Genomic DNA, 53,867 nt, shown 5'->3' with positions numbered 1-53,867 from the left:
CGGTACCGACGTGATCTGGTCGGGCGTCGTCGACAAGATCGTCATCCCGATGTTCATCTCGCCGGTGGTCGGCCTGGTGGTCGGCTACCTGGTGATGTGCGGAATCATGTGGATCTTCCGCAAGGCCAACCCGCACAAGGCGAAGCGCGGCTTCCGTATCGCCCAGACCGTGTCGGCGGCGGGCATGGCGCTCGGCCACGGTCTCCAGGACGCCCAGAAGACGATGGGCATCGTGGTGATGGCGCTGGTCATCGCCGACGTCCACGACGCCGGTGACGCGATCCCGGTCTGGGTCAAGGTCGCCTGCGCGGTGATGCTGTCGCTGGGTACGTACGCCGGTGGCTGGCGCATCATGCGGACGCTGGGGCGCAAGATCATCGAGCTGGATCCGCCGCAGGGGTTCGCGGCGGAGACGACGGGCGCGTCGATCATGTTCGGCTCGGCGTTCCTGTTCCACGCGCCGATCTCGACGACGCACGTCATCACGTCGGCGATCATGGGTGTCGGCGCGACGAAGCGGGTCAACGCGGTGCGGTGGGGTGTCGCGAAGAACATCATCCTCGGATGGTTCATCACGATGCCGGCGGCGGCGCTGGTCGCTGCGGCGAGCTTCGGTGTGGTGCGGCTGGTGTTCGGCTGACGGTCGCCTTCGGCTGACGGCTGCGGGCCGGGCGGGTGTGGTTGGCCCTACGGGGCTTTTCCCCACCCCGCCCCTTCCCGAACCGGGGGCTCTGCCCCCGGACCCCCGCGCCTCAAACGCCGGCGGGGCTGAGTTTCGAGTGACGGAAGGGCCCGCCCCCTGTTCAGGGGGCGGGCCCTTTGCCTTGCGGTGGCACCGCCATGCAGCACCGCAAGGGGATTCCGGCGGACGGTTATCCGAAGCGGCCCGAGATGTAGTCCTCGGTGGCCTGGACGGACGGGTTGGAGAAGATCCGCTCCGTGTCGTCGATCTCGACCAGCTTGCCCGGCTGGCCGACCGCCGCCAGGTTGAAGAAGGCCGTCCGGTCCGAGACGCGGGCCGCCTGCTGCATGTTGTGGGTCACGATGACGATCGTGAACCGTTCCTTCAGCTCGCTGATCAGGTCCTCGATGGCGAGCGTGGAGATCGGGTCCAGCGCCGAGCACGGCTCGTCCATCAGCAGGACGTCCGGCTCGACCGCGATGGCGCGGGCGATGCACAGGCGCTGCTGCTGGCCGCCGGAGAGGCCGGAGCCCGGCTTGTTGAGGCGGTCCTTGACCTCGTTCCAGAGGTTCGCGCCCTTGAGGGAGCGCTCGACGGTGTCGGCCAGCTCCTGCTTGCGGTACTTGCCGTTCAGGCGCAGGCCCGCCGCCACGTTGTCGAAGATCGACATCGTCGGGAAGGGGTTCGGACGCTGGAAGACCATGCCGACCGTGCGGCGCACGGCGACCGGGTCGACGTCCTTGGCGTACAGGTTCTGGTCGTCCAGCATCACCTTGCCCTCGACGCGGCCACCGGGGGTGACCTCGTGCATGCGGTTCAGGGTGCGCAGGAAGGTGGACTTGCCGCAGCCGGAGGGGCCGATGAAGGCCGTCACGGAGCGGGGCTCGACGGTCATGGAGATGTCGTCGATCGCCTTGTGGGCGCCGTAGTAGGCGGTCAGGCCGCTGACGTCGATTCGCTTGGCCATGGTTTCGATCACTTCCAGGAGGCCTTAGCGGCCGGTCTTCGGGGCCTTCCAGCGGGCGATGCCGCGGGCGACCAGGTTGAGGATCATGACGAAGGCGATCAGGACGAGCGCGGCGGCCCAGGCGCGGTCGTACGACGCCTCGCTGCCGACCTTGTACTGCTCCCAGATGTAGAAGGGGAGCGCGGACTGAGCACCTTCGAAGGGGTTGGTGTTGATCAGCTGGCTGCCGAAGACCAGCAGCATGATCGGCGCGGTCTCGCCGGCGATGCGGGCGATGGCGAGCATGACGCCGGTGGTGATGCCGCCGATCGCCGTCGGGATGACCACCTTCAGGATCACGCGCCACTTCGGTACGCCGAGGGCGAGCGCCGCCTCGCGCAGCTCGTTCGGGACGAGCTTGAGCATCTCCTCGGTGGAGCGGACCACGACCGGGATCATCAGGATCGCCAGCGCCAGCGCGCCCATCAGGCCGGACGGCTGGAGGTCGGCCATCAGCATGATGGAGAGGATGAAGAGGCCGGCGACGATCGACGGGATGCCCGTCATGACGTCGACGAAGAACGTGACGGCCTTGGCCAGGGAGCCCTTGCCGTACTCGACGAGGTAGACGGCGGTCAGCAGGCCGATCGGCGCGGAGATGAGGGTGGCGAGGCCGACCTGCTCCAGCGTGCCGACGAGCGCGTGGTAGACGCCGCCGCCGACGTCGAAGCCGGGGACACCGGCCATCGAGTGGGTGAGGAAGTAGCCGTCGAGGACCTTCAGGCCCCGGCTGACCGTGACCCAGATGAGGGAGAGCAGCGGGACGACGGCGAGGATGAAGCACACCCAGACCACGCTGGTGGCGAGGCGGTCCTTGGCCTGGCGCTGGTTCTCGACGGCCGACGTCACGGCGTACGAGACGACGACGAAGGCGAGCACCGAGATCAGGCCCCACTGGGTGCGGCTTTCGAGGCCGGCGGCCAGGCCGGTGCCGCAGCCGATGGCGACGGCGACGACGGCGAAGGCGGCCGGGGCCCAGCGCGGCAGGTGGCGCTGGCTGAGGTCGTCCTTGCGGGGACGGGGTGCGGCCTTGGCGGGCGCGTCCTGGATTGCGTTGCTCATCAGGCGTTCGCCCCCGAGTACTCCTTGCGGCGCGCGATGATCAGGCGGGCCGCGCCGTTGACCAGCAGGGTGAGGACGAAGAGGACCAGACCGGAGGCGATCAGGGCGTCGCGGCCGAGCTGGTCGGCCTCGTCGAACTTCGCCGCGATGTTCTGGGCGAACGTGCCGCCGCCCGGGTCGAGCAGGTGCAGCGAGATCAGGAAGCTCGGGGAGAGGACCGTGGCGACGGCCATGGTCTCGCCGAGCGCCCGGCCCAGGCCGAGCATCGAGGCGGAGATGACGCCGGAGCGGCCGAAGGGCAGCACGGAGAGGCGGATGACCTCCCAGCGGGTGGCGCCGAGGGCGAGGGCGGCCTCCTCGTTCATGCGCGGCACCTGGAGGAAGACCTCGCGGCTGACGCTGGTCACGATCGGCAGGATCATGATGGCGAGCAGGACGCCGACGGTGAAGAGGGTCCGCGCGACGCCGACCTCCGTCTTGTCGAAGACGTACGTCCAGGCGAAGAACTGGTCGAGCCAGAGGTTCAGGCCCTCCAGGTACGGGACGAGGAAGAGCGCGCCCCAGATGCCGTAGATGATCGACGGCACGGCGGCGAGCAGGTCGACGACGTACGCGAGGGGCGCGGCCAGGCGGCGGGGCGCGTAGTGCGAGATGAACAGCGCGATGCCGACCGCGATCGGGACCGCGATGACCATCGCGATGATGGAGCTGACGATCGTGCCGAAGAGGAGGACCGCGATGCCGAAGACCGGGCGGTCGCCGACCGGGTTCCAGTCGAATGTGGTGAAGAAGTTGCCCTCGTTCTCCGCGAGCGCGAGGGAGGCGCGGTAGCTGAGGAACACGGCGATCGACGCCATGATCACCAGGAGCAGGATCCCGGAGCCGCGGGAGAGGCCGAGGAAGATCTTGTCGCCCGCGCGGCCGGTGGAGGTGGGGCCCGGCTTCCCGGCGACCGGCGGAGCCGGTGCGTTGTCAGTCGTTATAGCCATGGTCTTTCCGGTCTGTGTGGGGGAAGTCCGCGGGTGGCGGCTCCCCTGGCGGCGGTGCACCGGATGGGGTGGTGGCCGGCCCGGTGAGTGGCCGGGCCGGCCTTGCGTGCGTGCGGTTACGACAGGCCGTTGACGGTCTCGCGGACCTTGGCGTTGATCTCGGCCGGGATCGGGGCGTAGCCGGCCTCGGCCAGGACCTTCTGGCCCTCGTCGGAGGCGGTGTAGGTGAGGAAGGACTTCACGGTGCCGAGGGTGTCGGCCTTGTTGCCGGTGTCGCAGACGACCTCGTACGTCACCAGGACGATCGGGTACGCGCCCTCGGCCTTGGTGGCGTAGTCCAGCTCCAGCGCCAGGTCCTTGCCGGTGCCCTTGACCTTGGCGGCGGCGATGGCCTTGGAGGCGTTCTCCGAGGTGGCCGCGACCGGGGCGGGGGCGCCGGTGGCGATCTGGACGGCCGGGATGCTCTGCGACTCGGCGTAGCTGAGCTCGAAGTAGCCGATCGCGCCCTCGACCTGCTTCACCTGGGCGGCGACGCCGGAGGAGCCGGACGCGGCCTGGCCGCCGGGGGCGGGCCACTTCTTCTCGGCCTCGTACGGCCAGTCGGCCTTGGCGGCCTTGCCGAGGTACTTGCCGAGGTTCTGGGTGGTGCCGGAGTCCTCGGAGCGGTGGAAGGCCTGGATCGGGGTGCTCGGGAGCTTGGCGCCCGGGTTGAGCTTGGCGATCGCCGGGTCGTCCCACTTCTTGATCTTGTCGTTGAAGATCTTGGCGATGGTGGGGGCGTCGAGGACGAGGTCCTTCACGCCGGGGACGTTGTAGCCGATGGCGATCGGCCCGCCGACCATGGGGAGGTTGATGCCCTGGCCGGACTTGCAGATCTTCTTGGACTCGGCGACCTCTTCCGGCTTCAGCGCGGAGTCGGAGCCGGCGAAGCCGACGCGGCCCTGGTTGAAGGCGATGATGCCCTCGCCGGAGGAGGAGGACTTGTAGTTGATCTCCACGCCCGGGCAGGCGGCCATGTAGTTCTTGACCCACAGGTCCATGGCGTTCTTCTGCGCGGAGGAGCCGGAGGCCAGCAGCTGGCCCTTCGCGCCGTCACACTTGATGGACGAGGTGGCGCCGGTCTTCTTGCCGCCGTCGGGGCTGCCCGTGTTGTCGTCCGAACCACACGCCGTGAGTACCAGGGCGCCGGAGACGGCGAGGGCGCCGAGCGCGGTGGCGCGAAGCCCGGTCTTGCGCTGAAGCTTCACTGTTGGGTGTTCCTTCCAGGAGCCGCCGCGGCGTCGATACCGAATCCGTGCGTGAGCTCGGTGGCGGCGTGTGTCAGTAACCGTGTACGGCCGAAATTAGGCAGATCAGGTGACATGGCTGGCGGGGGAGAGTGAACGGGAGGTGAACCGTGACGGAAGCCGTGGTGAGCCGTGGCCAGAGCCTGTGGGGCCATTGTCGCGGGGGTGCGCCGGGCGCAGGGAGTGAGGTTTACGACGGGGCTGTGCGGGGGTGCACGGCACCTCGGGCGGGCGAGGGCGCACTCCGGCGGTGTGAGGCGCGGAGCGTGGGGTTGTGCGCCGGTACGCGGGCGCGCGGGGGCCGCACCGGGGCCACCCGGGAGGATGACGGTGGTGCGGGGCGGGTTGCCCCCGGAAGGGTGAGGTTGCCGGTGCCGCTGACGGTCAGCGCCCGGTTTCCCGGGGCCCCGGGGTGATCGCCGCGAGGGCCGCGTCGACCAGGTCCCGGTCGACGGCGTACGACAGGAGCGCCCGGGCCTCGGGCGGGGAGAGCCAGCGCAGGTCGTCGACCTCGCCGTCGGGGCGGAAGGCGCCGCCCGTGGCCTCGGCGGCCCAGTAGCGGACCTCCTTGGGGCGGTCGCCCGCGCGGTAGCAGGCCTTCGGGAGCTCGGGCCCGAGGGCGCAGGTCATGCCGGTCTCCTCCCGCACCTCGCGGACGGCCGCCTGCGCGTGGTCCTCGCCGGGTTCGAGCTTGCCCTTGGGGAGGGACCAGTCGTCGTGCTTGGGGCGGTGGATGACGGCCACCTCGACGGCGCCGTTGGCGCCGCCCGGACCCTCGCCCGCGCGGCGCCACAGGACGCAGCCGGCGGCGTGGACCAGGCCCTTCGCGGGTGGAGTCGGCGTCACCGTGCCGTCACCGCCGTACGCTGCCACGCGCGCTGGAAGCTCACGCGCGCCGCCTCCACCTCGTGCCGCTGGTCCGCGTGGAGCACGCCCAGCACGTACGCCGTCGCCGGCGCGATGCGCGGGGTGCGCGCGGCGCTCGCCGCGGCGGACGCGGCATCGGCGGCGTCCCGGTGCCGGTCGAGCGCGCGGCCCGCCTCGTACAGCTGCGCCTCCGCGCCGAGCACCTCCTGGGCGTGGCGGTGCAGCCGGAGCAGCAGCCGTACGTGGTGCCAGGAGGTGTCGTGCTGTTCGCCGCCCACGGCGGGGCTCATCGGCAGCGCCGCCACCGCGTCCAGCAGGCGCCGCTCGACGGCCTCGGTGGCCGGGCCGAGGACCTCGCCGGCGCGGGCGCCCGCGGCCGGGCCCAGCGGCACCTCCGAGGCGAGCAGCGCCACCGCGTCGGCGACCGCGTGGAAGCGGGACGAGCCGAGGGCCTGGAGCGCGGCGGAATGCGCCCGGGTCCGGGCCAGCGTGAGGCGGCGCTCCAGCAGGGCCCCGGCGCGCGCGCCGCCCACCGCGAGCGCCTCGGCGCCGCCCGTCAGGCGGGACAGTGCGTCCACCAGGCGGACGAGCCGCGAGGTGCACGCGTGTTCCTGCGCCAGCAGGCCGGAGAGCCACGCCAGTTCGGTGCGCAGCTGGTCGGCCCAGGAGGCGTCGAGCAGCGGGCGGAAGGTGTGCAGCGTGGAGCCGATGCGCCGGGCGGCGGCGCGCAGCCCCCGTGCCGCCTCCTCGGCGCCGGCCGAGTCCGCGCCGCTCTCGGCGTGCAGGCGCAGGTTGCGTAGGAAGTCCCCCGCGCGGGCGTGGAGGTACGGGGACAGGACCTCGCCCGCGGTGAGCTGGTCAGGTTTGAGCACGCCGGCGCCTCCGCGCGTCTATGAGCATCTCCTGGACATGCCGCAGCGGCTGGCCGTCCCCGTCCGTCGCGTGCCGCGTCCACTCGCCGTCCGGGCCGAGGTGCCACGACGAGGTGGTGTCGGCCATGCCCGTCTCCAGCAGCCGGCACAGCGAGGCGCGGTGCGCGGGGTCGGAGACCCGCACCAGCGCTTCTATCCGGCGGTCCAGGTTACGGTGCATCATGTCGGCGCTGCCGAACCACACTTCGGGCTCGCCGCCGTTCCCGAAGGCGAAGACGCGCGAGTGTTCCAGGAACCGTCCGAGGACGGAGCGGACCCTGATGTGCTCGGAGAGGCCCGGGACGCCCGGCCGTACGGCGCAGATGCCGCGGACCCAGATGTCGACCGGTACGCCGGCCCGCGAGGCGCGGTAGCAGGCGTCGATGACGGCCTCGTCGACCATCGAGTTGACCTTGATGCGGACGTATGCGAGCCGCCCGGCCCGGTGGTGGACGATCTCCTTGTTGATGCGGGAGACCAGGCCGTCGCGGAGCGACTTGGGGGCGACGAGCAGGCGCCGGTAGGTCTCGCGGCGGGAGTAGCCGGACAGCCGGTTGAAGAGGTCGGACAGGTCCGCGCCGACCTGCGGGTCGGCGGTGAGCAGGCCGAGGTCCTCGTACAGGCGGGCGGTCTTGGGGTGGTAGTTGCCGGTGCCGACGTGGGAGTAGCGGCGCAGCGTCTCGCCCTCCTGGCGGACCACCAGGGAGAGCTTGCAGTGGGTCTTGAGGCCGACGAGGCCGTACACGACGTGGCAGCCGGCCTCCTCCAGCTTGCGCGCCCACTTGATGTTGGCCTGTTCGTCGAAGCGGGCCTTGATCTCGACGAGGACGAGGACCTGCTTGCCGGACTCGGCGGCGTCGATGAGGGCGTCGACGATGGGGGAGTCGCCGGACGTCCGGTACAGCGTCTGCTTGATGGCGAGGACGTCGGGGTCGGCGGCCGCCTGTTCCAGGAAGGCCTGGACGGAGGTCGAGAACGAGTCGTACGGGTGGTGCAGCAGGACGTCGCGCTCGCGCAGGGCGGCGAACACGTCCGGCGCGGACGCCGACTCGACCTCGGCCAGGTCGCGGTGGGTCCCGGCCACGAACTTCGGGTACTTGAGCTCGGGCCGGTCCAGGGCCGAGATCCCGAACAGTCCGGTCAGGTCCAGCGGCCCGGGCAGCGGGTACACCTCGGCGTCGGTGACCTTCAGTTCGCGTACGAGCAGGTCGAGGACGTACGGGTCGATCGACTCCTCGACCTCCAGGCGCACCGGCGGGCCGAAGCGGCGCCGCATGAGCTCCTTCTCCAGCGCCTGGAGGAGGTTCTCGGCGTCGTCCTCCTCGACCTCCAGGTCCTCGTTGCGCGTCACGCGGAACATGTGGTGCGCCAGCACCTCCATGCCCGGGAACAGCTCCTCCAGGTGCGCGGCGATGACGTCCTCCAGCGGGACGTAGCGCTGCGGCGAGGCCTCCAGGAAGCGGGAGAGCAGCGGGGGGACCTTCACGCGGGCGAAGTGGCGGTGGCCGCTGACGGGGTTGCGTACGACGACGGCGAGGTTGAGGGAGAGGCCGGAGATGTACGGGAAGGGGTGCGCCGGGTCGACGGCGAGGGGGGTGAGGACCGGGAAGATCTGCTGGCGGAAGAGGGTGAAGAGCCGGGCCTGCTCCTTCTCCGTCAGGTCGGGCCAGCGGATGAGGTGGATGCCCTCGTCGGCGAGGGCGGGGCAGATGTCCTGCTGGAAGCAGGCGGCGTGCCGGGCCATGAGCTCCCGCGAGCGGGTCCAGATCAGCTCCAGGACCTCGCGTGGCTGGTGCCCGGAGGCGGACCGGGTGGCGACGCCGGTGGCGATGCGGCGCTTGAGGCCGGCGACCCGGACCATGAAGAACTCGTCGAGGTTGGAGGCGAAGATCGCGAGGAAGTTCGCTCGTTCGAGGAGCGGCGTCGTGGGGTCCTCGGCGAGCTCCAGCACCCGTTCGTTGAACGCCAGCCAGGAGCGCTCGCGGTCCAGGAAGCGGCCGGGGGGCAGTTCGCCGTCCGGGCCGTCCTCGTCGTACGCGTCCAGATCGGAGTCGAGGTCGGGCGCCAGGTCGGACACGGGTCCGGCGGTCACCATGTGCGGTCGGTGCGCGGCTATGGACCCCACGGACGGCTGCGCGTGCTGGATCTGGACGTCGGCCTCGGCGGGCTGCTGGCTCATGGCACCATTCTTCCGCGCCAGGGGGTGGTCAAGCGCGTCGGAGCGGGCCGCTGACACGGCGGGCTTCATTCGCTGAGCGTCGCAAGCCGTTCTGAATGGTCGGTAACCATTACGTGACGTACTGGGGTCGGACGGCCAGACCCCCGTCCAGGCCGTCCGACCCCGGTCCTGTGGTTACGCGTGGTGGCGGCGCAGCACGCGGAAGGCGGCGTATACGGCCAGGGCCGCGAGGGCGAGGACGATGCCGGTTTCGATGAGCTGGACGGGCCAGTAGTGCGAGGCGGGGTGGTATTCGGCGTACCAGCTGACGGTGTCGGGGTCGCACTGCGTCTCGCCCTCGGGCTGCAGGCACGCGTCGTACGGGAGCGGCCGCCCGTCGGCGGTGACGTAGCCGGAGCGGAGCAGGAGGGCGTCGAAGGGGAGGCCGGACAAGCCGCCGGTGAGCTGGGAGCCCTGGCCGCTCGCGTGCAGCGACGGCCACAGCTCCCACCGCAGGTTCCAGAATCCCAGGAGCACCGCGCCCAGGACGGCCGCCGTCGTGGCCATGGCGGCGACGGTACGGCGGACCAGCAGGCCCACGAGGGCGCCGACGGCGACGCCGAGCAGGCAGTAGCCGCCGAGGGCCGGGCCCGTGAGCTCGTACGCGCCCGGGTCCGCCCACGAGAGGTTCTGGTGGTAGCGGACGGGTCCCCGGCCGAAGCGGAAGACGGCGGTGAGCACGGTCGCGGTGACGGCCGCCAGGCCGGCGGCGAGGAGCAGTTTCGAGGCGAGCCAGCGGGCCGGGGTGGCCGACTGCGTCCAGGCGAGCTTGTACGTGCCGCTCTCCAGCTCGCGTGCGAGCATCGGGCCCGCGACGAAGGCGCCGATCAGGAACGGGACGGGCATCAGCACGAAGAGGGACCACTCCAGCGCGAGCGCAAGGAAGCCCTGGGGGGTGAGCCAGTCACCGAAGAGCTGCTCGCCGCATGCCTCCGGCTCGCCCGCGAAGCAACGGGCCTCGTCCATGGAACCGGCCACCCACCAGCGCAGTCCGGCCGTCACCACCGCGGCCAGGGCGAGGAGCGCCGCGGTGGTCCACAGCGCCCGCCGGTGCTGGCGGAGCGTCAGCCGGCCGGTGCGGGCGGTCGTCAGCGTGCTCATGCCGCCACCGCCGGGTCCGTGTCGACGGCCGCGCTCGGGGAGAGGAGCGGCGGGGCGTCGGGGGAGCGGAGATGGCCCAGCAAGAGTTCCTCCAGGGTGGGTTCCATGGTCTGCCAGGTCCGGTCGTCGACCGGGCCGTCCCGGCGGACGAGCGCGGTGAGCTGGCGGCCGGTGGTGCGGGACTCGATGACCGTGTGCGGGGCGAGGTCGGCGACCGGGCCGGTGACCAGCGTGTGGGCGGCGAGGATGTCGTCGATGCCGCCGCCGAGGCGGACCCGGCCGCCGTCGACCAGGAAGAGGTAGTCGCAGGCGCCCTCCAGCTCGCCGAGGATGTGCGACGACATCACGACCGTCGTGCCGCGCTCGGCGGCGTCCGCCATGAGCGCGCCCATCAGCTGGTGGCGCGCGAGGGGGTCGAGGTCGGCCATCGGCTCGTCGAGCAGGAGCAGTTCGGCGCGTTTGCCGAGCGCGAGGGCGAGCGCCACGCGGGTGCGCTGGCCGCCGGAGAGGCGGCGGATGCGGGCGCCGCGGTCCAGATCCCCGAGGACGGCCTCGGCGGCCTCGGCGTCCCAGCGGTCCGGGTTGAGCTCTGTGCCCATGCGGAGGGTGTCGGCGACGGTGAGCTGCGGGTAGAGCGGCTTGTCCTGGGCGACGTATGCGATCCGGTGGCGGGCGGAGGCGGGGTCGGTGCCCAGGACGCGGAGGGTCCCGGCCGTCGGCCGCATCAGGCCGGCGGCCAGGGCGAGGAGCGTGGACTTGCCGGCGCCGTTGGGGCCGACGAGCGCGCAGATCCGGCCCGCCGGCAGGCGGAAGGCGCAGTCCTGGAGCGCGGCGGCCCGTCGGCCGTAGCGTTTGGCGAGGCCGTGGGCCTCCAGAGCGCTGGTCATGAGTCGTCCCCCTCGTAAGTCTGTTCGAGTACGGAGCCGAAGAGCGCCGTCATGTCGTCCCGCTCCAGTCCGGCCGCGCGGGCGCGGGTGGCCCAGGCGGCCAGCTCGTCGCGGAGCGGGGAGTCGGCGGGGGCGCTGCCGAGCGTCTTCCGTACGAAGGTGCCGAGGCCGCGGCGGGCCTCGACGAGGCCCTCGCGCTCCAGTTCGCGGTAGGCCTTGAGCACGGTGTTCGGGTTGATGGCGGTGGCCTCGACGACCTCGCGTGCGGTGGGCAGCTTGTCGCCGGGCTCCAACAGACCCAGGCGCAGGGCCTGTTTGGTCTGCTGGACGATCTGGAGGTAGGTGGCGACGCCGCTGCGCCGGTCGATGCGGTACTCGACCACGTCCTTGCACCACCCTTTCACTAATCAAGTAGTGAAAGGGTGGTGCAAGAGAGGGCGAGGTGTCAACACCCCGCCCTGTCCGGCTTCTTAAGGTCGCGTCACGTCTCCGAGCGGTACATCAGGTCGACCTCGTGCGTCGAGAAGCCCATCCCCTCGTACACCCGCACCGCCGCCGTGTTGTCCGCGTCCACGTACAGCATCACCGTCGGCAGCCCCTGCGCCGCCAGGTGCCGCAGGCCGATCGCCGTCAGCGCCTTGCCGAGGCCGCCGCCCTGCGCCTGCGGGCTGATGCCGAGCACGTACACCTCACCCAGCCGCTCCTCGGCGTGCACCTTCGTCCAGTGGAAGCCCACCAGCTCGCCGTCCGTCTCGCGTACGGCGAGGAAGAAGCCCTTCGGGTCGAACCACGGCTCCTCCTTGCGGTCGTCCAGGTCCCGCTGCGTCATCGAGCCCTGCTCCGGGTGGTGCGCGAACGCGGCCGCGTTGAGCGCGAGCCAGGCCGCGTCGTCCTGCCCCGGTACGAAGGTGCGCACGGTGACGCCCGGCGGCAGCACGGGCTCCGGGATGTCCAGCGGGGCGAGCGGCCGGCGCATCTGGCGCAGCTCGCGGAAGAGCGTCAGGCCGAGGACCTGGGAGAGGTGGCGGGCGGCCGACTTGCCGCCGTGCGCCCACACGCGCAGCCGCTTGCCCGAGGCGGCCAGCAGCGCCGCGCCGAGCGCCCGCCCGTGGCCGCGGCCCCGGTGCGAGGGGTGGACGACGAGCTCGGCGGCCGGCGCCTCGACCGGGTCGGTGTCCTCCAGCTGCGCGTACCCCACGAGCTCTCCGCGGACGGTGAGCAGCAGGTGCGAGACCCCTTCGCGCCGCCCGTGGCGCAACTGGAGCCGCCCCTGCTCGGAGACGGCCTGCATCCCGTCGATACGGGCGGCCTCGGCGAGCAGGTCGAGGACGGCCTGGGCCTGCGCGGGGGTGAGCTCGTCGAGGGTGTCGATACGTCGACCGGGCTCAATGCCGGGTACGGGGGCGTCAGTCGTCATGCCTCCGAGCGTAGGGCCTGGCCCCTGGATCAGGTCGGGCCCACGGCGAGGGCCTTTCGGAGGAAGGCAACCAGCTCGTAACCCGCTCCCCCCTGTTGCGCTACGCGCGTTGACTCTAGGCTGCGCTGGGCCCTACCCGTCCACACGCCTTGCCGTACCCAGAGGGGACAGATGTCAGCGACACACAAGAAGCAGCGCGCGGTCACGCGGATACTCGCCACCGCCGCCGGACTGGCGACCGTCGGAGCCGTGGTCGCCGCCCTGCCCGCCGGCGCCGACGACCGGGTGCAGACCGCCGGGCACCACTCCGGCCGCACCGTCGACGTACAGCTGCTCTCCTTCAACGACCTGCACGGCAACCTGGAGCCCCCGGCCGGATCCTCCGGCGAGGTGAGCCACACGCACGCGGACGGCCGGGTCGAGAAGATCAAGGCGGGCGGTGTCGAGTACCTCGCCACCCACCTGCGCACCGCGCGCCAGGGCAACCCGTACTCCATCACCGCCGCCGCCGGCGACATGATCGGCGCCTCGCCGCTGATGTCGGGCCTCTTCCACGACGAGCCCACCGTCGAGGCGCTGAACAAGCTCAAGCTCGACGTGTCGTCCGTGGGCAACCACGAGTTCGACGAGGGCGCCAAGGAACTCGCCCGGATGCAGAACGGCGGCTGCCACCCCACCGGCGGCTGCTACGAGCAGGGCAAGACCTTCCCCGGCGCGAACTTCCCTTACCTCGCCGCCAACGTGACGGACGAGAAGACCGGCAAGCCGATCCTTGACCCGTACTTCATCTGGGAGCGCAAGGGCGTGAAGATCGGCTTCATCGGCGTGACCCTGGAGGGCACCCCGAACATCGTCACCGCCGAGGGCGTCAAGGGCCTGAAGTTCGGTGACGAGGTCGAGACGATCGACAAGTACACCAAGGTCCTGGAGCGCAAGGGCGTCAAGTCGATCGTCGCCCTCATCCACGAGGGCGGCGCCCCGGCCTCGTCCTCGTACAACTACGACTGCGACAGCCCGGGCGCCGGCGACGGCATCTCCGGCCCGGTCGTGGACATCGCGAAGAAGCTGAACCCGCAGGTCGACGCGCTGGTCACCGGCCACACGCACCAGGCGTACGTCTGTACGATCCCGGACCCGAGCGGCAAGCCGCGCATGGTCACGTCGGCGTCCTCGTACGGCAAGCTCTACACGGACACGACGCTGACGTACGACCGGAAGACCAAGGACATCGTCCGTACGGCCGTGAAGTCGGCCAACCGCGTCGTCACGCGTGACGTGGCCAAGGCCGCCGACATGACCTCGCTGATCGAGCGGTGGAACGCGCTCGCCGCGCCCATCGCGAACAAGCCGCAGGGCTACATCTCCGCCGACATCAACGGCCGCGGCTCCACGGAGTACGAGAAGCCGCTCGGCGACCTGATCGCCGACGCGCAGCTCGCCGGGCTCGCCCCCGCCGACAAGGGCGGCGCGCAGATCGCGCTGATGAACCCGGGCGGTATCCGCTCCGACCTGGTGTACAAGGCGTCCGGCGCCGAGGGCGACGGCGTGGTGACCTACGGCGAGGCGTTCACCGTGCAGCCGTTCACCAACATGATGAACGTCGTCGACCTGACCGGCGCCCAGCTCATCGCGGGCCTCCAGCAGCAGGTCAGCGGCGCGAACGAGGCCTCCCCGAAGATCCTCCAGGTGTCGAAGGGCTTCACCTACACCCTCGACCTGACGAAGACGGGCGCGGCCCGTGTCGACGCAGCCTCGGTGAAGCTGAACGGTGAGCCGATCGACCCGGCGAAGACGTACCGCGTCGCGATGAACGAGTTCCTCGCGGGCGGCGGCGACGGCTTCCCGGCGCTCGGCCAGGGCAAGAACAAGCTCGTGGGCGCGTCCGACCTGGACGTCTTCAACGCCTACCTGGCGGCCAACTCCTCGCCGTCGAACCCGATCGCGCCTCCGGCGGCCGGCCGGATCACGGTCGTCAAGTAGCGGATACGCGGAGGAAGGCGGGGCGGCGGGACCATCGAGGTCCGGCCGCCCCGCTCACTTCTGGGGCGCGGTCCCCGGCGGCGGTGTCGGCGCGCCCGGCAGGCGGACCACCGCGCGGGTGCCGCCACCCTCCTTCGGGCCCACCGGGATCAGCCGCACCTCGCCGCCCGCCCGGGTCACCGTGCGGGCCACGATCGACAGGCCGAGCCCCGAGCCCGGCAGGCTGCGGGCCGACGGTGAGCGCCAGAAGCGCTCGAAGACGTGCGGCAGCTCCTCGGGGGAGATGCCCGGCCCGTGGTCCCGCACCGTCAGCTCACCGTCCACCAGGGCGACCTCGATCGTGCCGCCCGGCGGCGAGAACTTCACCGCGTTGTCGAGGACGTTGACCAGTGCGCGCTCCAGCGCGGCCGCCTCGGCCCGTACGTACCAGGGGCGAACGTCCTCGGCCGTGATCGTCAGCTCCGGCCCGCGCAGCCGCGCCCGCCGGAGCGCGGTGTCCAGCAGGTCGTGCAGCGCCACCACCTCCAGCCGGCCGCCCGATCCGGCCGCGTCCGGCCGGGACAGCTCCTGGAGGTCGCCGATGAGCGCCGCCAGCTCCGTCATCTGCGCCTTGACCGACGCCAGCAGCGCCCGCCGGTCCTCGGGCGGGATGGCCCGGCCGGTCTCCTCGCTGCGAGCCAGGAGCTCGATGTTGGTCCGCAGCGAGGTCAGCGGCGTACGCAGCTCGTGCCCCGCGTCGGCGATCAGCTGCGCCTGCCGGTCGCGGGAGGAGGCGAGGGCGGCCGTCATCGCGTTGAACGACCGCGACAGGCGGGCGATCTCGTCCTCGCCCTCGACGGGGATGCGGACCGTCAGATCCTCGGTGCGCGCGACGTGCTCGACCGCCCCGGTGAGCCGGTCGACGGGCTTGAGCCCGGTGCGGGCCACCCACAGCCCGGCCGCCCCGGCCCCGACGACCCCGATGCCGGCCAGCACGGTGAGGACCAGCGCGAGCTGGTTCAGCGCGCCGTCCACCTCCGTCAGCGGCCGGGAGATGGACACCGTGTACCGGGTCTTGTCGTCGGTGCGGGTGAGCACCCGCACGGACTGCCCGCCGGTGGTGACACCGTCGTGCAGCGACTCGGCCCGCAGCCCCGCCGCGACCTCGGCGTCGGACCGCTCGACGACCACGGGCGGGCTGCCGGGCCCCACGCACCGGCTGCCGTCCGGACGCACGAGCTGCACATACGCCGTCCCCGGCGCCGTGTTGGCCTGCCCCGGGCCGCCGGACGGACGGCAGGTGAGCTCGGTCAGCCGCTGGTAGTCCTCCGAGGCCGACAGGCTGTACAGCGAGTTGTCCAGCTCGTCCCGCAGCTGCGCCCGGGTCAGCAGCCAGCACGCCACCGACACCGCGGCCACCGCCACCGCCACGGCCGTGGCGGTCAGCAGGGCGAGGCGCGAGCGCAGCGGCAGCGCCCGGAACCGCGCCACCGGGCCGGTCATCCGTCGCCCCCGGCGCGCAGCACGTACCCCACGCCCCGCACCGTGTGGACCAGGCGCGGCTCGCCCGCCGCCTCCGTCTTGCGCCGCAGGTACATTACGTACACGTCCAGGGAGTTGGAGCTCGGCTCGAAGTCGAAGCCCCATACCGCCTTGAGGATCTGCTCCCGCGTCAGCACCTGGCGCGGATGCGACAGGAACATCTCCAGGAGCGTGAACTCGGTACGGGTCAGCTCCACGCGCCGCCCGCCCCGCGTCACCTCGCGCGTCGCCAGGTCCATCCGCAGGTCCGCGAAGCTCAGCACCTCCGCCTCCGGCTGCTCGCCCACGGTCCGGGCGTACGAGCTGCGCCGCAGCAGCGCCCGGATCCGGGCGAACAGCTCGTCCAGCTCGAACGGCTTGACGAGGTAGTCGTCCGCGCCCGCGTCCAGGCCGGTGACGCGGTCGCCGACCGTGTCCCGGGCCGTCAGCATCAGGATCGGCACGGTGGACCCGGCGGCGCGGATGCGGCGCGCGGCGGTCAGGCCGTCCATGCGGGGCATCTGGATGTCGAGGACCACAAGATCGGGTGCGTACGCCTCGGTCTTCGCGAGCGCGTCGACGCCGTCGACGGCGACCTCGGTGCCGTACCCCTCGAAGGCGAGGCTGCGCTGGAGCGCCTCGCGGACGGCGGGCTCGTCGTCGACGATCAGGATGCGCTCGGCGTCAGCGGGTGCGTTCACGGGGTTCATGGGGCCAGCCTCGCACGCGGTCAGGAGCCGTCGCGGAGGCCGTCGAGGTCGGCCTTGACGGTGTTGACGGGTATGGCGAAACCGAGGCCCACGCTGCCGGCGGTGGAGCCGGTGGCGGCGCTCGGCGAGTACATGGCGGAGTTGATGCCGATGACCTCGCCGTTCATGTTGATCAGCGCGCCGCCGGAGTTGCCGGGGTTGAGGGAGGCGTCGGTCTGGATGGCCTTGTACGTCGTCTTCGACTGCCCCGTGTCGCCGTTGAACTCCCGCCCGTCGAACTCGAACGGCCACCCCTGGCGCGGGTCCCGCTGCCGCTGGTCCTCCTCCTTGGAGACCGTCACGTCACGGTCGAGCGCGGAGACGATGCCGCTGGTGACGGTGCCGGTCAGGCCCTCGGGCGAGCCGATCGCGACGACCTCGTCCCCGACGCGCACCTTGTCGGAGTCGCCGAGGGCGGCGGGCTTCAGCCCGGACGCGCCCTTGAGCTTGATCAGCGCGAGGTCCTTGCCGGGGTCGGTGCCGACGGTCTCGGCGGCGTACGTCTTGCCGTCGCTGAGCCGGACGGTGATCTCGGAGGCGCCGGAGATCACGTGGTTGTTGGTGACGATCTCGCCGTCCCCGGTGATGATCACGCCGGACCCGGTGGACTGCCCGGCCGTGGACGCCGCCTTGATCTCGACGATGCTCGGCGACACCGCCTGCGCGACCCCGGCGACCGTGCCCTTGCTGGACTGCGCCACGCTCGTCCCGTTGACCGCGCCGCCCGTGCTCGGGCCGCCGCCCCGGGTCAGCTGCTGGACCAGCGCCGACGCCCCGCCCCCGATCCCGGCGGCGGCGATGGCGACGGCGACGATCAGCGCCACGGGCCGCCGGGCCCGCTCGCGCCGGTGCGGCACGGGCGGTGCGGGCGGCACGGGCGGCGCGGGCGCGTACGCCGGGGGCGGCGGGTACGGCGGGAACGTCTGCTGCTGGTCACCTTGCGAGTAGTCCGTCATGGATACGACTCTCGGAGCCGTACATGAGAGGACGCTGAGGATGCCCTGAGAGTCCGGGAAGAGTCTCGTATGCCCGGTGTAAAGAGCGCCCCGGGATGGTGCCCGACCCCTCGTTGCTGAGATCATCCGGCGGTCGCCTCGCGGGAGGTGCGGGGGAGGATACGGATGTCGACGTTCTTCGCGGTGGTCACCACCGTGATGGCCCTGTCGTTGGGCGCGGCCGGTGTGCTCGCCCTGGCGACGGGCCGCCTGCTGTTCCCCTGGCTCTACCGCGGCGTGCACCGTCCACGGCTCTGGGGTGCCGGCGCCCTGCTCGTGGCGGCGGGCCTGGTGGCGCCGCGCCTGCTGCCGTACGAAGCGACGGCCGCGCTCATGCTGGGCGGCCTGGGGCTGATCGCCGTCGCCCAGTTCTGGGCGGCGCCGGGGGAGGCTTCGCGGCCGGAGTGAGGGCGGCCCGCCCTGGCGGCGCTACGTGCTCTGGAGGCGCTACTCGCCGTCGCAGCCGCACGACCGTCGGACGATCAGCGCCGACGGGAACTGCTTCACCCGCTCCCGGCGCGACCCCGCCACCCTCAGGCCGTCGTCGAGGACCAGGTCCACCGCCGCGCGGGCCATCGCCGGGCGGTCGGAGGAGACCGTCGTCAGGGGCGGGTCCGTCAGGGCGGCTTCCTTGACGTTGTCGAAGCCCGCGACCGCGAGGTCGCCGGGGACGTCGAGGCGGAGCTCCCGGGCGGCGCGCAGGACGCCGATGGCCTGGTCGTCGGTGGAGCAGAAGATCGCCGGGGGCCGGTCCGGCCCGGACAGGATCTTCAGGGCGACCTGGTACGCGTCGTAGCGGTTGTACGCGGCCTGGAACAGCCGGCCCTCCACCGAGCGGCCGGACTCCAGCATCGCGCGGCGCCAGCCCTCCTCGTGGTCGGCCACCGGGTCGCCGACGGCCGGGGTCGACTCGACGCCGCCGAGGCAGGCGACGTACGCGTGGCCGTGCTCCAGGAGGTGGCGGACGGCGAGCTGCGCGCCGCCGATGTCGTCCGTGACGACGGCGACGTCGTCGATGGCCTCGGGCCGCTCGTGGAGCAGCACCACGCGGGCGTCCCACGCCTCGATCTCCTGCGCGGCGCGCTGGCTGGGGCCCTGGCTGACCAGGATGAGCCCGGCGACGCGCATGCCGAGGAAGGCCCGCAGGTAGTGGAGCTCGCGCTCGTCGCGGTAGTCGGAGTTGCCGACGAGGACCATCTTGCCGCGGTCGGCGGCGGCTCGTTCGACCGCGTGCGCCATCTCGGCGAAGAACGGCTGCCGGGCGTCGGGGACGATCATGCCTATGAGGTCCGTGCGCCGCGAGGCCATCGCCTGGGCCACGCGGTCGGGCCGGTAGCCCAGCTCCTTGATCGCTGCGAGTACCCGCTCGCGCGTGGCCGGGGCGACCGGCCGGGGTCCGTTGTTGATGACGTAGCTCACGACCGCGGTCGAAGTACCCGCAAGTCGTGCCACGTCGTCCCGCGTCACCTTGGCCACGCGCCGCAGTCTACGCGGGGGGACCTACCTCTGGGCAGGTCGTACGGCCGCTTCCTGTACCTCTTCGGTGTCGGCCGTACGGGTGACGGCGGCCTTTTCGGCCTCCTTCGTACGGGCTTCCTCGGCGGCGCGGTCCACCTTCTCCGGGGTGACGAACCGGTAGCCGACGTTCCGGACGGTCCCGATCAGCGACTCGTGCTCGGGCCCCAGCTTGGCGCGCAGCCGCCGTACGTGGACGTCGACCGTCCGCGTACCGCCGAAGTAGTCGTAGCCCCACACCTCCTGCAGGAGCTGGGCACGCGTGAAGACCCGGCCCGGGTGCTGGGCGAGGTACTTCAGCAGCTCGAACTCCTTGAAGGTGAGGTCCAGGACCCGGCCCTTCAGCTTCGCGCTGTACGTCGCCTCGTCGACCGAGAGGTCGCCGTTGCGGATCTCCATCGGGGAGTCGTCGGCGGTGATCTGCTGGCGCCCCATCGCGAGGCGCAGCCGCGCCTCGACCTCGGCGGGGCCCGCGGTGTCCAGGAGGACGTCGTCGATGCCCCAGTCGGCGGTGACGGCGGCGAGGCCGCCCTCCGTGACGACCAGGATCAGCGGGCAGCCGGGCCCGGTGGAGCGCAGCAGCTGGCACAGCGACCGCACCTGCGGCAGGTCGCGGCGGCCGTCGACGAGGATCACGTCGGCACCGGGGGTGTCGACGAGTGCGGGGCCTTCGGCGGGGGCCACCCGCACGTTGTGCAGCAGCAGTCCGAGGGCGGGGAGCACCTCCGTGGACGGCTGGAGGGCATTGGTCAGGAGCAGCAGAGAGCTCATCGCGACGCCCCACCTGCCCGGGTCGTCGTTTCACGGTCGTGCACGGTTCGCTCGCCCATAACGTCGGTTCCTCCTCGGTCCCTGCGAGGACGTCCTGGCACTGCTGTCGACTCCCGCGCCCTGAGAGCCTTTGTTCATCCGTCTGTAACAACGGCGGCAAAACACAAAAGGACCCGGGGGCTGCTTTGCCCGGATCCTCTTCGCAGCACAATAGCCGACATGGGGTCCGAGACAGAGGGTGCGTTTCACATCGCGGATGTTTCCTCGGTCACTCCCGGCCTTCTGCGCGCCACCCTCCGTACCCCTGACGGGATCCGTATCGAAGCGGTGCACGAGCCGCATAGGGGCCATAGGGACAGTCTTACGGACACAGCCGTCGTTGTCGCCCATGGATTCACCGGCTCGGTGGACCGGCCGGCCGTCCGGCGGGCCGCGCGGGCCTTCCGGCGGCGCGCGGCGGTGGTGACCTTCTCCTTCCGCGGGCACGGGCGCTCCGGGGGCCGGTCAACGGTCGGGGACCGCGAGGTGCTGGACCTGGCGGCGGCGGTGAGCTGGGCGCGGGAGCTCGGGTACACGCGTGTGGTGACGGTCGGCTTCTCCATGGGCGGGTCGGTGGTGCTGCGGCACGGGGCGCTGTACCGGGACGACCCGAGGGCGCGCGCGGACGCGGTCGCCGCCGTGAGCGCGCCGGCGCGCTGGTACTACCGGGGTACGGCCCCGATGCGCCGGCTGCACTGGGTGGTGACCCGGCCCGCCGGGCGCCTGGTCGGCCGCTACGGGCTGCGCACGCGCATCCACGACCGCGACTGGGACCCGGTGCCGATGCCGCCCTTCGAAGCGGTGCCGCTGATCGCGCCGACGCCACTGCTGATCGTGCACGGCGACCGCGACCCGTACTTCCCGCTGGACCATCCGCGCATGCTGGCGGCGGCCGGACCGTGCGAGCTGTGGCTGGAGCCGGGCATGGGCCACGCCGAGAACGCCGCCGACGACGCCCTGCTCGCCCGGCTCGCGGACTGGCTGTCGGCGGCATAGCCCATCATGGATGCCGACGAGGCCGTGGAGGCCGACGAGAGGAGTGCCGCTATGGCAGCGGGGACCATCCGCTACTGGGCCGCGGCCAAGGCCGCCGCCGGGACCGCCGAGGAGCCGTACGCCGCGGAGACCCTGGCCGAGGCGCTGGAGGCCGTGCGCGAGCGGCACCCGGGCGAGCTCGCCCGCGTGCTCCAGCGGTGCTCCTTCCTGGTCGACGGTGACCCCGTCGGCACCCGGGCGCATGAGACCGTACGGCTGGCCGAGGGCGGCACGGTCGAGGTGCTCCCGCCGTTCGCAGGAGGGTGAACCGCACACCATGAGCAGCAGCAGCGACCAGCAGTACCCGTCGTACGGCGACCCTTCCTACGGCGAACCGTCGTACGGGGAGCAGGCGTACCGGGAGCAGGCCTACGGCCGGGAGACGTACGGGCAGCAGCCGTACGGCGAGCAGCCGTACGGTGAGCCGTCGCACGGCCACCAGGAGCCCGGCGTCGCACAGACCTGGCAGGGCCAGACCTGGGACACCCACTACCAGCCGGCCGCGCAGCCCCAGGAGGCGGCGGCTCCCGCCCCGGCCCCGGTCTCGTACCCGCTGCCGCCCGAGGTGCCGTACGACACCCCGACGACCATGCTGCGGCCGGTGACCGCCGCGCCGCCCGCCGCGGCGGCACCCGCTCCGGCCGCCGTGGCGCCCGAACCCGCGTACGGCGCGCCCACCACGCTGGGCAACGCCCGGATGACCGACGCCCAGCGCGCCCGCGCCGAGGGGCGCTCGCCGATCATCGAGCCCGGCATCCAGCCGGCCGCCCTGACGGCGCTGCTCGGCGTCCTGCTCGCCGCGGGCGCCGCCCTCTCCCCGTACGGGCTCCTCGTCCCGCTGGTCCTGCTCCAGGCGGTCACGGCCGCCGGATGGTTCCGGCTCAACGGCATGTGGCCGGCCCGTCAGGGCATCGCGCTCGCCTTCGCGGGCGGCGTCACCGCCGACATCGCGCTGCTCGCCGCCGGTGAGGAGCACGCGCCCGTCGCGATCCTCGGCACCCTCGGCGTCTGGGTGCTGCTGGTGCTCGTCCTCCAGCTGCGCAGCCACGCGGGCGCCGACGAGCGTCAGTACGGCCTGATGGCCACGGTCGTCTCGTCGGCGCTCGCCGTCGTCGCGGCCGGGTACCTCGCGGCCGCGTCGGACGCGGTGGTCGTGGGCGCCCTCGCGGCCGGGGCCGCGGTGCTCGTCCGGGCGCTGCCGCTGCCGGGCGCCGTGTCGCTCGTCGGGGGCCTGCTGGCGGCCGCGGGCGCCGGGGCCGCGGCCGGGGGGCCGCTCGGCGCCGGAGCGCTCGACGGGGCGCTGCTGGGGCTCGGGGCCGGGGTGTGCGCGCTGGTCGGCCACCGGGTGGCGAGCTACGACTACCCGTCGCGGTTCGTCCACATGACGGCCGGGGTGGCGCTGCCGCTCGCGCTCGCCACGCCCGCCGTGTACCTGCTGGGACGCGTCCTGGTGTGACGGCCGGGGTTACCGGTGAGGGAACCAATGAACGATCCCGTACGTCGATCATGACGTGACGGGGGGCCGGGCGCGACAAGGGTGGGGGATCACCGAACCATGCGAGCACTGCGAATACTGCTGATCACCGCCGTGGTACTCGGTGGCCTCTCCATCGCCGCGGACCGGCTGGCGGTGAACTACGCGGAGGGCGAGGTGGCCGCCAAGGTCCAGGCCCAGCGCGGCGTGGGCGGCGGTTCGGCGGACGTCTCCATCAAGGGCTTCCCGTTCCTGACGCAGGTCCTCGGCAAGGAGCTCGACGAGGTCGACGTCACCCTCAACGGCGTCGAGGCGTCGGCCGGCGGCCGGACGCTGCGCATCGCCACGATGACCGCCGCGCTCCACGACGTGCGCCTGGGGAACAACTTCTCCACGGCCACCGCCGCCAACGCCACCGGCACCGCGCGCGTCTCGTACGCCGAGCTCGCCAAGGCGTCCGGCGAGGACGTCACCGTCGCCTACGGCGGCAACGGCAAGGTCAAGGTCACCGGCTCGGTGGACGTCCCGGTCCTGGGCCGGGTCACGCGCAGCGTCATGTCCACCGTGAGCATCGCCGACGGCACCACGATCCGGGTCCGCGCCGACGAGGTCCCCGGCGAGGGCATACCCGGCGTGGAGGAGCGGGTCCGCGAGCGCACGGACTTCGACCGCTCGGTCGCCGGCCTGCCGGCCGGCCTCAAGCTCCAGAAGGTGGAGGCGACGGCCGAGGGCGTCGTCATCACGCTGACCGGCACGAACGTCGCCCTGGCGGGCTGACGACGGGCTGACGACGGGGGGTGTCGGCGGGGTGTCGGCGGGGCCCGCCTCGCGCCCCCGGCCACATGGTGAGACGGCGGCGTCCGCTCCGTAAACCACCTGCGACGACGGCCTGAGCGGCGGTGGGCCGGGGAGGCTCCGGAGACCCCTCCCATCCCACAATGCGGATGATCGCGTCTCGACATACGACACGCCGGTGACACGACCGCCCGTCCGTCCCTACGATCTGACCCATGAAGCGACAGGCGGAACTCACGAAGCGGCGGGCAGTAGACCTGTGCCGCGTCGCCGCCATGCTCTGTCGCTCCGTCTGAGCGGGACATCAACCTCCCGCCTTCCCCGGGCCCTTGAGCACCTCGGGCCCATCCCCGTGCCGAACGCAGCCGACGAGCGCGCCCGCCCCGCGTACCCCGTACACGACGAGCGGTCCGACGGCCGGCCGGCACCACCCGCCACACCCCGCCGCACACTGCCCCGGAGGAGAAACAGCATGAGCCGCAGCGACGTCCTGGTAGACGCCGACTGGGTCGAGGCCCACATCGACGACCCGAAGGTCGTCATCGTCGAGGTCGACGAGGACACCTCGGCGTACGACAAGAACCACATCAAGAACGCCGTCCGGATCGACTGGAAGCAGGACCTCCAGGACCCGGTCCGCCGCGACTTCGTCGACCAGGAGGGCTTCGAGAAGCTCCTGTCCGCGAAGGGCATCGCCAACGACGACACCGTCGTCCTCTACGGCGGCAACAACAACTGGTTCGCGGCGTACGCCTACTGGTACTTCAAGCTGTACGGCCACGAGAACGTCAAGCTCCTCGACGGCGGCCGCAAGAAGTGGGAGCTCGACTCCCGCGACCTGGTCGACGGCTCCGAGGTCCCGAACCGCCCGGCCACCCAGTACAAGGCCAAGGCCCAGGACACCTCCATCCGCGCCTTCCGTGACGACGTGGTCGCCGCCATCGGCAGCCTGAACATCGTCGACGTGCGTTCCCCCGACGAGTTCAGCGGCAAGCTGCTCGCCCCGGCGCACCTCCCGCAGGAGCAGTCGCAGCGCCCCGGCCACGTGCCGAGCGCTCGCAACATCCCGTGGTCGAAGAACGCCAACGACGACGGCACCTTCAAGTCCGACGAGGAGCTCAAGGAGCTCTACGCCCAGGAGCAGGTCGACCTGGAGAAGGACACGATCGCCTACTGCCGCATCGGTGAGCGCTCGGCCCTGACCTGGTTCGTCCTGCACGAGCTGCTCGGCCAGCAGAACGTCAAGAACTACGACGGCTCGTGGACCGAGTACGGCTCCCTCGTCGGCGTGCCGATCGAGCTCGGCGCCAACAAGTAATCCCGGACCTCCCGTCCACCCCTCACACCCCTCAGGAGTACCCATGTGTGGAGCACAGGCCGGCGGCCCGGACGCTTCGACGATCAAGCCCGGCGAGACCACGATCCAGGGCCAGGTGACCCGTGACGGCGAGCCCGTCACCGGTTACGTCCGCCTGCTGGACTCGACCGGCGAGTTCACCGCCGAGGTCCCGACCTCCGCGACGGGCCAGTTCCGCTTCTACGCCGCCGAGGGCACGTGGACCGTCCGCGCGCTGGTCCCCGGCGCCACGGCCGACCGCACGGTCGTCGCGCAGCAGGGCGGCCTGGCCGAGGTCGCGATCGCGGTCTGACGCGGTCCGGCGCGTCTGACGCGGCGACGCGTCTGACGGCGACGTCACACATACCGGCCGAAGGGCCGCGCCTCCTGGGGGTTGGACGCTTACCGGGACCGAGGTGCGGCCCTTCGGTCGTACGCTGGACATATGTACGCGCAGCGCCGGCGCGCCTACCTCCGGATGATGACGGCCTGTCTGGTGCTCTTCGTGAGCGCCTGGGCCGTCGTACGGCTGTGGTCGGTGCCCGCGGCCATCGCGATGTGCTTCATCGCCATGGTCATCCCGCCCGTCGCCGCGATGATCGCCAACCGGCGCGGGCCGGACGACCGCTGGTGGGACGACCCGTCCGGCGATCCGAAGTCCGACGAGTGGTGGGACGAGCTCGACGGCAAGCGGAGGGGCCGGTAGGCCTCAGTAGACGAGCGCCTGCGTGCCGTCGGCCAGCGCCTCGCTGACGAAGACCTGCGCGCCCGCGATGCGCACGCCCTCCAGCACGTCCTTCTCCGTGATCTCCCGGCGCGCCGCGCACTGCGTGCACAGCGTGATGCGCCCGTTCGCCTGGATCGACTCGATCAGCTCCGGCAGCGGCGCGGCGTGCGGCAGCTCGAACTCGGCTGCGCGCCCGGGCAGCGCGAACCACGACGACTCGCCGGTCAGCCAGAGCGAGACCTCCACCCCGCTGGCCACGGCCACCGCCGCCACCGTGAACGCCTGCGAGCACCGCTCCGGGGCGTCGGCCCCGGCGGTCACCTTGATCACGAGCTTCTTCGCCATGGTCGAACTGTAATGGCGACACCCTCGCCGTGGTCGTCCTCGGCTGACGCCGCGCGCACGGGCGCACGGGCGCACCTCACACCGAGGGGCCGGGTCCCACCCATTACGCTGGGAACCGGCCCCTTCTTCACCCACATCGCTCACCGAGGAGCACCCGTGCTTGAGGCTTTCTTCTCCGCCCTGCTGGTCCTGGTCTGCATCGGCGTCGTCGCCTTCGCCGCCCTGACCGTGAAGAAGCTGTACCAGGGCCAGCGCTGACCACTCCCACCGACCGACAGAGCTGCTCATGATCGAGATCCCGTCCGACCTGAACCCCGACCTCGTCCCCCTCGCGTTCCTCCTGGGCACGTGGGAGGGCGCGGGTGTCTCCGACTTCCCCGGTGCCGAGAAGTGCAACTTCGGTCAGTCCGTGACCTTCAGCCATGACGGGCGGGACTTCATCGAGTACACCTCCCGCACCTGGGTCCTGGACGCCGAGGGCCAGAAGGTCCGCCCCCTGGAGAGCGAGAGCGGCTACTGGCGCATCGACAAGGACCGCAAGGTCGAGATCGTGATGGTGCGCGACCAGGGCGTCGTCGAGGTGTGGTACGGCGAGCTCGCCGACCAGAAGCCGCAGATCGACCTGGTCACGGACGCCGTCGCGCGCACCGCGGCCTCGGGGCCGTACAGCGGTGGCAAGCGGCTGTACGGCTACGTGAAGGGCGACCTGATGTGGGTCGGCGAGAAGTCGACGCCCGAGGTGCCGCTGCGGCCGTACATGTCGGCGCACCTGAAGAAGGTCGTCACGCCCGACGAGGTCGCGGCGTGGGCCAAGGACCTGGGCGACCTGCCGGACGACGGCATCGCCTTCTTCAAGTAGGCCCGGTGAACCGGCGGTCGGTGCTCCTACACTGGAGCGCGTGGTGAGCACCGACTGGAAGAGCGATCTGCGGGAGCGCGGTTACCGGCTGACTCCCCAGCGCCAGCTTGTCCTGGAAGCGGTGGACGCGCTGGGGCACGCGACGCCCGACGACATCCTCACCGAGGTCCGCAAGACCGCCTCCGGGGTGAACATCTCCACCGTCTACCGGACGCTGGAGCTGCTGGAGGAGCTGGGCCTGGTCAGCCACGCCCACCTCGGGCACGGCGCCCCGACGTACCACCTGGCCGACCGCCACCACCACCTGCACCTGGTGTGCCGGGACTGCACGGAGGTCATCGAGGCGGACGTGTCGGTGGCCGCGGAGTTCACCGGGAAGCTGCGCGAGACGTTCGGTTTCGACACCGACCTGAAGCACTTCGCGATCTTCGGGCGGTGCCGGGACTGCACGGCGAAACGTACGACCAACGGGTCGTAGGACGTACGGGTCGTAGGCTTGCTGCCATGAAGAGCCCTCTCCTGTCCCTGCCCGGCGCGGTGCCCGCCGAGGGACGCGACGAAGGGGTCGCCGCGCACTACGGCGACCTGTTCCGTGAGCAGCGCGCCCTCGCCGACGGCAAAGGCATGGTGGACCTCAGCCACCGCGGCGTCGTCACCGTCAGCGGCGCAGACCGGCTCAGCTGGCTGCACCTGCTGCTCACCCAGCACGTCAGCGAGCTCCCGGCCGGACACGCCACCGAGGCGCTGATCCTCTCCGCCCACGGGCACATCGAACACGCGCTGTACCTGGTCGACGACGGCGAGACGGTCTGGGCGCACGTCGAACCCGGCACGCAGGAGGCGCTCATCGGCTACCTGGAGTCGATGAAGTTCTTCTACCGCGTCGAGGTGGCCGACCGGACCGCCGACGTCGCCGTCGTCCACCTCCCGGCCGGCTCGATCGCCGAGGTGCCGGACGGGGTCGTCGTACGGGAGACCTCGCACGGCCGGGACCTGTTCCTGCCGCGCGCCGAGCTGGAGGCGTACGCCGCCGGGCACGGCCCGCTCGCCGGGATCTGGGCGTACGAGGCGCTGCGCGTGGAGGAGCACCGCCCGCGCCTCGGTTTCGAGACCGACCACCGGACCATCCCGCACGAGGTCGGCCTGATCGGCACGGCCGTCCACCTCCAGAAGGGCTGCTACCGCGGCCAGGAGACCGTGGCGCGCGTCCACAACCTGGGGAAGCCGCCGCGCCGGCTGGTCTTCCTGCACCTGGACGGCAGCGAGGTGCACCTGCCCGCGCCCGGTACGCCCATCCGGCTGAAGGCCGACGGGGAGGAGGGCCGCCAGCTGGGCTTCGTCACCACCGCCGTACGCCACCACGAGCTCGGGCCGATCGCGCTCGCGCTGGTCAAGCGCAACGTACCGGTGGACGCCGAACTGCTGGCCGGGAACACCGCGGCCGCTCAGGAGACCGTCGTCGAGCCCTAGACGTCGATGATCACGGTGAACGGGCCGTGGTTCGTGAGCGAGACCCGCATGTCCGCTCCGAACCGGCCCGTCTCCACCCGCGCGCCCAGCTCCCGCAGCCGCGCCACCACCTCGTCCACCAGCGGCTCGGCCACCTCGCCCGGCGCCGCCGCGTTCCAGGTCGGGCGCCGGCCCTTGCGGGCGTCCCCGTAGAGGGTGAACTGCGAGATCACCAGCAGCGGCGCGTTCACGTCCGAGCAGGACTTCTCGCCCTCCAGGATCCGCACCGACCACAGCTTGCGGGCCAGCTGGGCCGCCTTCTCCCTGGTGTCCTCGTGGGTGACCCCCACCAGCACGCACAACCCCTCGCCGACGATCTCGCCGACGGTCTCACCCGCGACGACGACCTTCGCGCCGTCGACCCTCTGCACCACTGCACGCATGCGTACCAACGTAACGGGGCCGAACGGGTGCAGTGCACCTGCACATCGCATGCGGGAGTGGCACCATGCGTGTCAGGCGGTGCGGCTGCGCACCGGTCGAGGGGACGGATCACCATGAGCACATCGGGCGCCGGGCAGACGCCAACGCCACCGCATGCCGTACACCAGGTCCACCAGGTCCACCTCCGGCCGCCGGGGCCGCGCACCCCGGCCGAGTCCGTCCTGCCGGAGATGGGGCCCCACGACCTGAAGGCGCTGCGCCTGCCGGAGCTGCGCGCCCTGCGGCGCGACGCGCACGGCGACGAGGCCGACCTCAGCTACGTACGACGGCTGCTCCAGGGCCGGATCGACATCCTGCGGGCCGAGCTCGCGCGGCGGGGCGGTGCGCAGGTGCCGGTGGTGGACCGGCTCTCCGAGATCCTCGCCGACACCCCCTCGCGGCACCGCTCCTCCGTCCGCCACGTCACGGTCTCCACGCCGCGCGGCGAGACGTACCGGCGGCTGGCCGCCGAGATGCTCGCCGACGTCGAGCTGTCGGACCTGACCGCCCGAACGGACGAAGAGCTGCGCGCCGCGATGGGACGTCTGGAACGCTACGAACAACAGGTGTCCCGGCGCCGGCAGCAGCTCCAGCGGACCGCCGACGATTGCAGCGCCGAGATCGCCCGCAGGTACCGTGAAGGCGAAGCACAAGTAGACGACCTGCTCAGCTGAGGCTCTCGGCCGGGTCTCCGCCCAGGAGCCTCGACGCGGGCTCGCGGCTCCGCGGGTCTCGTTCCGTTCCGGAAGGCCACCGTCATGACCTCCACCTCCGCCAACGCCTCCATACCTCCGGTCCTCGCCGAAGTCGTCCGGTCGGGCTTCGTCGAGGGCCACCATCGGGGGTCGCTGGTGGTGCTGGCCGAGGACGGCACCATCGAGTTCACGGCCGGGAACGTGACGGCGCCGGTCTTCCCGCGCTCGTCGAACAAGCCCATGCAGGCCGCCGCGCTGCTGCGTGCCGGGCTCGACCTGAGCGGGGAGCGGCTGGCCCTGGCCGCCGCGAGCCACTCCGGCGAACCGTTCCACCTCGACCTCGTACGCAAGATGCTCGCCGAGTACGGGCTCACCGAGGCCGACCTCCAGACGCCGCCCGACCTGCCCCTCGACCCGGCGGAGGCGGAGGCGTACCTGGGCTCCGGGCGGGTCCGGGAGCGGATCACCATGAACTGCTCCGGCAAGCACACCGCGATGCTCGCCGCCTGCGCGCAGAACGGTTGGGACCCGGTCGGCTACCTGGACCCCGCGCACCCCCTCCAGCGCCTGGTCCACTCCGAGGTCGAGGCGGCCTCGGGCGAGACCGTCGACACGGTCGGCACCGACGGGTGCGGCGCGCCGCTGATGGCGATCAGCCTGGTGGGGCTGGCCCGCGCGTTCCGCTCGTACGTGCTCGCCGAGCCCGGCACGCCGCAGCGGCGGGTCGCGGACGCGATGCGCGCGCACCCCGAGTACGTGGCGGGGACCCGGCGGCCGGACACCTGGCTGATGCGGGAGGTGCCCGGCACGCTGTCCAAGATGGGCGCCGAGGCCGTGCAGGCGGTGGCCCTGGCGAACGGCCGCGCCCTCGCCTTCAAGATCGACGACGGCTCGGCGCGCGCGATGGGCCCGGTCCTGGCGCGCGGCCTGGAGCTGCTGGGCCTGGACGCCGAGACCGCGCCCGTGCTCGCGCGGATCGCGGACGCGCCGCTGCTGGGCGGGGGCGAGCGGGTCGGGGCGGTACGCGCCGCGTTCTGAGGGGCCCAGGGCTGGGCGGGCCCCGCGAAAACCGGATGCCGGGTGCGGGGGCGGCCGCCTAGCGTGGCGGCCATGAGCAGCGTCGAGGTCCGTGCCGTCACCGAGTCCGAGTTCCCCGACTGGCTGCGCGCCCTGCGCACCGGCTTCCTGGTGTCGCCCAGGGTGCCGGAGGGCGAGGCGGAGCGCCGCCTGCCGCACATGGACCTGGCGCGCACGCGCGGCGCGTTCGAGGCCGGGCGCTGTGTCGCCACCTTCCGGTCGTTCGCCCAGGAGCTCACCGTCCCGGGCGGCGCCCCGGTCCCGGCGTGCGCCGTGAGCCAGGTGACCGTCTCGCCGACGCACCGGCGCCGGGGACTGCTCAGCCGCCTGGTGGACACCGAGCTCAGGGCGGCCAAGGAGCGGGGCGAGGTCGTCTCCACGCTGATCGCCGCCGAGTACCCCATCTACGGGCGGTACGGCTACGGCCCGGCCGCCTCGCTCACCGAGTGGACCGTCGACGTACGGCGCGCCGGCCTCGACCCGCGCTGGTCCGGTCCGGAGGACGGCGGGCGCATCGACCTGATCGACGCGTCCGAGTTCGGCAAGCTCGGGCCCGACCTGCACCACCGGGTACGGGCCGTGCGGCACGGCGTGGTCAGCCGGAGCGAGCGGGACTGGCTGCTGCGCACGGGCGCTCTTCCGCGGCCGGACGGATCCCCGTACACCGAGCCGTTCCACGTCGTGTACCGCTCGCCCTCCGGTGAGGTGGAGGGGTACGCGGTCTACTCCTGCGACGACCACTGGGACGCCGGCAAGCAGCCGATGAACACCGCCACCGTGCGCGAGCTGATGGCGCTCACCCCGGCCGCCGAGCGCGCCCTGTGGCGGTTCGTCTGCTCCATCGACTGGATCACCACGGTCAAGAGCGGCTACCGCGCCCCGGACGACCTGCTCCCCCTGCTGCTGCCGGACCCGCGCGCCGCGCGCGTCACGACGTACGCCGACTACCTGTGGGTGCGGATCCTCGATGTCGTACGGGCCCTGGAGGCGCGGACGTACGGCACCTCCGGCAGCCTCGTGCTGGACCTGCGGGACGCGGCGGGTCTCGCGGGCGGCCGCTACCGGCTGGACGCCTCGCCGGAGGGGGCGGCCTGCGCCCCGACGGGCGCCCCGGCCGACCTGACGATGGACATCGCGGAGCTGGCCACGTTGTACCTGGGCGACGAGTCGGCGGTGCGGCTCGCCGCGCTGGGCCGGGTGGAGGAGTCCACCCCGGGCGCGGCGGCCCGGGCGGACCTGCTGCTGCGCACGTCGCGGCGGCCGTGGTGCCCGGACGAGTTCTGAACCTGATCTTGAGCCTGCTGCTTTCCGTGCCGTGTCAGGTGGTGAGCACCACCTTGCCGAGCAGGCTCCGGTTCTCGATCGCCACGTGGGCGTCCGCCGCCCGTTCCAGCGGGAAGGCGCCGCCGATGACCGGCCGCAGCCGCCCCGCGGCCGCCTCGGTGAGCGCCCGGCCGGCCAGCGCGGTGTAGGCGTCGGGCGCCAGCTGTACGTCGCCGATGCCCAGCAGCCGTACGCTCCGGCGCTCGGCCTCGCGCGGGTCCACCTCGGCGAAGCCGCCGGTCGGCGCGCCGTGCGCGGAGAAGCGCCCGCCGTCGGCGACGAGCGCGAACGCCGCCAGGCCCACCGGGCCGCCCACGCCGTCCAGGACCACGTCCGCGCCCCGGGCGCCGAGCGCCTCGCGGGCGCGGTCCACCCAGCCGGGGGCGCCCGCGTCGACGACCGCGTCGGCGCCCAGGTCCCGGACGAGCGCGGCCTTCCGCCCGCCGCGCGCGGTGCCGACGACGCGGGCGCCCGCCGCCTTCGCCAGCTGGACCAGTACGGTGCCCATCCCGCCGGACGCGCCCACGACCAGCACGCTCTCGTCGGCCGTGAGGCCCGTCGCGTCGAGCAGTGCGGTCGCGGTGACGCCGTCGTGGACCAGGGCGGCGGCGTCGGTGAAGGAGAGCCCGTCGGGGATGGGGACCAGCGCGTCGACGGCGGCGACGGCCCGCTCCGCGTAGCCGCCGGTGTAGCCGAGGGAGGCGATCACACGGCGTCCGAGCCACGCCTCCCCGTCGACGCCCGCGCCGACGGCCCGTACCGTACCGGCGATGCCGCCGCCCGGGACGTACGGCGGTTCGAGGGTGAAGTACTCGCCGCCCCAGCCGGATCGCAGCTGGGTCTCCAGGAAGATCGTGTCGACCGCTGACACGGCCACGAGCACCTGGCCGGGACCGGGCACCGGCTCCGGGACATCGGCCGGGACCAGGACCTCCGGGCCTCCGAACGCCTTCACCTGTGCCACGCGCATGGCCTTCACCCCCTGTCGTCGCGGGCCTGTTCCGGTCCGTCCGGGGCCCGCGATCACGAGTCTCGGACCTCAAGCGGACGTGAGGTCAAGCCGGGTGCGTAGGCTCGTCCGCATGAGCGGGTTGCGGGAGCGGAAGAAGCGGCAGACGTACGAGGCGATCTCGGAGGCGGCGATCGCGCTCTTCCTCGACAAGGGCTTCGACCGGGTCTCGGTCGCGGAGGTCGCGGCGGCGGCGGAGGTGTCGAAGCCGACGCTGTTCCGGTACTTCCCCGCCAAGGAGGACCTGGTCCTGCACCGGTTCGCCGACCACCGGGACGAGGCGGCGCGCGTCGTCCGCGAGCGGCCCCGGGGCGTCGATCCGCTCGGTGCGCTCGAGCGGCACTTCCTGGACGGGCTCGCGCGTCGCGACCCGGTGACCGGGCTGTGCGACGAGCCGTCGGTGCTCGCCTTCCACCGGCTGCTGTACGGGACGCCGAGCCTGGTGGCGCGGTTGTACGCGTACCAGGGCGCGGCCGAGGCCGAGTTGGCGGCGGCGCTGGGCCCGGTGCTCGGCGCCGGGGTGGCGGCGCGGCTCGCGGCGGGCCAGGTCGTCGCCGTACAGCGGGTCCTGGCGGAGGAGAACTGGCGGCGGATCGCGGCGGGGGCGAGTGCCGACGCGGTGGAGCCGGACGCGGTGGCCGCCGCGGAGCTGGCCTTCCGGCAGCTGCGCGGCGGCCTTGCGGGGTGACGGTCTCGCGGAGTGACGCCTCGCGGAGTGACGGCGGCACGCCGCCTCGCGGCGGCTACCACATCACGGGGAGGCGCTCCGGGATGCGCTTCATGAAGCCGGTCCGCCAGACGAGCTGGGCGATGGGGACGGCCAGCTGGAGGTCCGGCATCTTGTCGAGCAGCGTCTCCAGGGCGATCTCCGCGTGCTTCTTGCCCAGCGCGGTGGCCGGGCAGTAGTGCCGGCCGCCGCCGAAGGAGAGGTGCGCGGTGTTGTTCTCGCGGGTGAGGTCCACGGTGTGCGGGTCGCGGAACACCTCGGGGTCGAAGTTGGCGCCCTCGACGAGGACGAGGAGCAGCTCGCCCTTCTTCACCTCGACGTCCCCGAGGGTGACGTCCTCCAGGGCGAGGCGCGGCAGCCCGTCGCCGATGGAGAGGTTGATCCGGAGCAGCTCGTCGACGGCCGCCGGGATCTTGGTGCGGTCCTCGAGGAGTTCGGCCTTCAGCTCCGGGTGCTGGATGAGCGAGACCAGGGCCATGGTGAGGAAGCCGGCGGTGGAGATGACGCCCGCGCCGAACATGGTCACGCCGACGGTCGCCAGCATCTCGTCGGTGAGGTGGTCGTACTCCGGGTCCTCGCGCAGCGCCGCGAGTTCGGCCATCAGGCCCGTCGTCGACGGGTCGTCGAGCCGCTCGACCATGTACGCCATGTCGCGGTCCCAGTTGAGCTTGGCGCCCGTGACGGGGCAGGCCGAGTTCATGAACGCGATGTCCAGGCTCCTCATCAGGCGGGGCGCGTCCGCCTGCGGGATGCCGAGGATGTGGCAGTGCATGGCCGCCGAATAGGGGTCCGCGAACTGGCCGCGCAGGTCGGCGGGGGCGCCTTCGGCCATGGCGCGGTCGACCAGGTCGGCGGCGGTCGACCGCATCCACTCCACCAGGCCCGGGGCCTTGGGGTTGAGCGCCTTGAGCACGGCCTTGCGCAGCCCGGCGCCGGTGATGTTGCCCATGTTGTTGACGACTTCCGGCGGGATCGTCAGGGCGTACTGGCGGGGGACGCCGGGAGCCGAGGTCTCCGCCAGGCTGAACCGCGGGTCCTCCAGGACCTGCTTGCACAGGGCGTGGGACGACACCAGCCAGGCCGGGTCGCCGGCGATGGTCCGTACCCGCTTCACGGGCTCCTTGCGCAACAGCTCTATCTCGTCGGGGAGTTGGTCGCCGCGCCAGGAGAAGGGGAAGTCGGGGAGCTCATCGGGCAGGTCGTCACGGTGTCCACGGTCGTCACGCAGCTCGTCGTGCAGGGTCTCAACGGACATCGGAGTCTCCTTCGGCGCGCTGTGCGGGAGAGGTCGGCTGGGGGTGTTCGGCGGGCGTGACGATGGCGTGGCCCTGGTTGCGGGAGGCGCGCAGACCGGAGCCGCGCGAGTAGAGCAACTCGGCCATCGGCAGCAGCTGGTGGTAGCAGTTGAGGGAGGACGGCACGCCCAGGATGGCGGGCGTGTCGAGGAAGAGCGGGGCTTCGGCGCAGACGTACTCCACGCACACCTCGCGCTGCCGCTCCGTGGGGGCCTTCCCGTCCAGGACCTTGGAGGAGAGGAAGGTGTCCACGAGGGCGTCGCAGGTCTTGCGGAAGTCCGGGTCCGTGTCGAGCCGGTCCTGGAGATGGTCCCGGATCTCGCGGTACGCGGGGTTGTCCAGGAACGCCGACATGGGGTGGGCGCGCAGCCGGGTGCCGTCGGGGTCGACGGTGGCGACGGCGTTGGTCACTTTGGCCCGTACGCCGCGCAGGTTCTTCACGGCCTTGCGGCGGGCGTCCTCGGCGGTGTAGCCGGACGCCTCGTACATCTCGGCGACGTGCATGTCCGTGTAGACGAAGTCCACTTGCTCGAAGTGGGCCATGCCCCAGCGGGCCAGGTCGATGACGCGCTGGGCGGAGAAGTAGCTGTTGCCGGGTGAAACGCCGATCACGGCGTGGGCGCCCTCGGCGCATATCACCTGGCAGTGGGCTGTGTAGGGCCGGACGGTGAACAGTCCGGCGGCGGTGTCCGGAGGGGTGAAGGGCTGGATCTCGAAGACGGTCTCAGTCGTCAACTGGGAAGGAGTCCTTCGCGTCGCTAGTCCCTGAGGAGCCTCGTGCTCCTGGTGTGGCGACGACGCCGCGAAGTTAGCTTCCGGATACGGAGAGTGTCAACGAGCACCCGGAGGCGTTGATTCAAGGTCGGCTGGAATTCATCGTTCCGCCATCTTGAGAGTCGGTAAATTCCTTTACTCGGTTACGTTATTCTTGGGGGAATGACCTCACTCGACGCTGAACTGAGCAAGGAACGGGCCCACCACGACACCTGCCGCGCCGCCCTCGTCCGGATGGCCGAAGGTGCCGAACGCCACGTCGTCACCGGCGAGGACGTCTCCGCCTCCGGCGCCGACGCCGAAGCGCTCGGCTACCAACTCCGCAGCCATGCAAAGCGGTTGCGTGAGGAGCGGCCGGGCCCGCTCTTCTTCGGCCGGCTCGACCACGCGGACGGGCAGTGCCACCACATAGGCCGCCGCCGCATCGCCGAGCACCCCGCCTCCCCGCCGCTCGTCATCGACTGGCGCGCCCCCGTCGCGCGCGCCTTCTACCAAGCGAGCGCCCGCGATCCCCAGGGCGTACGGGTACGGCGGCGGTTCGGCTGGGCCCCGTACAGCGACGGCGACTCGGCGGACCTCACCGCCCTGGAGGACGAGCACCTGACGGCCGGGGAGGCCCTCGCCGGGGAGGCTCTCTCTGGGGCGATCCTCGCCGGGGAGATCGAGCGGCCCCGCGTCGGGCCTATGCGGGACATCGCCGCCACCATCCAGCCCGAACAGGACGATCTCGTACGGGCCGACCTGGCCCTCTCCCTCTGCGTGCAGGGCGCGCCGGGCACCGGCAAGACCGCCGTCGGACTGCACCGGGCCGCGTACCTGCTCTACACCCACCCGCGGCGCATCCACCGCGGCGGCCTGCTGGTCCTCGGGCCGAACCGCACGTTCCTGACGTACATCTCCGAGGTGCTGCCCGCGCTCGGCGAGGGGGACGTACGGCAGTCGACGGTCGAGGACGAGATCGCGCGGGGCCACGAGGTCCGGGCGTACGACACGCCGGAGGCGGAGGCCGTCAAGCACGACGCGCGCATGGCGGGGGTGCTGCGCCGGGCGCTGTACGCGAGGGTCGGCGCGCCGGCCGAGCCGTTGGTGGTTCCCGACGGCTCGTACCGGTGGCGCGTGCCGCTGGACGAGCTGGAGCGGCTCGTCGCCGGCGTACGCGCCGAGGAGCCCCCCTACGCCGTGGGGCGTGAGCGGCTGCGGAGCCGGGTGGTGCGGGCGATCCAGGAGCAGGCCGAGCGGCGTGCCGGGCCGCGGGGCGGTGCGTGGGTGCGGAAGGTGGAGCGGGCGCGGGCGGTGACGGCGCTCGTGGACGCGTGCTGGCCGAAGGTGACGCCGGAGGAGGTGCTGGCCGGGCTGCTGGCCGATCCGTGCGACGAGGCGCTGTCGGGGGAGGAGCGGGCGGCGATCCGGTGGCCGCGGGCGCCGCGTTCGTACCGCTCGGCGCGGTGGACGGCGGCGGACCTGGTGCTCCTGGACGAACTCGCCGGGCTCGTCGAACGCCCCGAAGGCTACGGCCACATCGTCGTCGACGAGGCGCAGGACCTCTCGCCGATGCAGTGCCGCGCCATCGCGCGCCGCGCCGGCTTCGGCTCCCTGACGGTGCTCGGCGACCTGGCGCAGGGCACCACGCCGTGGGCCGCCCGCAGGTGGCCGGAGCAGCTCGCGCACCTGGGCCGGCCGTCCGCCGAGGTGGTCCCGCTCACGGCCGGCTACCGCGTCCCGGAGGCCGTCGTGGAGCTCGCGAACCGGCTGCTGGGCGCCTTGGACGTCGACGTACCGCGCCCCCGGGCCATGCGGCCGGGGGGCGAGGTGGCGGTACGCCGGGTGGAGCGGGGGTCCCTCGCGGCCGCGGTGGTCGAGGCCGTACGGGCGGCGCTCGGCCGCGAGGGCTCGGTCGGCGTGATCGCCGCCGGGCCGACGGCCGAGCTGCTGCGGGGCGCACTGGCGAGCGCGGGGGTGGCGGACGCGGGGGTTGCGGCGGCGGACGGCGGGGTCGTGGACGCGGAGGCGGCGGATGCGGGGGTGGCGGTGCCGCGGGTGACGGTGCTGCCCGCGGCGCTCGTGAAGGGCCTGGAGTTCGACCACGTCGTCGTGGCCGAACCCGCCGAGATCGTGGCGGCCGAGCCCCGAGGGGTCCACCGGCTCTACGTGGCGCTCACGCGCGCGGTCTCCCGGCTCGACGTCCTGTACTCCGGCGAGCTGCCGGCCGCGCTGCGGGCCTGAGGCGCGCGCGGCGCTGTGCGCAGCACCAGGACCGCGACGGCGAGGGCGGCGACGATCAGCCCCGCGCCGACGGTGAAGGCCAGCCGGTAGCCGCTGGTCAGCGCCTCGGCCTGGGGCGTGCCGGCCGAGAGCAGGCCCTCGGTGCGGGAGGCGGCCAGGGTGGAGAGGACGGCGACGCCGAGCGCCATGCCGATCTGCTGCGTGGTGGTGAACAGCCCGGAGGCCAGACCCGCGTCGTCCTCGCCCGCGTCCGACATGCCGAGCGTCGTGAGCGCGGGCAGCGCGAGCCCGAACCCGGCCGCCAGCAGCATCACGGGCAGCAGGTCGGTCACGTAGTCGGCGTGTACGGGGACGCGGGCCAGCAGCCCGAGGACGCCGAGCAGCAGGCCCAGGCCCACCAGCAGGACCGTGCGCTCGCCGAAGCGGGCGTTGAGGCGGGCGGAGACGCCCAGCGACACCGCGCCGATGACCGCGGCGGCGGGCAGCATGGCGAGACCGGTCGCGGCGGCGCCGTACCCGAGCACCTTCTGGAGGTAGAGCGCCACGAGGATCTGGAAGGAGAACAGCGCGGCCACCATGAGGACCTGGACGAGGTTGGCGCCGACGACGCTGCGCGAGCGGAGGATGCGCAGCGGCATCAGCGGCTGCGCCGCGGCGGCCTGCCGTACGACGAACCCGGCGAGCAGCGCGAGGGAGAGGGCGCCGAGGCCGAGGGTGGGCGTCGAAGTCCAGCCGTACTCCTCGACCTTGACGACCGTGTAGATGCCCAGCATCAGGCCGCCGGTGACGAGCAGGGCGCCGATCACGTCGGCCCCGGCGGCGAGGCCGAGGCCGCGGTCGCGGGGGAGGGCGGGGACGGCGGCGGCGAGGGCGGCGAGGCCGATGGGCAGGTTGATGAAGAAGATCCAGTGCCAGGCGAGCGCGTCGGTCAGGATCCCGCCGAGGACCTGGCCGAGCGACGCGCCCGCCGCGCCGGTGAAGCTGAACACGGCGATGGCCCTGGCGCGTTCGCGCGGCTCGGTGAAGAGCGTGACGAGGATGCCGAGGCTGACGGCGGAGGCCATCGCGCTGCCGGCGCCCTGGAGGAACCGGGCGGCGATCAGGACGGCGGGGCTGGTGGCGAGCCCGGCGAGCAGCGACGCCGCGGTGAAGACCGCCGTGCCCGCCAGGAACATCCGCTTGCGGCCGATGAGGTCGCCGAGCCGCCCGGCGAGCAGGAGCAGGCTGCCGAAGGCGATGAGGTAGGCGTTGACGACCCAGCTGAGGCCGGCCGGCGAGAAGCCGAGGTCGCTCTGGATGGCGGGCATCGCGACGGTGACGATGCTGCCGTCGAGGACGGTCATCAGCATGCCGGTGGCGATGACGCCGAGGGCGAGGGGGCGTGAGGGTGCCCGAGAAGTCATGGACATGACGGTCTCTCCTGTCGATGCGGCGAGGGCGCGGCGAGGACGATGGGAGTGACCGTAGCAGATAGTTTTGTTACAGACGATCTCTTTCGGGATCGGCTTACGGGGGGTGTGGTGGCGTGTCAGGCCTGACGGGCCCGCCGGGCCGGGCGCGGGCTCTCCACAGGTTCGGCCAGGTGGCCGCTGACCAGGTGGTTCAGGGCGCGCAGCAGGACCTCGCGGTCCCCGTCGGGGATCGAGGAGAGGGCCTCCGCGTGGACGCGGTCGACGATGGCCTGGCTCTGCCGGGCGACCTTCGCGCCCTCCTCGGTGACGGCGATGATCCGCGCGCGCCGGTCGCGGCTGGAGGGCCGGCGCTCGGCGAGGCCGGCCTTCTCCAGGGCGTCCACCGTCACGACCATCGTCGTCTTGTCCATGTCGCCGATCTCGGCCAGCTGGATCTGGGTGCGCTCCTCCTCAAGGGCGTGGACCAGGACGCAGTGCATGCGGGCCGTCAGGCCGATCTCGGCGAGGGCGGCCGACATGCGGGTGCGCAGGACGTGGCTGGTGTGGTCGAGGAGGTAGGAGAGGTCGGGTTCGGTGCGCGCTGGCGACATGGCGGTCATGCCGCCAGCGTACAACTCGGTCCGTACCGGATAATCCGAAACTGGACGTCTGGTGGCGGCCGGCTCGCTCCGAACCGGACGTCTCGTGGTGACCGGCTGGTTCAGAAGCGGCCGGTGACCTTGTCGGGCGTCACGCGCACGGTGAGCCGGTCGCCGTCGGGGGCGCTTCCGCCCATGAACGTGGCGAAGTCCTGGCCCGTGTACTTGAGCGAGAGCTCGTCCGCCAGCTCACCCGTGGTGTCCGGGGTGAGGGTGGCGGTGCCGCGCACGGCGGCGTAGGTGTACGGGTTCTCGGGCGGGTTGATCATCACGGTGACCCGCGGATCACGGGTGAGGTTCCTGCCCTGCGTGCGCTGCGCCGTGGTGGAGAAGACGAGGTCCTCGCCGTCCCGCTTGATCCAGACGACCGTCAGGTGCGGCTGCCCGTTGGGAAGTACGGTCGCGACGGTCGCGAAGACCTTCTGCTCGTCGATGTACGTCTTCAGCTCGTCCGAGAGGCTGGCTGTCACGTTCGGATGCTCCTTCGGGGTCCGGCGGTTCTCCGTAGACCCCAACACCCGTACGCCGCCGCCGAATTCCGGCCGGACACGACCGGGTCCGGCCGAACTCGACCGCGTTCGGAGGCCCGGCGGGCCCAATGTGCCCTCACCGGGGGCCGATCGGCGCCGGCCGTCCTACCGTGGTGTCATGGCCGACACACCCAACCCCCTGACCCGGCTCACCCTCGACCAGCTCCGCCGCCGCACGAGCGCCAAGTGGCGCGCCTACCCCGAGGACGTGCTGCCGCTGTGGGTGGCCGAGATGGACGTACCGCTGGCCGAACCGGTCGCGCAGGCGCTCAACGACGCGGTCGCGCTCGGCGACACCGGGTACGCCTCCGGTACGGGGTACGCCGAGGCGCTGGCGGACTTCGCCGAGCGGCGATGGGGCTGGGACGGCGTCGCCGTGGAACGTACGGCGCTGGTCGCCAACGTCATGCAGGGCGCGGTCGAGCTGCTGAAGGTGATCACCGGGCCCGGTGACACCGTGGTGGTCAACAGCCCCGTCTACCCGCCCTTCTACGCGTTCGCCGAGCACATGGGCCGGCGGGTGGCGGAGGCGCCGCTGGGCGAGGACCTGCGCATCGACTTCACCGTCCTGGAGGAGGCGTTCCGGGGCGCGGTGGCGGGCGGGCGGCGGGCCGCGTACCTGCTGTGCAGCCCGCACAACCCGACCGGCACCCTGCACACCGCCGACGAGCTCGCGGCGGTCGCCGCGCTCGCCGCCCGCCACGGCGTGCGCGTCGTCGTCGACGAGATCCACGCCCCGGTGGTGGAGCCGGGGGCCACCTTCGTGCCGTACCTGAGCGTGCCGGGCGCCGAGAACGCCATGGCGCTGACGTCCGCGTCCAAGGCGTGGAACCTCGCGGGCCTCAAGGCGGCGATCGCCCTCTTCGGCCCGGCGGCCGCGGCCGACCTCGCGCGCCTCCCGGAGGAGGTGAGCCACGGCCCGAGCCACCTCGGCGTCCTGTCCCACACCGCCGCGCTGCGCTCGGCCACCGACTGGCTCGACGCCCTCAACACGGGCCTCGCCGCCAACCGCCGCCTGCTCGCGGACCTGCTCGCCGAACACCTGCCCGCCGTCACTTACCGCCCCGCCGAGGCCACCTACCTCGCCTGGCTCGACTGCCGCGCCCTGCCCCTCGGCGACGACCCGGCCGCCGCGTTCCTCGACCGCGGCAGGGTGGCCCTGAACTCGGGCCTCCCCTTCGGCACCGGCGGCGCGGGCCACGTCCGCCTGAACCTGGCCACGTCCCCGGACCTGCTGACGGAGGCGGTCAGGCGGATGGCGAAGGCGGTGCCGTGACGCGGGCGCGGGGGCGGGCGCGGGTGCGGGCCACGCGCCTCACCGCACCTCGACGCTGCCGCACGTGAACGTCGTCCCCTCCAGCAGCTCCGCCGTGAGGGCGACGCCGGTCAGGTGCTCGGCGAGGGCGAACGCGGCCGGGCCGGAGAGGTCGGGTTCCGGGGCGTCGCCGTCGCCGAAGTGGAAACCGATGCGGTGCATGGCGTCCAGGAGGTCGTCGGGCGTGGTGCCGCTTGCCGTCCGTACGACGGGAGAGGCCGAAGGCCGCGTCACCGACCGCCTCCGACAGCCGCGCCCCGGCCGCGATGCCCGCCGTGGGTGCCATCGTTGGAAACGTGACTTTCACGTACGACGACATCGCGGAGCAGCAGGCGGACATCGCGCGCCTGCTGCTCCACCACATCCACGCTCCCCTGCCCGACGGCAGCTTCATCCGCGGTGTCCTCCCCTCGCCGCCCCCTGCCGAGACGGTCCGGATCGCCACCGGCCCTCAACGCGTGAGCAGCCCCGGTGACGTGATGGTGTGGGAGATCCCGCTGCGTGCCCTCGACGACCCTGAGGAGCCGGCGAGCCCGCACGACGTCCTCGGCATCGTCCGGGCCTTGAGCACCGGCACTCAGGTCTTCTCCAGCAGCCGCGTCGGCACGGTGATGGGCATGACCCTCATCCAGGTGGACCCGGCGCCCGTCGACCCCGTCGACCCGGGGGAGTACGACAACGCCTTCACCGTCCTGCGCACCCTCACCTACCCCTGGACCGAAGAACAGCCCGACCCGCGCCTGCGCGGTTTCCTCCTCCAGGGCCCCGACCGGATGCGCTTGTACCTGGACCGCGAGGAAGACACCGACGTGGTCGCCGCCGACGTCCGGCCCTCCGGCGCCCTGACCGCGCTGCTCGCCGCCCTGCCCTCCCTCATCGAGGAGAGCGAACGGACAGTGCCGGGCGGCATCGACGACCCGCACTGCTCCCGCCTGGTCGACCTCACCGACTGGTGACCCTCCGCCGGGAGCGACACACCTGCAAGCATTCGCTTGCAAAAGTTAGCAAGAGTGGTGCACCATCGACCCATGGCATCGCTCAACGTCGGCAATCTCGGTGAGTACCTGCGCGAGCAGCGGCGCAACGCGCAGCTGTCGTTGCGGCAGCTCGCCGATGCCGCCGGGGTGTCCAATCCGTATCTGAGCCAGATCGAGCGCGGGCTGCGCAAGCCGAGCGCGGAGGTGCTCCAGCAGGTCGCCAAGGCGCTGCGGATCTCCGCGGAGACGCTGTACGTACGCGCCGGGATCCTGGAGGAGCGGGAGCGCGAGGAGTTGGAGACGCGCGCCGTCATCCTCGCCGATCCGTCGATCAACGAGCGGCAGAAGCAGGTGCTGCTCCAGATCTACGACTCGTTCCGCAAGGAGAACGGGCTCGATACGGACACCAGCGAGGACGGCGCCTCACCCGAAGTCTGACCCACCCGCGTTCCCGGAGGATCCACAGTGGCCATCATCGAAGAACTCCGTACGCCCCTCTACTTCGCCGCCGGTACGGCGAACCTGGCCGTGCAGCAGGCCAAGAAGGTGCCCGGTCTGATCGAGCAGCTCAAGGCCGAGGCGCCGGCGCGGATCGACGCGGTGCGCAACACCGACCCCAAGGCCGTACAGGAGAAGGTGGCCGCCCAGGCCAAGGAGGCGCAGGCCACCGTGCAGGCCAAGGTGGGCGAGGTGCTCGGCTCCCTTGAGCCGGACCTGAAGAAGCTGGGCGAGACCGCCCAGGACCTGGCGCTGCGGAGCGTCGGCGTGGCCGCCGAGTACGCCATCAAGGCGAAGGAGACGTACGAGAAGGTCGCCGAGCAGGGCGAGCAGGCCGTCCGGCAGTGGCGCGGCGAGGCCGCCGAGGAGCTGACCGAGATCGCCGTGGCCGTCGAGCCGGACGCCGCACCGAAGAGCGAGCCGAAGTCCGAGGCGAAGACCGAGCCGAAGAGCGAAGCGAAGTCCGCCACGGCGGAGAAGTCCGCCGCCCAGCGGACCGCTCCCGCCAGGAAGGCCCCCGCCGCCCGCAAGCCCGCGGCGAAGAAGCCCACGGCACCGGCCGAGAAGTGACCCTCACCGCCCCGCCGCCGCACGCGGCGGGGCGGGGCTCGTGGGAGTACCTTGGCGGCGAGGGAGTGCCCGCACAGGAGTGTCGTCCGCCCACGGGGCGGGCAGACGGGACGTCGCGGACACGACCGAGGGGCTTACATCACTGGTGAGGCGGTGCTCAGCATGTTGATTGAGGGATTCACGTCGTTCCTCTCCTTGATCTACCTGGCGATCCTGGTGATCGCGGTCGTCGCGTTCTTCCTCGCGGCGACGGCCCGCGAGGACGCCTACCGCGCCGCCGACAAGCAGACCAAGACCTTCTGGTTGATCCTCCTCGGCGTGACGGTCGCGGTGAACCTGCTCGTGCCGTGGCTCTTCCTCCAGCTGGCGGGGCTCGTCGCGTCGATCGTCTTCATGGTCGACGTACGGCCCGCCCTCCAGCAGGTGTCGGGCGGCGGCCGGCGCGGCGGCGGCTCCAGCAGCGACGGGCCGTACGGGCCGTACAACGGCGGCCGGTAGCCCGCGCTCCCGACTAGTGGCCCGCGACGCGCGCGTCGCGGGCCAGCAGCAGGACCGCCACGTCGTCCGTCAGCTCGCCGCCGTTCAGGTCGCGGACCCGCGTCACGGCGGCGTCCAGCAGCGCCTCGCCGGTCAGGCCCGACGACAGCTGCTCGTTGATCATCGCGAGCATGCCGTCCTGGCCCAGCCGGGGCGAGCCCGGCCCCGCCGAGCGGCCCTCGATCAGGCCGTCGGTGTACATCATCAGGTTCCACGAGCCGCCCAGCTCCACCTGCCGGCGCGGCCAGCGGGCGCGCGGCAGCAGGCCGAGGGCCGGGCCCCCGTCCTCGTACGGCAGCAGTCGCGCCGCGCGGCCCCGGCGGGCGATCAGCGGCGACGGGTGGCCCGCCAGGCACAGCCCGGCGCGGCGGCCGTCGGGCGCGATGTCCACGGTGCACAGGGTCGCGAAGATCTCGTCGTTCTCGCGCTCGTGCTCCAGCACCCGCTGGAGCGTCGACAGCAGCTCGTCCCCGCAGAGCCCCGCGAAGGTCAGCGCCCGCCACGCGATCCGCAGCTCCACGCCGAGCGCCGCCTCGTCGGGCCCGTGCCCGCACACGTCGCCGATCATCGCGTGCACGGTGCCGTCGGGCGTGCGCACGGTGTCGTAGAAGTCGCCGCCGAGCAGTGCGCGCGAGCGCCCCGGCCGGTAGCGGGCCGCGAACCGCAGGTCCGAGCCCTCCAGCAGCGGCGTCGGCAGCAAGCCCCGCTCCAGGCGGGCGTTCTCCTGCGCGCGCAGCCGCGACTCGGCCAGCTTCACCTGCGCCGAGTCGGCGCGCTTGCGCTCGACGGCGTACCGGATGGCCCGGCTGAGCAGCGGCCCGTCGAGCTCCTCGCGGAAGAGGTGGTCCTGCGCCCCGGCGCGTACGGCCTCGGCGGCGAGCTCGGGCTCGCCGGACGTGGCCAGCGCCAGCACGGCGTGGCGCGGCGCGAGGCGCAGCACGTGGCGGAGCGCCGCGAGCCGGTCGGCCGCCTCGTCCTGCCGGGGTGCCGGCAGCGCGAGGTCGACGAGGACGCAGTGGACGTCGTCGGTGAGCAGCCGTTCGGCCTCGGTGAGGTTGCGGGCGGTGCGTATGCGGACCCGGGTGCCGGAGGCGTCCACCAGCTCCGGGACGGTGAAGGCGCCCACCGGGTCGTCCTCGATCACCAGGAGCGTGAGCGTGAGGCTGAGGTCCGTGGTCCCGGCGGTTTCCGCGACGGCGGCGGACGCGGCCTGGCCTGAGTCCACCCTCTGTCGCGGTACGGGTACGGGCATCGGTCTGTTTCCTTCCCTCCCCCCGAGGGCGCGGTGGCGCGCCGGTCGACACACCACCAGCCGGGACCATAGCGGTACGCGACGGCCGAACGGAATGGTGATCGGCGAAGAGCGGGTGGCATATGCCGTACGGAGGGAGGTAGTTGGGCATCGGCCCATGACGAACATCACGCGCCCGATGTTGGGCGGGTCACATCCGACAAAGGCTATTTGTCCGGGCGTACGACGCCGAGGATCCGCATCGAGCCCGCCCCGGCCAGCGTCACGTTCCGCCCCGGGCGCGGCGCGTGCACGATCATCCCGTCGCCGACGTACATGCCCACATGGCTCGCGTCGGCGTGGTAGATGATCAGGTCGCCCGCCCGCATGTCCCTGATGTCGATGCGCGGCAGCAGCCGCCACTGCTCCTGGGAGGTGCGCGGGATGGCCTTCCCGGCCGCGCCCCACGCCCGCTGCGTCAGCCCCGAGCAGTCGTACGACCCCGGGCCCTCCGCGCCCCACACGTACGGCTTGCCGATCTGGGCGGTGGCGAACTCGATCGCCTTCCTGCCCTGCGCGCTCGCGCTGCCGTCGACCCCCTTCAGCACGCCGGAGCCCAGCCACGCCGTCTGGGCCCGCGACTGCTCCTGCTGCTCCAGCAGCAGCAGCCGCTCGCGCTCCTCGGCCTCCAGCTGCGACTCCAGCTTCTCGGCCGCGGCGATCTTGGACTCGATGTCCTTCTTGGCCTTCGCCTGCTGGGTGCGGTGGCTCTCCAGCCGGGTCCACTCGGTGCTGGCGTCGGCGGTGTACGTCTCCAAGTCGGTCTGGGCGCGGCTCAGTTCGCCGAGGAGGTCCTGCGTGGCCTTCTGGCCCTGCTGGAGGCGCCCGGCGCCGTCGAGGAAGCGCCGCGGGTCGTTGGCGAGGACGAACCTCGCCTCGTCCGGTATGCCGCCGTTGCGGTACTGGGCGCGGGCGGCCGCGCCGGCCCGCCTCTTCAGGTCGTCGATCCGGGCCTGGCCGTCGACGATCGCCTGCGCGAGCCGTACGACCTCGGCCGACTGCTTCCGCGCCCGCTCCTCGGCGAGGTTGTACGCGTCGGTGGCGGAGGCGGCCTGCCGGTAGAGGCCGTCGATCTCCGCGCGTACCTCTTCGAGGCTCCGGCGCGGCTCCGGCGGCGGGGTGGGCGCGGCGTACGCGGATGAGGTGTACGAGGGTGAGGCGAGCACCGTCAGGGCGCAGACCAACGTGATCGCGGCGGTGACGCAACGGCGTCGGTTCACGGAATCCCCCTCTGGCCCGGCACCTGATTTACCGTCAGTAACTTTTCGCGGACTCCGCGATGGTGCCATGCCCTACGGCAAAGTAACAGGGGGTTCGTGCCCCGACCGGAGGCGGCTACGAGCCGCCCCCGGGCGCCAGCGCCGACCACTCCACCGTGAGCTCGCCCTGCCGCCACCGCCGCCGCCCGTCCGCCAGCGGCCAGTCCTCCGCCAGCGCCCGCGCCGTCGCGATCCACCGCTGCCGGGCCCCCAGCGAGGCGTACGGCGACGCCGCCGCCCACGCCCGGTCGAAGTCCCGCAGGAAGGCGTGCACCCGCTCGCCCGGCACATTGCGGTGGATCAGCGCCTTCGGCAGCCGCTCGGCCAGGTCCGACGGCCGCTCCAGCGACCCCAGCCGCGTGGCGAACGTCACGGTGCGCGGCCCCTCGGGCCCGAGCGCCACCCACACGTGCCGCCGCCCGATCTCGTCGCAGGTCCCCTCCACCAGCAGCCCCCCGGGCGCGAGCCGCGCGCACAGCCGCTCCCACACGGCGGCGACCTCGCCCTCGTCGTACTGGCGCAGCACGTTCGCGGCCCGGATCAGCGCCGGGGCGCCGTCCACCGGGACCTCGAAGCCGCCGTGGACGAAGGTCAGGCCCTCGCGCGCGTACGGCTGGGCGGCCGCGACCCGCGCGGGCTCGATCTCGATGCCGACGACCCGGGCGCGGGGGTCGGCGGTGCGCAGCCGGGCCAGCAGCTCGACGGCGGTCCACGGCGCGGCCCCGTACCCGAGGTCCACCGCGACCGGGGCCGCGGCGGCGCGCAGCAGCGCCGGGCCGTGGACGGCCGCGATCCAGCGGTCCATGCGGCGCAGGCGGTTGGGGTGGGTGGTCCCGCGTGTGGTGGTGCCCACGGGGCGGGTGATGCGCGGGGCCATGCGATCGAGGGTAAATGATTTGGCAAACCGGAAATGAAAGGGCGTATTCCGCTGTTGAGCGCGGGAGAGAGGATCGACCCGCGCATCCTCCTTTTGTCATGTCTGAAGGACTGCGGAAGGACGCCGACGTGAGCCAGTACGTGTCCCGGTTCGCCGGCACCCTGGCGGCCGCCACGCCGTCCCGGCTGCGGCTGCCCGGCCGGCCCCGGACGCCTCGCCGGATCGCCATGCTCAGCGTCCACACCTCACCGCTCCACCAGCCGGGCACCGGCGACGCGGGCGGCATGAACGTCTACATCGTCGAGCTCGCCAAGCGCCTCGCCGCGATCAACATCGAGGTCGAGATCTTCACGCGCGCCACCGCCGGCGGCCTGCCCCCGGCCGTCGAGCTCACCCCCGGCGTTCTCGTCCGGCACGTGGACGCCGGTCCGTACGAGGGGCTCGCCAAGGAGGAGCTGCCGGCCCAGCTGTGCGCCTTCACGCACGGCGTGATGCAGGCCTGGGCCCGGCACCGGCCCGGCCACTACGACCTCGTCCACTCCCACTACTGGCTCTCCGGCCACGTCGGCTGGCTCGCCGCCGAGCGCTGGGGCGTCCCGCTCGTCCACGCCATGCACACCATGGCCAAGGTCAAGAACGCCTCACTCGCCGAGGGCGACACCCCCGAGCCCGCCGCCCGCGTGATCGGCGAGACGCAGATCGTGCGCGCCGCCGACCGGCTGATAGCCAACACCGCGGGCGAGGCCGACGAACTCACCCGCTTCTACGAGGCCGACCCCGCCAAGGTCGCCGTCGTCCACCCCGGCGTGAACCTGGACCGTTTCCGGCCCGCCGACGGCCGCGCCGCCGCCCGCGCCCGGCTCGGGCTGCCCGCCGACGCCTTCGTCCCCGTCTTCGCCGGGCGCATACAGCCGCTCAAGGCGCCGGACATCCTGCTGCGCGCGGCGGCCCGGATGCTGGAGCGGGACCCCTCCCTGCGCACCCGCATGATCGTCCCGGTGGTCGGCGGCCCCAGCGGCAGCGGCCTGGCCAAGCCCGAGGGCCTGCAGAAGCTCGCCGCGCGGCTCGGCATCGCCGACGTCGTCCGCTTCCACCCGCCGGTCGGGCAGGAGCGGCTCGCCGACTGGTTCCGGGCGGCGTCCGTGCTGGTCATGCCCTCGTACAGCGAGTCCTTCGGGCTCGTCGCCATCGAGGCGCAGGCGGCCGGCACCCCGGTCGTCGCGGCCGCCGTCGGCGGCCTGCCGGTGGCCGTGCGGGACGGCGAGACCGGCTTCCTGGTGCGGGGCCACGACCCGGCGGCGTACGCGCACGTCCTGCACCGCCTCGCCGACGACCCGGCGCTCACTGCCCGCCTGGGCGAGGCGGCGGCGCGCCACGCGAGCTCCTTCGGCTGGGACACGGCGGCGGCGGCGACGGCCGACGTGTACACGGCCGCCCTGCACGAGCACCGGCGTCACGTACGCTCCCACCATGGCTGACGCAGCGCACGCAGACGCACGGCACACGATCGAGACCGCGCTGGACGACGCCGGGCTGACCTGGGAGTCCCCGGCCCCCGGCACGTACGTCGTCACGCTCCCCGGCACGAAGAAGCTCTCCACGACCGTCTCCCTGCGGGTCGGCAACCACTCCCTCTCCCTCAACGCCTTCGTGATCCGCCACCCCGACGAGAACGAGGCGGCCGTCCACCGCTGGCTGCTGGAGCGCAACCTCAAGCTGTACGGCGTGAGTTACGCGGTCGACGGCCTCGGCGACATCTACCTGACCGGCAAGCTGCCGCTCGCCGCCGTCACTCCGGAGGAGCTGGACCGGCTGCTGGGGTCGGTGCTGGAGGCGGCGGACGGGGCGTTCAACACGCTGCTGGAGAAGGGGTTCGCGACGGCCATCCGCAAGGAGTACGAGTGGCGCGTCGCGCGCGGCGAGTCGACGCGGAACCTGGCGGCGTTCACGCACCTGACGACCCCTCGGTCGCAGTCGCAGTCGTAGCCCTCGTCCGACGGCCGAGGTCCGGTCGTAGCTAGGCGCTGACTTCGGGCTTGGGCTTCCGGTCGCGCGCGGGGCCCGCTGCCTCCGCCACCCGAGCCGCCTCGGTGGCGGCAGCCGCTTCCGCGGCCTCGACGGCGGCCGCTTCGACCGCAGCCGCTTCGGCGGCCTCGACGGCGGCGGCCTCCGCCGCTTCGACCGCGGCGGCCTCCGCCGCCTCCACCGCGGCCGCCTCCGCCGCCAGCGCCCGCCGCAGCAGCAGCGCGTACCCGGCGGCGGCCGTGGTGCCGACCACCGCGCAGCCCAGCCACAGGACGTCCGGGCCGGGGCCGCTGATGACCCAGCCGGCCACGATCGGCGCGATGAACCCGCCCAGCGACCAGGACATGCCCATGACGCCCTGATACCGGCCGCGGGCGTGCGCCGGGGCGAGCCGGGCGGTCGCCGCGGCGTTGGTCGGCACGTGCACCATCTCGCCGATCGTCCACACCACCACGGTCGCGGCGAAGAGCAGCGGCGTACCCGCCAGCGCGGTCGCGCCCGTACCCACCGCGAAGAGCAGCGACGAGACGGTGAGGAGGGCGACCGGCGACCGCTTCTCGGTGACCTTGTTGACGAGCAGCTGGAAACCGACGATGACGACACCGTTGACGGCGATGACCACACCGTACGCGTCCGGCTCCAGCCCCTCCTGGGCCATGGTGAGCGGCAGGCCGACCCACGGGACGGAGAAGACGGTGCAGACGAGCAGGTTGAGCAGTACCAGGGTGCGGAAGGGTCCGTCGCGCAGCACGTCCAGCATGGAGATCCGCTGCTCGTCGGCGGCGCCCTCCTTCGCGGCGGCACTGCCGGCCGCCGGCGCCGTCGGCCGCGTCTCCGGCAGCCGCAGGAAGACGATGAGCGCACACAGCGCGGTCGCGGCCGCGTCGACCAGGAACAGGGTCCGGTAGCCGAGGAAGATCGCGGCGCCGCCGCCGATCGCGGCGATGGCGAAGCCGAGGTTGAGGGCCCAGTAGTTGAGGGCGTACGCGCGCCGGCGGTCGTGGTCCGGCACCTGGTCGGCGATGGTCGCGCCGATGGCGGGCCGTACGGACTGCATGGCCACGCCCATCAGGAGCACCACGACGGCGACGCCCCAGGTGCTGGTGACGAAGGCGAGCGCCGCCGCGCCCGCGGCGGCGGCGAGGTGGCCGGTGACCATGGTGGGCCGTCGCCCCCACCGGTCGCTGAGCATGCCGCCGAGCGGGGACCCGGCGATGCCGCCGAGCCCGTGGAGGGCGACGACGAGGCCCGCGTACCAGGCGGAGAAGCCCAGCTCCTGGGTGAGGTAGAGGGAGAGGAAGGTGAGGACGAAGGCGCCGGTGCGGTTCACCAGCGTCGAGGTCCACAGCCACCAGAAGCCGGGGGGTAGCCCCGACACGGTTCCGCGGAGGGACTGCCGGAGTGAGGCTGTGGACACGTGTACTCCCCTGTAAGCGCCCGAGATAGCGAGCGCAACTTACAAGCGGGTCGCTCCACCGAGCCACTGAATTGACGCGAGCCGTCAACCGTCAGCCGCGTCCATTAATCTCGTACGCATGGCCGACGCACCGTACAAGCTGATCCTCCTCCGCCACGGCGAGAGCGAATGGAACGCGAAGAACCTGTTCACCGGCTGGGTGGACGTCAACCTCACCGAGAAGGGCGAGAAGGAGGCAGTCCGCGGCGGTGAGCTGCTCAAGGACGCCGGTCTGCTCCCCGACGTCGTGCACACCTCCCTCCAGAAGCGCGCCATCCGCACCGCGCAGCTGGCGCTGGAGTCCGCCGACCGCCACTGGATCCCGGTCCACCGCTCCTGGCGCCTGAACGAGCGGCACTACGGCGCGCTGCAGGGCAAGGACAAGGCGCAGACCCTCGCCGAGTTCGGCGAGGAGCAGTTCATGCTGTGGCGCCGCTCGTACGACACCCCGCCGCCGGTCCTCGCCGACGACAACGAGTTCTCGCAGGCGGGCGACGCGCGCTACGCCACCATCCCGCCGGAGCTGCGCCCCCGCACCGAGTGCCTGAAGGACGTCGTCGTCCGCATGCTGCCGTACTGGTACGACGACATCGTCCCGGACCTCCTCGCCGGCCGCACGGTCCTCGTCGCCGCCCACGGCAACAGCCTGCGCGCCCTGGTCAAGCACCTGGACGGCATCTCGGACACCGACATCGCGGGCCTGAACATCCCGACGGGCATCCCGCTCGTGTACGAGCTCGACGCCGACTTCAAGCCGGTCACGAAGGGCGGCACGTACCTCGACCCGGAGGCGGCGAAGGCGGCCATCGAGGCGGTCAAGAACCAGGGCAAGAAGTAAGCACAGCTGAAGAAGCCCCCTACCTGCGGTTCTTCCCTCAGGAGGGGGCTCTTCTATGGGCTGGGGCCGTGTCTGGGCCGTCGCGGTCAGATGCGGTGCAGTCTCACCCGGACCGACACGAGGAAGGCCAGCGGGAGGACAGCGACGGGTTCGGCGCCGACCCACATAGCAAGGGTCGAGCCACCGAGGCCGACCAGCACGAGCGGCAGCTCACGGGGGATGAGGTCGATACGCAGACCGCATCGTGGCACCATGGGCTTCTCCGTAGGGCACATGACTTCTCCTATATCAGCGGTGAATAAGCGTGCCGGCGGGGTGAGGGGCCGCTCATGGCAGTGAGCGGCCCCTCTTGTTTCCCTCGGCGCGTAGGGGACTTTAGCGACCCGGTGGGGAGTGTCACAAACCCGCAGCTAAAACCGCTTGAGTGAGCCCTTCACTCAGTCTTGCGGTGCTATCAGAACGGTGCAGCCTTGGTGGTAGAGCCGAGACGTGGTGACGGTAAAAAACGGAAAACCGTTGAACCATTGAACCGTTGAAGCGGTATTTCGGTGGGTACTCGCCCGCCCGCCCGCCCGCCCGGCTGGTCGCCCGCCTGGCCGCCCGCCCGCCCGCCCACCTGGCCGCCCGCCCGGGCGGGAGCGCAGAGGTGAACGTGGACCGGGACCTTGGGCGCGGCGGTATCAAATCACGGTTGGTGATTTCAGATGCTAGCTTCGGTGATTCTCAATCTGTGATTTGGCGCGGCGGTACCAAATCACGGTTGGTGATTTCAGATGCTAGCTTCGGTGATTCTCAATCTGTGATCTGGCGCGGCGGTACCAAATCACGGTTGGTGATTTCAGATGCTAGCTTCGGCGCTTCGTGGGTGATGTTTTCGAACTGGGCGGTGAGGGTGAGGTTGCGCGGGGTCAACCTCGGCTAGGCGAAGACGGGCGCAATCGCCTTGCGGGTGCGCTCCTGGCTGGACGGCTTGAGGTGTGCGCACACCCGCGGGATCAGGCCCGGGTCCGAGTGGCTCTCACAAGCGAGTCGGGTTAGCTACGAGGCATGTTCCGACCTGGCCGACGCCAGCATTGGCAACGTGGCCGAGGACGGCGGGGCGCAGCGAGGCAGACGCGCGCGTCAATCGGCCGGCGTTCTCGCCGGCGTGGCTGACTAACGTCGGTTGAGGCTCAGACGCGACGCGTCGAGGGCGCCGGCCGTCAGAGGGGGCGGCGTGCCGGGCCATCTCTGGGCCGTCCCAAGCCGCTCGACAGTGGCCAATGACGACCAACGACGACCACCAGGCGCACGGCCCCACTGCCGCTGTGCAGGGAAAAGCCAGCTCCCCAAGATCCCCGACAAGATCCAGGGCAAGGAGTAACAAACGCCCACGAACGAGCCCCTTGCCTGCGGTTTCCCGCAGGCAAGGGGCTCGTTGCTATGCGGGCCCCGCCCAGGCCCGCGCTCCGACAGCGCGGAAAGCGGCGACGGCCGCCTCGGCGTCCTCTCGCGGTGCGCCGTCAAGGATCACGGCGGGCACCTGCATGGCCAGGGCCCTGCTGCGCCAGAGGCTCAGACCCGTCAGCCGGCGTACGACCTGGGCGACGTCCAGCGCACGCGTGCCGGGGTCGGTGAGCACCACGTGATGAGGCACGTCGTCGCACACCGACAAGAAGTCCTCGCCGGCCATGGCCCCCTCCTCCCTCGTCCCCCTCCGCCCCGGCGCGTCACCGGGGCCTGAAGACCCCGGGGCGGCAAGGGACTTGTCATTGTCCACCTCCCCGCGGCGCTGGCAGACTGCCGCACCATGGCGAACAGCGGACTGTGGGTCGGCGTCCTCACCGCGCTGACCGCGCTCGCGGCCAGCTACATCACCGCGCGGGCGACCTCGCGCGCCGCGCTGGTGCAGGCCCGGACGGTCGTGGTGGCGGAGGCGCTGCGCGAACAGCGGGAGCGGCGCCGTGCCACCTACCGGGAGATGATGGGCTGCGCGCACGCCTTCTTCGAGATCACCTGGCAGATCAACGACGTCGACGCCGCAAGCGACCGCGAGACGAAGGA

The 53,867-nt window shown here is 72.3% G+C and carries 59 protein-coding genes (2 of these 59 running past the window's edge); 28 read left to right on the top strand and 31 right to left on the bottom strand.

Annotated elements, in window-relative coordinates; genetic code table 11:
- Nucleotides 1-640 carry the 3' portion of an inorganic phosphate transporter gene (locus ACZ42X_RS25335; RefSeq protein WP_468294348.1) on the top strand. It extends 359 nt beyond the left edge of the window, so only the last 640 of its 999 coding nucleotides appear in the window; its start codon lies beyond the left edge, outside the window; its stop codon occupies nt 638-640.
- 232 nt (nt 641-872) lie between these two features.
- Here ACZ42X_RS25335 and pstB read toward each other — a convergent pair whose 3' ends face one another.
- The 11 genes from pstB to mshD form a co-directional block, all read right to left on the bottom strand.
- Nucleotides 873-1,649: a phosphate ABC transporter ATP-binding protein PstB gene (gene pstB, locus ACZ42X_RS25330; protein WP_361416950.1), complete on the bottom strand. Its 777-nt coding sequence runs from the start codon at nt 1,647-1,649 to the stop codon at nt 873-875.
- Between the two features lie 24 nt (nt 1,650-1,673).
- On the bottom strand, nt 1,674-2,750 hold the full coding sequence (gene pstA / locus ACZ42X_RS25325; protein WP_468294345.1) for a phosphate ABC transporter permease PstA: 1,077 nt from the start codon (nt 2,748-2,750) through the stop codon (nt 1,674-1,676).
- Complete coding sequence (gene pstC / locus ACZ42X_RS25320) at nt 2,750-3,739, bottom strand: phosphate ABC transporter permease subunit PstC (protein WP_468294342.1); 990 nt, start codon at nt 3,737-3,739, stop codon at nt 2,750-2,752. The genes pstA and pstC overlap by 1 nt, the downstream gene beginning before the upstream one ends.
- A gap of 116 nt (nt 3,740-3,855) precedes the next feature.
- A complete protein-coding gene (pstS, locus tag ACZ42X_RS25315) occupies nt 3,856-4,986 on the bottom strand; it encodes a phosphate ABC transporter substrate-binding protein PstS (protein WP_468294339.1) in 1,131 nt (376 codons plus the stop codon).
- Nucleotides 4,987-5,409: 423 nt separating this feature from the next.
- Nucleotides 5,410-5,898, bottom strand: a complete 489-nt coding sequence (locus tag ACZ42X_RS25310; RefSeq protein WP_468294336.1) for an NUDIX hydrolase — start codon at nt 5,896-5,898, stop codon at nt 5,410-5,412.
- Nucleotides 5,868-6,764, bottom strand: coding sequence for a CHAD domain-containing protein (locus ACZ42X_RS25305; RefSeq protein ID WP_468294333.1), 897 nt, complete (start codon nt 6,762-6,764; stop codon nt 5,868-5,870). The genes ACZ42X_RS25310 and ACZ42X_RS25305 overlap by 31 nt, the downstream gene beginning before the upstream one ends.
- A complete protein-coding gene (locus ACZ42X_RS25300; RefSeq protein WP_468294329.1) occupies nt 6,751-8,982 on the bottom strand; it encodes an RNA degradosome polyphosphate kinase in 2,232 nt (743 codons plus the stop codon). Before ACZ42X_RS25300 ends, ACZ42X_RS25305 begins: the two co-directional genes overlap by 14 nt.
- Nucleotides 8,983-9,156: 174 nt before the next feature.
- On the bottom strand, nt 9,157-10,122 hold the full coding sequence (locus ACZ42X_RS25295; protein ID WP_468294326.1) for an ABC transporter permease: 966 nt from the start codon (nt 10,120-10,122) through the stop codon (nt 9,157-9,159).
- The gene (locus tag ACZ42X_RS25290; protein WP_468294323.1) at nt 10,119-11,009 is read right to left on the bottom strand and encodes an ABC transporter ATP-binding protein; all 891 of its coding nucleotides are present in this window, start codon (nt 11,007-11,009) and stop codon (nt 10,119-10,121) included. Before ACZ42X_RS25290 ends, ACZ42X_RS25295 begins: the two co-directional genes overlap by 4 nt.
- Complete coding sequence (locus tag ACZ42X_RS25285; protein WP_468294320.1) at nt 11,006-11,392, bottom strand: GntR family transcriptional regulator; 387 nt, start codon at nt 11,390-11,392, stop codon at nt 11,006-11,008. The genes ACZ42X_RS25290 and ACZ42X_RS25285 overlap by 4 nt, the downstream gene beginning before the upstream one ends.
- Nucleotides 11,393-11,490: 98 nt before the next feature.
- Entirely contained in the window at nt 11,491-12,426 is a 936-nt protein-coding gene (gene mshD, locus ACZ42X_RS25280; RefSeq protein ID WP_468294317.1) for a mycothiol synthase, read from the bottom strand.
- A 171-nt stretch (nt 12,427-12,597) separates the two neighbouring features.
- On the opposite strand from mshD, the gene ACZ42X_RS25275 reads away from it, so the two are divergent.
- Entirely contained in the window at nt 12,598-14,406 is a 1,809-nt protein-coding gene (locus ACZ42X_RS25275; RefSeq protein ID WP_468294314.1) for a bifunctional metallophosphatase/5'-nucleotidase, read from the top strand.
- Nucleotides 14,407-14,460: 54 nt separating this feature from the next.
- Here the strand turns inward: ACZ42X_RS25275 and ACZ42X_RS25270 are convergent, their stop codons facing one another.
- Genes ACZ42X_RS25270 through ACZ42X_RS25260 form a run of 3 tightly spaced genes read right to left on the bottom strand, consistent with a single transcriptional unit; the run spans nt 14,461 to nt 17,611 of the window.
- On the bottom strand, nt 14,461-15,888 hold the full coding sequence (locus ACZ42X_RS25270) for a sensor histidine kinase (protein WP_468294311.1): 1,428 nt from the start codon (nt 15,886-15,888) through the stop codon (nt 14,461-14,463).
- Entirely contained in the window at nt 15,885-16,607 is a 723-nt protein-coding gene (locus tag ACZ42X_RS25265) for a response regulator transcription factor (protein ID WP_468294308.1), read from the bottom strand. The genes ACZ42X_RS25270 and ACZ42X_RS25265 overlap by 4 nt, the downstream gene beginning before the upstream one ends.
- Nucleotides 16,608-16,636: 29 nt before the next feature.
- Complete coding sequence (locus ACZ42X_RS25260) at nt 16,637-17,611, bottom strand: S1C family serine protease (protein WP_468294305.1); 975 nt, start codon at nt 17,609-17,611, stop codon at nt 16,637-16,639.
- A 165-nt stretch (nt 17,612-17,776) separates the two neighbouring features.
- Here ACZ42X_RS25260 and ACZ42X_RS25255 point away from each other — a divergent pair, with 165 nt between their 5' ends.
- Nucleotides 17,777-18,058 carry a hypothetical protein gene (locus ACZ42X_RS25255; protein WP_468294302.1) on the top strand — a complete coding sequence of 94 codons (282 nt, stop codon included), beginning with the start codon at nt 17,777-17,779 and terminating at the stop codon, nt 18,056-18,058.
- 39 nt (nt 18,059-18,097) lie between these two features.
- On the opposite strand, the gene ACZ42X_RS25250 is transcribed toward ACZ42X_RS25255, so the two are convergent.
- Entirely contained in the window at nt 18,098-19,126 is a 1,029-nt protein-coding gene (locus tag ACZ42X_RS25250; RefSeq protein ID WP_355365072.1) for a LacI family DNA-binding transcriptional regulator, read from the bottom strand.
- Nucleotides 19,127-19,150: 24 nt separating this feature from the next.
- Nucleotides 19,151-19,936 carry a response regulator transcription factor gene (locus ACZ42X_RS25245; RefSeq protein ID WP_468294299.1) on the bottom strand — a complete coding sequence of 262 codons (786 nt, stop codon included), beginning with the start codon at nt 19,934-19,936 and terminating at the stop codon, nt 19,151-19,153.
- Nucleotides 19,937-20,155: 219 nt separating this feature from the next.
- On the opposite strand from ACZ42X_RS25245, the gene ACZ42X_RS25240 reads away from it, so the two are divergent.
- From ACZ42X_RS25240 to ACZ42X_RS25205, 8 genes are all read left to right on the top strand, one after another.
- Nucleotides 20,156-20,971 carry an alpha/beta hydrolase gene (locus ACZ42X_RS25240; RefSeq protein WP_468294296.1) on the top strand — a complete coding sequence of 272 codons (816 nt, stop codon included), beginning with the start codon at nt 20,156-20,158 and terminating at the stop codon, nt 20,969-20,971.
- A 51-nt stretch (nt 20,972-21,022) separates the two neighbouring features.
- Nucleotides 21,023-21,277 (top strand): MoaD/ThiS family protein, encoded by a 255-nt coding sequence (locus ACZ42X_RS25235; protein WP_355365062.1) that lies wholly within the window; start codon nt 21,023-21,025, stop codon nt 21,275-21,277.
- Between the two features lie 10 nt (nt 21,278-21,287).
- Nucleotides 21,288-22,466 (top strand): hypothetical protein, encoded by a 1,179-nt coding sequence (locus tag ACZ42X_RS25230; RefSeq protein ID WP_468294293.1) that lies wholly within the window; start codon nt 21,288-21,290, stop codon nt 22,464-22,466.
- Between the two features lie 99 nt (nt 22,467-22,565).
- The gene (locus ACZ42X_RS25225) at nt 22,566-23,261 is read left to right on the top strand and encodes an LmeA family phospholipid-binding protein (protein WP_468294291.1); all 696 of its coding nucleotides are present in this window, start codon (nt 22,566-22,568) and stop codon (nt 23,259-23,261) included.
- A 233-nt stretch (nt 23,262-23,494) separates the two neighbouring features.
- The gene (locus tag ACZ42X_RS25220; RefSeq protein WP_352021666.1) at nt 23,495-23,575 is read left to right on the top strand and encodes an Ms5788A family Cys-rich leader peptide; all 81 of its coding nucleotides are present in this window, start codon (nt 23,495-23,497) and stop codon (nt 23,573-23,575) included.
- A 176-nt stretch (nt 23,576-23,751) separates the two neighbouring features.
- Nucleotides 23,752-24,597, top strand: a complete 846-nt coding sequence (locus ACZ42X_RS25215) for a sulfurtransferase (protein ID WP_361417002.1) — start codon at nt 23,752-23,754, stop codon at nt 24,595-24,597.
- Between the two features lie 43 nt (nt 24,598-24,640).
- Complete coding sequence (locus ACZ42X_RS25210; protein ID WP_468294288.1) at nt 24,641-24,928, top strand: DUF1416 domain-containing protein; 288 nt, start codon at nt 24,641-24,643, stop codon at nt 24,926-24,928.
- Between the two features lie 132 nt (nt 24,929-25,060).
- Complete coding sequence (locus tag ACZ42X_RS25205; protein WP_468294285.1) at nt 25,061-25,321, top strand: DUF3099 domain-containing protein; 261 nt, start codon at nt 25,061-25,063, stop codon at nt 25,319-25,321.
- A gap of 3 nt (nt 25,322-25,324) precedes the next feature.
- Here the strand turns inward: ACZ42X_RS25205 and ACZ42X_RS25200 are convergent, their stop codons facing one another.
- Nucleotides 25,325-25,687, bottom strand: coding sequence for a DsrE family protein (locus tag ACZ42X_RS25200; protein ID WP_468294282.1), 363 nt, complete (start codon nt 25,685-25,687; stop codon nt 25,325-25,327).
- Between the two features lie 286 nt (nt 25,688-25,973).
- Between ACZ42X_RS25200 and ACZ42X_RS25195 the strand changes: the two genes are divergently transcribed.
- From ACZ42X_RS25195 to ygfZ, 3 genes are read left to right on the top strand one after another with little or no spacing between them, the layout of a single operon-like run.
- Entirely contained in the window at nt 25,974-26,546 is a 573-nt protein-coding gene (locus tag ACZ42X_RS25195) for a heme-binding beta-barrel domain-containing protein (protein WP_355365032.1), read from the top strand.
- 40 nt (nt 26,547-26,586) lie between these two features.
- Nucleotides 26,587-27,024, top strand: coding sequence for a Fur family transcriptional regulator (locus tag ACZ42X_RS25190; protein ID WP_468294279.1), 438 nt, complete (start codon nt 26,587-26,589; stop codon nt 27,022-27,024).
- 26 nt (nt 27,025-27,050) lie between these two features.
- The gene (gene ygfZ / locus ACZ42X_RS25185) at nt 27,051-28,016 is read left to right on the top strand and encodes a CAF17-like 4Fe-4S cluster assembly/insertion protein YgfZ (protein ID WP_361417015.1); all 966 of its coding nucleotides are present in this window, start codon (nt 27,051-27,053) and stop codon (nt 28,014-28,016) included.
- On the opposite strand, the gene dtd is transcribed toward ygfZ, so the two are convergent.
- Nucleotides 28,013-28,438: a D-aminoacyl-tRNA deacylase gene (gene dtd / locus ACZ42X_RS25180; RefSeq protein ID WP_468294277.1), complete on the bottom strand. Its 426-nt coding sequence runs from the start codon at nt 28,436-28,438 to the stop codon at nt 28,013-28,015. The genes ygfZ and dtd overlap by 4 nt on opposite strands.
- 114 nt (nt 28,439-28,552) lie before the next feature.
- Between dtd and ACZ42X_RS25175 the strand changes: the two genes are divergently transcribed.
- The 3 genes from ACZ42X_RS25175 to ACZ42X_RS25165 all read left to right on the top strand — a co-directional run bounded on the left by ACZ42X_RS25175 (nt 28,553) and on the right by ACZ42X_RS25165 (nt 31,534).
- Complete coding sequence (locus tag ACZ42X_RS25175; RefSeq protein WP_468294274.1) at nt 28,553-29,152, top strand: RsiG family protein; 600 nt, start codon at nt 28,553-28,555, stop codon at nt 29,150-29,152.
- An 84-nt stretch (nt 29,153-29,236) separates the two neighbouring features.
- Nucleotides 29,237-30,211: an asparaginase gene (locus ACZ42X_RS25170; RefSeq protein WP_468294270.1), complete on the top strand. Its 975-nt coding sequence runs from the start codon at nt 29,237-29,239 to the stop codon at nt 30,209-30,211.
- A 72-nt stretch (nt 30,212-30,283) separates the two neighbouring features.
- Nucleotides 30,284-31,534, top strand: a complete 1,251-nt coding sequence (locus tag ACZ42X_RS25165) for a GNAT family N-acetyltransferase (protein WP_468294267.1) — start codon at nt 30,284-30,286, stop codon at nt 31,532-31,534.
- A gap of 34 nt (nt 31,535-31,568) precedes the next feature.
- Here ACZ42X_RS25165 and ACZ42X_RS25160 read toward each other — a convergent pair whose 3' ends face one another.
- Nucleotides 31,569-32,543, bottom strand: coding sequence for a zinc-binding dehydrogenase (locus ACZ42X_RS25160; RefSeq protein WP_468294264.1), 975 nt, complete (start codon nt 32,541-32,543; stop codon nt 31,569-31,571).
- 112 nt (nt 32,544-32,655) lie between these two features.
- Here ACZ42X_RS25160 and ACZ42X_RS25155 point away from each other — a divergent pair, with 112 nt between their 5' ends.
- The gene (locus ACZ42X_RS25155; protein WP_468294261.1) at nt 32,656-33,270 is read left to right on the top strand and encodes a TetR family transcriptional regulator; all 615 of its coding nucleotides are present in this window, start codon (nt 32,656-32,658) and stop codon (nt 33,268-33,270) included.
- Between the two features lie 55 nt (nt 33,271-33,325).
- On the opposite strand, the gene ACZ42X_RS25150 is transcribed toward ACZ42X_RS25155, so the two are convergent.
- Together ACZ42X_RS25150 and ACZ42X_RS25145 are read right to left on the bottom strand one after the other, a co-directional pair.
- Nucleotides 33,326-34,564, bottom strand: a complete 1,239-nt coding sequence (locus ACZ42X_RS25150; protein ID WP_468294258.1) for a cytochrome P450 — start codon at nt 34,562-34,564, stop codon at nt 33,326-33,328.
- The gene (locus ACZ42X_RS25145; protein WP_468294255.1) at nt 34,554-35,339 is read right to left on the bottom strand and encodes a cyclodityrosine synthase; all 786 of its coding nucleotides are present in this window, start codon (nt 35,337-35,339) and stop codon (nt 34,554-34,556) included. The genes ACZ42X_RS25150 and ACZ42X_RS25145 overlap by 11 nt, the downstream gene beginning before the upstream one ends.
- A gap of 201 nt (nt 35,340-35,540) precedes the next feature.
- On the opposite strand from ACZ42X_RS25145, the gene ACZ42X_RS25140 reads away from it, so the two are divergent.
- Nucleotides 35,541-37,601 carry a HelD family protein gene (locus ACZ42X_RS25140; protein ID WP_468294252.1) on the top strand — a complete coding sequence of 687 codons (2,061 nt, stop codon included), beginning with the start codon at nt 35,541-35,543 and terminating at the stop codon, nt 37,599-37,601.
- Here the strand turns inward: ACZ42X_RS25140 and ACZ42X_RS25135 are convergent.
- The 3 genes from ACZ42X_RS25135 to ACZ42X_RS25125 form a co-directional block, all read right to left on the bottom strand.
- Entirely contained in the window at nt 37,523-39,004 is a 1,482-nt protein-coding gene (locus tag ACZ42X_RS25135) for an MFS transporter (protein ID WP_468294440.1), read from the bottom strand. The two genes, ACZ42X_RS25140 and ACZ42X_RS25135, sit on opposite strands and share 79 nt — an antisense overlap.
- A 125-nt stretch (nt 39,005-39,129) precedes the next feature.
- Nucleotides 39,130-39,612: a MarR family winged helix-turn-helix transcriptional regulator gene (locus ACZ42X_RS25130; RefSeq protein WP_468294249.1), complete on the bottom strand. Its 483-nt coding sequence runs from the start codon at nt 39,610-39,612 to the stop codon at nt 39,130-39,132.
- Between the two features lie 101 nt (nt 39,613-39,713).
- The gene (locus tag ACZ42X_RS25125) at nt 39,714-40,121 is read right to left on the bottom strand and encodes a PPOX class F420-dependent oxidoreductase (protein ID WP_468294245.1); all 408 of its coding nucleotides are present in this window, start codon (nt 40,119-40,121) and stop codon (nt 39,714-39,716) included.
- Between the two features lie 178 nt (nt 40,122-40,299).
- On the opposite strand from ACZ42X_RS25125, the gene ACZ42X_RS25120 reads away from it, so the two are divergent.
- Nucleotides 40,300-41,457, top strand: a complete 1,158-nt coding sequence (locus tag ACZ42X_RS25120) for a MalY/PatB family protein (protein WP_468294242.1) — start codon at nt 40,300-40,302, stop codon at nt 41,455-41,457.
- A 39-nt stretch (nt 41,458-41,496) separates the two neighbouring features.
- Here ACZ42X_RS25120 and ACZ42X_RS25115 read toward each other — a convergent pair whose 3' ends face one another.
- Entirely contained in the window at nt 41,497-41,730 is a 234-nt protein-coding gene (locus ACZ42X_RS25115) for a DUF6461 domain-containing protein (RefSeq protein ID WP_468294239.1), read from the bottom strand.
- 62 nt (nt 41,731-41,792) lie between these two features.
- Between ACZ42X_RS25115 and ACZ42X_RS25110 the strand changes: the two genes are divergently transcribed.
- The 4 genes from ACZ42X_RS25110 (at nt 41,793) to ACZ42X_RS25095 (ending at nt 44,039) form a co-directional block, all read left to right on the top strand.
- On the top strand, nt 41,793-42,452 hold the full coding sequence (locus ACZ42X_RS25110) for a hypothetical protein (protein WP_468294236.1): 660 nt from the start codon (nt 41,793-41,795) through the stop codon (nt 42,450-42,452).
- 72 nt (nt 42,453-42,524) lie between these two features.
- Nucleotides 42,525-42,911, top strand: a complete 387-nt coding sequence (locus ACZ42X_RS25105; RefSeq protein ID WP_361417072.1) for a helix-turn-helix domain-containing protein — start codon at nt 42,525-42,527, stop codon at nt 42,909-42,911.
- A 27-nt stretch (nt 42,912-42,938) separates the two neighbouring features.
- Nucleotides 42,939-43,541, top strand: a complete 603-nt coding sequence (locus ACZ42X_RS25100) for a hypothetical protein (RefSeq protein WP_468294233.1) — start codon at nt 42,939-42,941, stop codon at nt 43,539-43,541.
- Nucleotides 43,542-43,703: 162 nt separating this feature from the next.
- Nucleotides 43,704-44,039 carry a DUF2516 family protein gene (locus ACZ42X_RS25095; protein ID WP_468294230.1) on the top strand — a complete coding sequence of 112 codons (336 nt, stop codon included), beginning with the start codon at nt 43,704-43,706 and terminating at the stop codon, nt 44,037-44,039.
- A gap of 13 nt (nt 44,040-44,052) precedes the next feature.
- Here ACZ42X_RS25095 and ACZ42X_RS25090 read toward each other — a convergent pair whose 3' ends face one another.
- From ACZ42X_RS25090 to ACZ42X_RS25080, 3 genes are all read right to left on the bottom strand, one after another.
- Nucleotides 44,053-45,330 (bottom strand): PP2C family protein-serine/threonine phosphatase, encoded by a 1,278-nt coding sequence (locus ACZ42X_RS25090; protein ID WP_468294227.1) that lies wholly within the window; start codon nt 45,328-45,330, stop codon nt 44,053-44,055.
- Nucleotides 45,331-45,536: 206 nt separating this feature from the next.
- Nucleotides 45,537-46,589 carry a C40 family peptidase gene (locus tag ACZ42X_RS25085; RefSeq protein WP_361417084.1) on the bottom strand — a complete coding sequence of 351 codons (1,053 nt, stop codon included), beginning with the start codon at nt 46,587-46,589 and terminating at the stop codon, nt 45,537-45,539.
- A 115-nt stretch (nt 46,590-46,704) separates the two neighbouring features.
- Nucleotides 46,705-47,505, bottom strand: a complete 801-nt coding sequence (locus tag ACZ42X_RS25080; protein WP_468294224.1) for a class I SAM-dependent methyltransferase — start codon at nt 47,503-47,505, stop codon at nt 46,705-46,707.
- Nucleotides 47,506-47,633: 128 nt separating this feature from the next.
- Here ACZ42X_RS25080 and mshA point away from each other — a divergent pair, with 128 nt between their 5' ends.
- Both mshA and ACZ42X_RS25070 read left to right on the top strand, forming a co-directional pair.
- Complete coding sequence (gene mshA / locus ACZ42X_RS25075; protein WP_468294436.1) at nt 47,634-48,983, top strand: D-inositol-3-phosphate glycosyltransferase; 1,350 nt, start codon at nt 47,634-47,636, stop codon at nt 48,981-48,983.
- Nucleotides 48,976-49,491, top strand: coding sequence for a type III secretion system chaperone family protein (locus tag ACZ42X_RS25070; protein WP_468294221.1), 516 nt, complete (start codon nt 48,976-48,978; stop codon nt 49,489-49,491). Before mshA ends, ACZ42X_RS25070 begins: the two co-directional genes overlap by 8 nt.
- Before the next feature lie 31 nt (nt 49,492-49,522).
- Here ACZ42X_RS25070 and ACZ42X_RS25065 read toward each other — a convergent pair whose 3' ends face one another.
- Nucleotides 49,523-50,908, bottom strand: a complete 1,386-nt coding sequence (locus tag ACZ42X_RS25065; RefSeq protein WP_468294218.1) for an MDR family MFS transporter — start codon at nt 50,906-50,908, stop codon at nt 49,523-49,525.
- Between the two features lie 157 nt (nt 50,909-51,065).
- On the opposite strand from ACZ42X_RS25065, the gene ACZ42X_RS25060 reads away from it, so the two are divergent.
- Nucleotides 51,066-51,824 (top strand): phosphoglyceromutase, encoded by a 759-nt coding sequence (locus ACZ42X_RS25060; RefSeq protein ID WP_468294215.1) that lies wholly within the window; start codon nt 51,066-51,068, stop codon nt 51,822-51,824.
- 86 nt (nt 51,825-51,910) lie between these two features.
- Here the strand turns inward: ACZ42X_RS25060 and ACZ42X_RS25055 are convergent, their stop codons facing one another.
- Nucleotides 51,911-52,078, bottom strand: coding sequence for a hypothetical protein (locus ACZ42X_RS25055; protein WP_468294213.1), 168 nt, complete (start codon nt 52,076-52,078; stop codon nt 51,911-51,913).
- A gap of 1,166 nt (nt 52,079-53,244) precedes the next feature.
- The gene (locus ACZ42X_RS25050; protein WP_468294210.1) at nt 53,245-53,496 is read right to left on the bottom strand and encodes a ribosomal protein L7/L12; all 252 of its coding nucleotides are present in this window, start codon (nt 53,494-53,496) and stop codon (nt 53,245-53,247) included.
- 117 nt (nt 53,497-53,613) lie between these two features.
- On the opposite strand from ACZ42X_RS25050, the gene ACZ42X_RS25045 reads away from it, so the two are divergent.
- Nucleotides 53,614-53,867, top strand: partial view of a hypothetical protein gene (locus tag ACZ42X_RS25045; RefSeq protein WP_468294207.1) — the 5' portion only. Its footprint extends 292 nt past the window's final position; the window shows 254 of its 546 coding nt (coding positions 1-254); the start codon lies at nt 53,614-53,616; its stop codon lies beyond the right edge, outside the window.

The sequence above is a fragment of the Streptomyces sp. NPDC030862 genome (assembly GCF_055571835.1).
This window is presented reverse-complemented; position numbering and strand designations above follow the sequence as displayed.

Bases quoted from the DNA above. Each gene is read 5' to 3' on its own strand.
- pstB (WP_361416950.1), bottom strand. From the start codon at position 1,649: ATGGCCAAGCGAATCGACGTCAGCGGCCTGACCGCCTACTACGGCGCC.
- pstA (WP_468294345.1), bottom strand. From the start codon at position 2,750: ATGAGCAACGCAATCCAGGACGCGCCCGCCAAGGCCGCACCCCGTCCC.
- pstC (WP_468294342.1), bottom strand. From the start codon at position 3,739: ATGGCTATAACGACTGACAACGCACCGGCTCCGCCGGTCGCCGGGAAG.
- ACZ42X_RS25300 (WP_468294329.1), bottom strand. From the start codon at position 8,982: ATGAGCCAGCAGCCCGCCGAGGCCGACGTCCAGATCCAGCACGCGCAG.
- ACZ42X_RS25295 (WP_468294326.1), bottom strand. From the start codon at position 10,122: ATGAGCACGCTGACGACCGCCCGCACCGGCCGGCTGACGCTCCGCCAG.
- ACZ42X_RS25290 (WP_468294323.1), bottom strand. From the start codon at position 11,009: ATGACCAGCGCTCTGGAGGCCCACGGCCTCGCCAAACGCTACGGCCGA.
- mshD (WP_468294317.1), bottom strand. From the start codon at position 12,426: ATGACGACTGACGCCCCCGTACCCGGCATTGAGCCCGGTCGACGTATC.
- ACZ42X_RS25275 (WP_468294314.1), top strand. From the start codon at position 12,598: ATGTCAGCGACACACAAGAAGCAGCGCGCGGTCACGCGGATACTCGCC.
- ACZ42X_RS25270 (WP_468294311.1), bottom strand. From the start codon at position 15,888: ATGACCGGCCCGGTGGCGCGGTTCCGGGCGCTGCCGCTGCGCTCGCGC.
- ACZ42X_RS25260 (WP_468294305.1), bottom strand. From the start codon at position 17,611: ATGACGGACTACTCGCAAGGTGACCAGCAGCAGACGTTCCCGCCGTAC.
- ACZ42X_RS25255 (WP_468294302.1), top strand. From the start codon at position 17,777: ATGTCGACGTTCTTCGCGGTGGTCACCACCGTGATGGCCCTGTCGTTG.
- ACZ42X_RS25245 (WP_468294299.1), bottom strand. From the start codon at position 19,936: ATGAGCTCTCTGCTGCTCCTGACCAATGCCCTCCAGCCGTCCACGGAG.
- ACZ42X_RS25240 (WP_468294296.1), top strand. From the start codon at position 20,156: ATGGGGTCCGAGACAGAGGGTGCGTTTCACATCGCGGATGTTTCCTCG.
- ACZ42X_RS25235 (WP_355365062.1), top strand. From the start codon at position 21,023: ATGGCAGCGGGGACCATCCGCTACTGGGCCGCGGCCAAGGCCGCCGCC.
- ACZ42X_RS25230 (WP_468294293.1), top strand. From the start codon at position 21,288: ATGAGCAGCAGCAGCGACCAGCAGTACCCGTCGTACGGCGACCCTTCC.
- ACZ42X_RS25225 (WP_468294291.1), top strand. From the start codon at position 22,566: ATGCGAGCACTGCGAATACTGCTGATCACCGCCGTGGTACTCGGTGGC.
- ACZ42X_RS25220 (WP_352021666.1), top strand. From the start codon at position 23,495: ATGAAGCGACAGGCGGAACTCACGAAGCGGCGGGCAGTAGACCTGTGC.
- ACZ42X_RS25215 (WP_361417002.1), top strand. From the start codon at position 23,752: ATGAGCCGCAGCGACGTCCTGGTAGACGCCGACTGGGTCGAGGCCCAC.
- ACZ42X_RS25210 (WP_468294288.1), top strand. From the start codon at position 24,641: ATGTGTGGAGCACAGGCCGGCGGCCCGGACGCTTCGACGATCAAGCCC.
- ACZ42X_RS25205 (WP_468294285.1), top strand. From the start codon at position 25,061: ATGTACGCGCAGCGCCGGCGCGCCTACCTCCGGATGATGACGGCCTGT.
- ACZ42X_RS25200 (WP_468294282.1), bottom strand. From the start codon at position 25,687: ATGGCGAAGAAGCTCGTGATCAAGGTGACCGCCGGGGCCGACGCCCCG.
- ACZ42X_RS25195 (WP_355365032.1), top strand. From the start codon at position 25,974: ATGATCGAGATCCCGTCCGACCTGAACCCCGACCTCGTCCCCCTCGCG.
- ygfZ (WP_361417015.1), top strand. From the start codon at position 27,051: ATGAAGAGCCCTCTCCTGTCCCTGCCCGGCGCGGTGCCCGCCGAGGGA.
- dtd (WP_468294277.1), bottom strand. From the start codon at position 28,438: ATGCGTGCAGTGGTGCAGAGGGTCGACGGCGCGAAGGTCGTCGTCGCG.
- ACZ42X_RS25175 (WP_468294274.1), top strand. From the start codon at position 28,553: ATGAGCACATCGGGCGCCGGGCAGACGCCAACGCCACCGCATGCCGTA.
- ACZ42X_RS25170 (WP_468294270.1), top strand. From the start codon at position 29,237: ATGACCTCCACCTCCGCCAACGCCTCCATACCTCCGGTCCTCGCCGAA.
- ACZ42X_RS25165 (WP_468294267.1), top strand. From the start codon at position 30,284: ATGAGCAGCGTCGAGGTCCGTGCCGTCACCGAGTCCGAGTTCCCCGAC.
- ACZ42X_RS25160 (WP_468294264.1), bottom strand. From the start codon at position 32,543: ATGCGCGTGGCACAGGTGAAGGCGTTCGGAGGCCCGGAGGTCCTGGTC.
- ACZ42X_RS25155 (WP_468294261.1), top strand. From the start codon at position 32,656: ATGAGCGGGTTGCGGGAGCGGAAGAAGCGGCAGACGTACGAGGCGATC.
- ACZ42X_RS25150 (WP_468294258.1), bottom strand. From the start codon at position 34,564: ATGTCCGTTGAGACCCTGCACGACGAGCTGCGTGACGACCGTGGACAC.
- ACZ42X_RS25140 (WP_468294252.1), top strand. From the start codon at position 35,541: ATGACCTCACTCGACGCTGAACTGAGCAAGGAACGGGCCCACCACGAC.
- ACZ42X_RS25135 (WP_468294440.1), bottom strand. From the start codon at position 39,004: ATGACTTCTCGGGCACCCTCACGCCCCCTCGCCCTCGGCGTCATCGCC.
- ACZ42X_RS25130 (WP_468294249.1), bottom strand. From the start codon at position 39,612: ATGACCGCCATGTCGCCAGCGCGCACCGAACCCGACCTCTCCTACCTC.
- ACZ42X_RS25120 (WP_468294242.1), top strand. From the start codon at position 40,300: ATGGCCGACACACCCAACCCCCTGACCCGGCTCACCCTCGACCAGCTC.
- ACZ42X_RS25105 (WP_361417072.1), top strand. From the start codon at position 42,525: ATGGCATCGCTCAACGTCGGCAATCTCGGTGAGTACCTGCGCGAGCAG.
- ACZ42X_RS25095 (WP_468294230.1), top strand. From the start codon at position 43,704: ATGTTGATTGAGGGATTCACGTCGTTCCTCTCCTTGATCTACCTGGCG.
- ACZ42X_RS25090 (WP_468294227.1), bottom strand. From the start codon at position 45,330: ATGCCCGTACCCGTACCGCGACAGAGGGTGGACTCAGGCCAGGCCGCG.
- ACZ42X_RS25080 (WP_468294224.1), bottom strand. From the start codon at position 47,505: ATGGCCCCGCGCATCACCCGCCCCGTGGGCACCACCACACGCGGGACC.
- ACZ42X_RS25070 (WP_468294221.1), top strand. From the start codon at position 48,976: ATGGCTGACGCAGCGCACGCAGACGCACGGCACACGATCGAGACCGCG.
- ACZ42X_RS25060 (WP_468294215.1), top strand. From the start codon at position 51,066: ATGGCCGACGCACCGTACAAGCTGATCCTCCTCCGCCACGGCGAGAGC.
- ACZ42X_RS25055 (WP_468294213.1), bottom strand. From the start codon at position 52,078: ATGGTGCCACGATGCGGTCTGCGTATCGACCTCATCCCCCGTGAGCTG.
- ACZ42X_RS25050 (WP_468294210.1), bottom strand. From the start codon at position 53,496: ATGGCCGGCGAGGACTTCTTGTCGGTGTGCGACGACGTGCCTCATCAC.